The organism is Halorubrum miltondacostae, assembly GCF_041379815.1.
Lineage (GTDB): Archaea > Halobacteriota > Halobacteria > Halobacteriales > Haloferacaceae > Halorubrum > Halorubrum miltondacostae.
In genome coordinates, this window is record NZ_JBEDNY010000003.1 from 333,408 (window position 1) to 386,223 (window position 52,816).

The following is a 52,816-nucleotide window of genomic DNA, read 5'->3' on the forward strand; positions in this document are numbered from 1 at the left end:
GAAGAAGGACCACCACGCGGTCGGCGTGCTCCGGCGCGCCGGCTACGGCGTCGACCCGCTCGACTCCTCCTGTTGCGGGATGGCCGGTTCGTTCGGCTACGAGGCCGAGCACTACTCAATGAGCAAGGCGATCGGCGAGAACCTCTTCGAGCAGGTGGACGCCAGCGGCGGCGACGCCCTCGTCGCGCCGGGGACCTCCTGCCGGACGCAGCTGGAGGAGGGGCCGGGCGAGGTGCCGGAGCCGTCGCATCCGGTGGAGAAGCTGGCGGCCGCGCTGGCGTAGGCGGGGAGCGCGTCGCGGGCGGCGGCGCGACCACCCGGGTCACGCGCCACCGCGCCGGGTCCGCCTCTGGATCACTCCCCGGACCGGCGGACGTTGGCGACGAACACGTCGATCAGGTACGAGAACACCGGGAACAGCACGGCGACCAGCGCGAGGTTCGCGGGGTCGATCCCCGGCGGCCCGTCAACGAACGTCCCGGTGTACTGTAAGACCGCGAGGGTCGCGACCACGGTCGCGGTGCGGAGGGCGTAGTCGGCGCGAGAGGGTGTCGGGAACTCCACGCCCGCACTCGCGGCGGCGGCCACACAAGCGTTTCCGTCACGCGTCATCGCCGGGCGCGACGCCGTCGCGCTCGCGCTCGCGGCGGCGCTCCAGCAGGGCCGTGATCCCCTTCCCCGGGCCGCCCTCGATCGGCCACCCCTTCGTGCGCCACTGCGGGGGCTCCGGCGAGAACTTCGAACAGGACCCTGAACATTCCCGCGCGGTCGGGAGCTTCCCCTTTGCCGCGCAGTACGGGACGAGCGCGCGCCCCTCGCGTCGCAGTTCGAAGTGCCGGCAGTCCGGGCGCATCGTGTCGTGGAACGAGCGCCACCCCTTCCCGTAGGCGCGCTCGGCGATCTCCAGGCGAAGCGTCTCCGTTTCCGAGTCGCGGCGCTCGCCCGAGCCGGGCGCGAGATCGCTCGGGTGCCAGGCCACGTCGACCGCGTCGGCGTCGACGCCCGCGGAGAAGTCGGTCGCGAGGATCCCCGCCTCGACCGGCAGCTCGCGGAGTAGGGCGGGCTCGACCGGTTCGCCGGTCGTCTCGGTCGCGAGCCACGCCTCGTCGGCGAGCCCGGTGTCGATGTCGTGGTTGAGCTGCTCGGCGAGGCGGTCGGCCGCGGAGCGGTCGAGGTCCGGCTTGTTCTCGACCGCGACGATCCGCTCGACCCAGTCCGGGTACGGTCGCACCCGGCGGATCTGGATCCGGTTGCCGTCGCGGCGCTTCTCGATCAGGTCGCGGCCCGCGGCCCGGTGGACCGCCTGCCGGACGTAGCGCCACGGGTAGCCGGGGTCCGGCAGCGCGTCGCGGTACCACTCCCACTCGGCGGGCGCGCCCCGGACGACGTGGAGGAGGTCGGAGTCGATCGTCCGCTCGCCGAACGCGCGCCGCCGTTCGAACGCCGCGGGGTCGACTTCGATCACGACCGTGTCCCAGCGGCGCGCCTGCGTACCGAGCTGGCGGGCGACGAGCGCGGGACGGGGGCCCTCGCTCGGGTGCCAGGCCAGCTCGGCGTACCGGCAGACCAACAGCTCGTAGCCGAACTCGGCGTCGGGCGTCACTGGTCGAATCGTCGGCGCCCCCGGACAAAAGCAGACCGTTCGGGGAGAGCGTCCGGCGTCGGCGGGTCGCTCGCTCGCGCCGCTTAGACGTACTTGTCTTCCTCTTCGTCCTTGCGCTCGTCGAGGAAGTCGTGGGCCTCTTCGAGGATGTCGCGCGGCCCGTCTTGGGTGATCGTGTTGATCGCCTGGTCGTAGTCGCGCCACTGGAGGTCGCGGTGTTCCTTCGAGAGTTCGGCGCTCGCCTCGAACGAGCGAGCGATGAACAGGTGAACCGTCTTGTGGATGGTCTTCCCGTTCGCTTCGAACACGTAGTCGTACTCCTTGCGGAACCCGTCGATCAGCCGGAAATCCTCGATCCCGGCCTCCTCGCCGACTTCCCGTATCGCCGTCTGCTGGAGCTCCTCGTCCCCCTCGACCCCGCCTTTGGGGAACTCCCAGTCCCCCGGTCGGCTCTTCAGGAGCAAGTACTCCCGTTCGCCGCGGGTATCGCGGAAGAGGATGGCTCCGGCACTGGTCGCTTCGACCGTCATTGGCCGCAGGTAAGCGATCACCCCTAAAGAGCGTGTCGGACTTCCGAACAGATCTGACCGACTCCCCCGCGTCGACCGGTTTCGCGGCCGATTCGCGTCGGGATCGCGCGCACCGGTGCGGGTAGATGCGTTTTTACCGCTCCGGGGGCCATTCACGCACGACCCCCAGCCATGACCTTCGTCACGAAACTCGACTTCGCGTCCGGCGACCGCGACGTGCTCGTCGAGACCGTCCAAGAGCTCAAGGAGACGATCGAACGCAAGGGCGCGGAGTGTAAGGGCCCGCACGCGAGCCCCTCCGAGCGCGTCACCGTGCCCCTGTACAAGAACCTCTCCGCCGGCGACGAGTTCTCGCCGTGGCGTTACGACGTGTACCGGCGCTCGATGGAGATCCACGGCGCCGACGACATCGCGCGCGCCGTCGTCGGCCGCGACTTCCCCGACTCCATCCACGTCGAGGTCGAGGTCGATCAGAAGAAGCCGCTCGGCCACCGACGCGACTGAGGCCGCCTGCGTTCCGAAGCGACGGGCGGACGGTCACGGCTGCGGTTCGCTTTTTGATTAGCGCCTCCCGCGCCGAGCGGTAGCTGTGTACAGTCGAGCGGCCGCCTCGCTCACCCGAGCGTCCGGAGGTTCTCCGTCTCGACGCGGTCCGGCAGCCGCGCCAGCGCGGCGTCGCACCACGCGTCGTGACCGAGCGTGATCGCCGTCTCCGGGTTCGCCGCCGCGAGCGCGGCCACGCCCGCCGCGGCCGCGACCTCCGCCGCGTCGTCGGTCCGCGCCGGCACCTCGGCCGTGAGCGGATACGTCTCCGAGAGCGCGGGCGGATACGGCCCGAGCGGAGGCTTCACGCGCCAAACCGCGTCGTACACGTGGTCCGACGGGGCCTTCGACTCGGTGAGCAGGAGGTCCTCGGGCGCGGCCAACCGAGCGACCCGGTCGTGATGTCGCTCCACCTCCGGACGGCGCGCCGCCTCCTGTGAGGTGTAGAAGAACGCGTCCTTCGACCCGGGGTCGGTCCGCTCTAGCTCGTCCGCGTGGTCGAGCAGCGCGCGGTAGCCGTCGAGCATCGCCGGGTGCCCGCGCGCGCGGCGGTCGACCAGTTCGAGCAGCGTCCCCGAGCGGATCGCCTCCTTCACGCGGCGCAGCTCCTCGAACGTGACGTGGAGGTTGTGCTCGGCGAGCAGCCGCTCCGTCTCGCCGTCGCCGAATCCGCGGAGGTCAGCTGGCGTGTGATCGGCACACACCGGACACGAGCACGGGAAGTAGTCGAGGTCCTCGAGGTGTTCGGTCCCCGAGACGGTCAGGTAGCGCCCATCGCGGGCCATCAGTGCGTACGCGGCCGAGTCGAACAGGTCGCAGCCGGCCGCCACCGCGAGCGCCAGCATCATCGGGTGGCCGGCCCCGAACAGGTGGACCGGGACGCCCGGGCCGAGCCCGCGCTTCGCCGCGCGCACCGCGTCGACCACCTCGGCGTAGCGGTAGGAGTTGAGCAGCGGCACCATCGCGCCGACCGGGAACACGTCGAGGTCGGTCCCCGCCGCGTGTCGCCCCGCCTCCTCGCGGAGGTCGGCGTACGTCGAGCCTTGGACCGGGCCGTTAACGAGCATCTCGCCGGTCTCGGCGGCCTCGGCGTCGGCGAGCGCCCGCTTCGTCGTCTCTAGCTCGCGCTCCGCCTGCTCGCGGTCGGCGTCCGGCGGCGTCGGCACGTCGACGGGGGTCGCCACGTCGCTGCCGATCCGGCGTTGGAACTCGATTATCTCCTCGGTCGTCACGTCGATGTCGCCGTACTCGGCCAGCTGGAAGGAGCCCGAGTCGGTCATGATCGCGCCGTCGAAGCCGAGGAACTCGTGAAGCCCCTGGTCGACCACGCGCTCGCGGATGCGGTCGGTGCTGCGGATGATGTAGGAGTTCGTGATCAGCATCTCCGCGCCGAACTCCTCGCGGAGCCGCTCCGGCTCGATCGTGAGCACGTTTGGGTTGACCACGGGCAGGAGCGCCGGCGTCTCGACCGTGACGTCGGCGCGCGGGACCGTCAGCCGCCCGATGCGCCCGGCGGCGTCGTGGTCCCGGATCTCGAAGTGATCGCGCATACCCCGACTGCGCGGACGCGAGCGGTAAGGGTTGCGTTCGGCGCCGAGCGACCCCCGCTCGCGAGCGACTTACAGCCCGGTCGGGTGCGAGAGGTACGTCGTCTCGACGCCCCAGTCGGCGGTCAGCGACTGGAGCGCCCGGACGCCGAACGTCTCCGTCGCGTAGTGGCCGGCGAGGAACACGGTCACCCTGGCCTCGCGGGCGTCGTGGTAGGCCTGCTGTTTCCCCTCGCCCGTGATCAGCGCGTCCGCGCCGGCCGCGACCGCCTCGTCGAGCCAGTCGACCCCGGAGCCGGTGACGACCGCGACCCGATCGATATCGTTTGGCCCGAAATCGAGGACGCGCGTGGGCGACGCATCGCCGTCCGGCTGCCCCTCGAAGCCGTCGAGCGTCTCGCGGATCGCGTCCGCCGAGCGCGGCGCCGGCGTCTCGCCGATCGTGCCGATCGTCACCGGGCCGATCTCGCCGAAGGGCTCGCGGTCGTCGAGGCCGATCTCGGCCGCGACGCCGACCGCGTTACCCAATTCCTGATTTCCGTCGAGCGGAAGGTGGGAGACGTACAGCGCGATGTCGTGCTCGACGAGCGCCGCGATCCGGTCGTGGACGCGCCCGGTCACGCGCTCGATGCCGCCCCAAGAGAGGCCGTGGTGGACGACGAGGACGTCCGCGCCGGCGTCCGCGGCGGCCTCGATCGTCGCCGTCGCGGCGTCGACCGCGAAGGCGACGCGGTCGACCTCGAAGTCGTCGCCCACGGAGCCCGCCTCGGCGGTCTCGCCGCCCGGGCCGACCTGGAGGCCGTTCGCGCTCGCATCGACGTCGGCGTACGCGGCCGTGTCGAGTCGGTCGTCGAGTCGGTCGATGTACTCGGAGAGCTTCATACAGGTCGGTGAGCGCGTCGGCGAATAAAGGGCGCGGAGCGGGCGCGGTCGAAAGGCCGGGGGCGGGTATCCGGGCGCTTAGTCGTCGAGCTCCTCGGCGACGGAGTCCGGTACCGCGTCGGGCGCGCCGACCCCGGCGTCGGGGGCGTCGGACTCGACCCCCTCGCCCGCCGTGGGCGTGAAGTCGGGGTCGAAGAGCCGGAGCGCCGTGCGGATCGTCTCCCAGTCGTCCTCGCCAGCGGCGTCCCGGAGCGAGCGCGTCGGGGCGGCGAGCAGCTGGCCCACGAGGGCGTCCGCGAGGTCGGCGACCGTCTCGCGCTGCTCGTCCGTGAGGTCGCCCTGCGCCTCCAGCTTCGACATCGCGCGGTCGAGCTCGCGCGCCTTCACGCGGTCCGCGCCGGCGTACATCGACGAGATGGCGTCGTCGGCGCGCTTGCGCTTGTACGCCTCGAGGATGCGGTCGAGCTCCTCGTCGATGATCGACTCGACCTCGCGCGCCTCCGCGGCGCGGCTCTCTCTGGTCCGCTGGGTGACGTCTTCGAGGTCGTCGATATCGAAGACGGTCACGCCCTCGCGCGCGCCGGCCGCCGGGTCGACGTCGCGGGGCTGCGCGATGTCGATACAGACGACCCGGCCGGCGCCGTCGACGTACGACGGGTGGACGACGAGGTCGGGGCTGCCGGTCGCGGTGACGACGAGGTCGGCGTCGGGGATCACCGCGGGGAGGTCGGCGAGCGGGACTGCCCGCGCGGGCGTGTCGACCTCTTCGGCGACGAACTCCGCGTGCGGGACGGTGCGGTTCGCGACGACGATGTCGGAGACCGCCGTGTCGTCGAGCGCCCGGGCCGCGAGCGTCCCCATCTCGCCGGCGCCGACGACGACGGCCGAGCCGTCGGTGAGGTCGATTTCGCTGGCCGCCAGCCGGACCGCGGCCGAGCCGAGCGAGACGACGCCCTCGTTGATCGACGTCTCCGTCCGCGCGCGCTCCCCGACGTGGAGCGCCTTCGTCACGGCGTCTTTGAGCACCGGCCCGATCCCGCCCGCGGACTTCGACTCCTGGTAGGCCTCCCGCAGCTGGCCGATGATCTGGTCTTCGCCCAAGACGAGCGACTCCAGCCCGGAGGCGACCCGCATCAGGTGTTCTAAACTCTCCTCGTGGTCGAGGCGGCGGACCGCGCCGCCGCGGACGTCCGGCGCGAACGTCGACAGGGCCGTGTTCCCGTCGACGGTGCGGTCGGTGACGACGTACGCCTCCGAGCGGTTACACGTCTGTACCGCGAACGCCTCCTCGACCCCTTCGCGAGCGAGCAGGTCGGAGACGGTCGCGCGGACGCCGTCGCCGCCGGCGGCCTCGATCTCGTCGACGGTCGCGTCGGCGTGGGCGACGCTCACGCCGGCGATCGCACCCGTCTCTCTCATCGGTCGAGTACCTCCTCGATCACGGTGTCGGCCTCTTGCCGTCCGTAAGATCTCCCCTTTTGTAAACCCTTCCAAACCCCCCGGGATCTGACAACACGCCGGACCGCCTCCCGGCGTTTCTCCGGCGGCACGTCGGCCGCTTTCAGCTCCTCGCGGATCTCCCCCGAGAGGGCGGCCATCGCGCCGGCGCCCTCGATCTCGGCCTCGATCCGCTCGCGCAGCGCCTTCGCGAGCGCGGGGCTCGTTCCCCCCGTCGACAGCGCCACGGTCACCTGGTCGTCCTCGACCGTCGCGGGGACGACGACGCTCCCGGGGTCGCGCCCCCCGGAAACGTCCGTCCGGTTGACGAGGATCCCGCGGTCGAGCGCGGCCGACTCCACGGCGGCGTTGACCGCGGCGTCGTCGGTCGCGGCGACCGCCACCGCCGGAGCCAGCCGGTCGATCCACTCGGCGACGTCGCCCGCCCCCGGCGCGGCGCGGACGAGTTCCACCGCCCCGTCGTGGTCTCCGTCGTCGTCGTGATCTTCGTCGTCGCGTCCTTCGTTGTTACCGCGCTCTTCGTTGCCGACGCCGGCCGCGAGCGACAGCAACCGCTCGTCGAACGCCGGGCTGACGACGACGACGCGGGCGGCTTCGTCGAAGCCACGAGCCTTCCGCGCGCCGACGGATCCGCCGCCGAACACGACCACCGTCTCGTCAGAGAGATCGTGGTACAGCGGGGTCACGGCCGGCCCCCGCCGAACCCGGTCCGCGGGACGTTCGCGGCGCGGGTCACGCCGTGTTGCTGTCCGCCCGGTCCGCGATGCGGATACCGGTCTTCTTGAGGATGCGCGTCGAGAACAGGGTGTCCCAGTCGTCCGCGCCGACGTCCCAGTAGTTGTCCATCAGGTCCCTGACCTCCGCGATCCGCCGCTCGCTCTCGGCCTCCGTGCGGCCGTGCGTCATCGCGAAGAAGTTGTACTCCCAGACGCCGGCGTGCCGCGGGCGCTCGTAGCAGTGCGTGACGAAGTCGAGATCGGCGACGACGGGGCCGACCTCGTCGAGCGCGTCCGCGGGCACGTTCCAGACAGTCATCCCGTTCTCCGTGTAGCCGAGCGCGTAGTGGTTCGGGATGACGCCGACCCGGCGCACCTTCCCCTCCGCGTCGAACCGCTTGATCGTCTCGAGCACCCACTCCACGTCCGCGTCGATCGCGGCCGCGACGTCGGCGTAGGGCGTCTCGGTCACGGGAAGCCCGCCCTGGATCTCGACGACGAGGTCGCGCTCCTCGGGCGTGAGCGTGTCGCGGCCGCTCAACGTCACTTCGGGGCCGAGGTCGGACAGGTCCACGTCGCCCTCCGGGACCGGCCCGTCGACGAGGAACTTCGCCCCGACGTGAAACTCGCGGATCTTCGGCAGGTTGTACGTCTCCTGCCCCGTCGCGTCCTCGATCTCCGCGAGCACCTCCTCGACCCGGTCGTCCCCGTCCTTTTCGGGGTCCGGGTGGTCCGCGACGCTCACCACGAACCACATGTTGAGGTGCGGGTGTTCCCGCTCGTAGTTGTGCGCGACCGCCGTGAACTCGTTGACGGTGTCGGCGATCGCCTCGTAGCGGTCCTCGGGCGCGTGCGTCGCGACGAGCGACGCCGCCCCGCCGATCTCCTCGGCGTTGACGAGCGCGCCGAACCGCGAGAGGATCCCCTCCTCGTCGAGTTCGCGCACGCGCTCCGCGAGCGCCGGCCCCGTCACGTCGACGCCGCGCTCCCGGAGCGCGGCCGCCGCCGCGTCGAAGGGGCGCTCCACGACCGGGAAGCCGCCCTGGAACGCGTTGATGATCGCGCGGTCGAGCGCCGTCAGATCCGCGTCGACCTCCTGCATGGAGCGATGTCGGGGCCGAGCGAGAATAAGCGATCCGACCTGCCGCCGCGGCGCTGCGGCGGGGAGAGCGCGGGCGACACCCGACGGACTCCGGAGACTACTCGTCCACGTCGCGGGCGATGTCCGCGAGCGACGAGCGGGGGCCGCGGTTCGCGTCGTAGACGGTCCGTTCGCCGGGGATCCGGAGCCCGTACAGCTCGCCCGACACCACCACGTCGAGGACGACACTGTCGCTGGGCCCTCGGTCGTTCGCGTCGAGCCATTCGGTCAGGCGGTTCGTTCCCTCGCCGGTCTTGCGCGCGAGGCGTCGGTTGTCGAACGCGCCACGGAGGAGCCGGCCGCGCGAGTCGCCCGCGACCCGGGCGCGGTGCTCCTCGCGGTCGAACGCGACGCGGACCAAGTCCCCCTGACTCACCCCGAGCGCGTCACAGGAGCCGGACTCGACGCGCCCGTCGAGCGCGTCGTCGGCCGGGAGCCTGACGCATGAGCGGCGAGTGCCGCCGCTGCGGGCGAGCGAGACGCGGACGGAGCAAACGTCCTCGCCGTCGGAGGGAACGCGAGGCATCCGGGCGCCGTTACTCGTCGTCCTCGGCGTCGCCCTCGCCGAGCGCGGCGGCGACATCGCCGTCGCCGTCGACGACGCTCGCGTTGATCTGCGCGATGTCGTCGTCGATCTCGCGGCCGCGGACGGTGATCCGCTTGCGCTCGCCCTCGCGGGACGGCTCGAAGCCGACGCCGCCCTCCAAGAGGAGCTCCTTCAGGCGAGTGCCCGAGACGTCCTCGCGCATCGGGCGCCCGGTCTCGTCGGAGCCGCCGGTGAGTTCGATGGTGTACTCGGAGAGCCCAAGGGCGTCGCCGCCGATCTCGTCGCCGAGTTCGCGACCGAGGAATCGGTTGGCGTCCTGTCCGTCGACCTCTCGCTGGAACGTCTCGCCGGTCTCGGGGTCGGCGACGACGACTTTGAATTCGGCCATGCCCGAACGCAGACTCCCGCGCATAAAAAGCACGTCGAAACGTCGGAACCGCGCGGCACGGCGCGCTCAGTCGGCTGCCCCGTCGACGCGGACGATGCGGCGCTCGCCGTCCCCCCACGGCCCCTCGACGAACGTGGACTCGACCGCGCGGGCGACGGCGTCGGGGTCGTCCGGGCCGCCGGCGTCGGCGACACTGCCGACCGAGTCCGGGTCGAACGGAAGGTCGAGCGCGTCGTAGACCGGCTCGGTGACCCTCGCGACCGCGGCCGCGTCCGCCGAAGAGACGACGATGACGCCCGCGACCAGCGCCGCGTCGGCCCGGACGCGCTGCGCGAGCCCGGCGACCTTGCCGCCGCCGGCGACCCGCAGGGAGTGGTCGCCCGGGCAGAACGACGTGGACGGTTCGCCGCGCGCCACGTCGGCCCCCGACTCGCGGAGCGCGTCGCGGAGCGTCTCGACCGCGGTCTCGTACCGGGAGTCGATCGACCCGCGGCCGTCGCCGGTCGGCACCGCGACGCCGAACGACAGGGTCTCGCCGGTGTACGCCACCGCGCGCCCGCCGACGTCGCGCTCGACCGGGGGGAACCCGGCGTCGCGCGCCGCTTGCTTCGCGCGGTCGAACCCCGACTCCCGAGCGTCGCGGCGTCCGAACGCGACCTGCCGCGGCGGCGCGGTGACGCGTACGCAGGGCGCGCCGTCGGCCGCGGCCGCTAACAGCTCCGCGACGGGCTCCCGGTCCGCCGCCGGCGTCTCGAACTCGCCGCGGTACACGCGCATGGCCGGATGGAAGGTGGGGACGCACTAGCCAGTTGCGTCGCTCCCGACCGAACGCTCGACGGCCCGGTCCCGAGAGGCGGGACGACTGACCGCGACCGCGTGACACAACTGTTTTGTCGGGGGTGGAAGTGGTACAGGTATCGATGAGCGATCTGGGCGCGCTGCCGGTCCAAGCGTACTTGACCGCCTGCCTGTTGGCGGGGGTCGTCGGGCTCTGGCTCGGCCGGGTCGCGTGGCGGGAGCGCGACCAGCCCGGCGGGCTCGAAGTATCGCTCTACCTGCTCTGCGGCGGAGGCATCTCCCTGCTGTACGCCCTCCGCATCGCCGCGTCCGGCGAGGTCGCGATGCGGGTCGCGCTCAACCTGGCGACGCCGCTGGTCGGCGCGCTCCCCGTCCTCTGGATCCTGTTCGCGCTGGCGTTCACGGGTCACGACCGCTGGCGGACGGAGAACCGGATCGTGGCGCTCGCGTCGCCGGCGTTCGTCTGGGTCCTCCTCGCGTGGTCGAGCGCGACCCACCGACTGGCTCGGGGGCCCGTGACCCCCGTCGTCGACGGCCCGTTCACGCTGCTCGGCTACGGGCTGGGCCCCGTCGGGGGTGCGTACGTCCTCCTCGCGTTCGCGCTGTGCGTCGCCGGCGCGCTCCTCGTCGTCGACCTCTACGAGCGGACCGGGAACCGCTACCGCCTCCAGACGTTCGTCGTTCTGCTCGGGACGCTGTTCCCGTTCCTGGCGGGCGTCGCGACGTTCGTCGACGTCGGGAGCTACGCGCACCTCTCGTGGCTGCCGACGGCGTTCGTGGTCCACGGGGTGTTCCTCTACGGCACCGTCTTCTGGCTCGGCACCCTCGACGCCGCGGTCGTCGCGCGCGACACCGCCGTCGAGGTGATGCAAGACCCCGTTATCGTCTCCGGCTCCGACGGGCGGATCCGCGACCTCAACCCGGCCGCCGAGACGATCCTCCCGTCCGACGCGGTCGGTTCGTCGCTGTCGGAGGTGTTCCCGCGGCTGGAGACCGGCGTCGAACACCCGATCGCCATCGGCGACCGCCAGTTCGACATCCAGGAGAACCCGATAACCGACCCGCGCGGGACCGACCGCGGCCACGTGTTCCTCCTCCGCGACGTGACCGCGCGGGAACGGCGGCAGACGGAGCTCGAACGGCGCGAGGCCGAGCTCGAACGCCAGAACGAGCGCTTAGAGGAGTTCGCCGGCGTCGTCTCGCACGACCTGCGGAACCCCCTCGCCGCCGCATCCGCAGCAGTCGAGTTGGCTCGCCAGCGCGGCAACGACCCAGACGGCGCGCTGGACCGGGCGGCGAACGCCCACGAGCGGATGGACGACATGATCGAGGGGCTGCTCGCGCTGGCGACGGCGGGCGAGACGGTCGACGAGCTCGACCGCGTCTCGCTCGACGGGACGGTCAGGCGCGTCTGGTCGCGGCTCGAGACCGGCGAGGCGGCGCTGCGCGTCGAAGGCGACGCGACCGCGCTCGCAGACCGCGAACGGCTCGAACAGCTGCTCTCGAACCTGTTCCGCAACGCGATCGAACACGGGGGCGACGACGTGCGCGTCGCCGTCTCCGTCACCGTCGAGGGCGACGACGTCGCGGTCGCCGTCAGCGACGACGGCCCTGGGATCCCGGCGGAGGAGCGCGAGCGCGTCACCGAGCGCGGCGTGTCGCTCGGCGGCGGCACCGGGCTGGGGCTGGCGATCGTCGGCGACATCGTCGAGGCCCACGGGTGGACGCTCTCGGTCGGGGAGTCCGACGCCGGCGGCGCGCGGTTCGTCGTCGGCGGGATGGAGGTCGCCGACTCGTGACCGACGCGCCGGAGACGACCGTCGCGCTCCCCGCGGGCGTCGTCGAGCGATACGAGAAGTTCTCCCGCTTCAACTCGCCGTACCCCGCCCACCGCCGCGGCCGCGCGGTCGACCTCTACCCGGGCGACGGCGTCGGGCGGTCCCCCCTCGCGGGGGTCGTCCGCGCGGTCAGGACGGTCGGCTGCCCGGACCGCCCGTACGCGGCCCCCGAGGACCACCTGATCGTCGTCGACCTCGCCGACGAGTGGTGCGCCCGCGCCGGCGTCCCCGCCGGGACCGTCGCGCGGATCCTCCACGTGATTCCCGAGGTATCGCCCGGCGACAAGGTCGCCGTCGGCGAGGCGCTCGGCCCGACGACCCGGTCGGGCTTCTTCGGCCAGTGGGTCGACGACCACGTCCACCTCGGCTTCCGCCCGCCGGACGCGAACCCGTTCCGGGCCAGCGGGTCGCTGCCCCTCGCCGTCGACGCCCCCGTTGAGCCCGTCGCGTGGGACGGGACGGGACGCGTCGTCGAGCGCGGCCCGACCCACGTCGTTCTCGACGGCCCGCGACGCGACGGGGGCGTGGGGTCGTTCGCCGCGCTCGCGAGCGACGGCGGAGTTCCGCTCGACGGCGGGGCGACGCACTACGCGGGCGGCGGCGCGTTCGAATCGCGCCCCGAACCGCCGGCGACGGACGGCACGGAGGCCGCCGCGCTCGACCCGGGCGACGCGGTCTCGCTGTTCGGCACCCGCGTCGGGACCGCGACGGAACACGGCGCGGGTGTTGACGGGGGCGGCGCGCCGCGGATCGAGTGGGAGCCGGTCGACGTCCGCGCGAACGGCGAGCGCGTCGTGGGGATCTCGCTGTTCGCGGCCCGGGGCGACCGGTTCGGCGTCAAGGTCGTCTGTCCGGACCGGGGGTTCTCGATCGGCGAGTCCGTGACGGTCGCCCTCGTCCCCAGCGACGACCCGATCCGGCTCGGCGTCGGGTGAGCCGTCGGTCAATCGGTCGCCGGTTGTCGCGCGTTTCCGGGGGCTACAAGCCGTCCCGGGACGACCGGCGGGACATGGATCAGACGGACATCGCGGCGATGGACCCCCTTCCCGACGCGGCCACGGGCCTCGTCGAGCGGAAGCTGGAGGACGAACACGGCTACCTCTCGTGGCTGAACACGTCGGTCGAGACGGTCGAGCGCGGGCGGGTGGTGCTGTCGATCCCCTTCGACGAGAAGCTCACGAACACCGACGGGCGGACGATCCACGGCGGCGTCGCGGCGACGCTGATCGACACCGCCGGCGGCGTCGCGCAGCGCACGACGTTCGAGGACCCGCTCGACGGCGGGGTGGCGACCGTGAACCTCAACGCGAACTACCTCCGGCCCGCCACCGGCGACCTCCGGGCGGAGGCCGAGGTGGTCAGGGCCGGCGGCTCCATCGGCGTCAGCGAGATGACCGTCACCAGCGGGGTCGACGGGGACCGCGGCGAGGTCGTCGTCGGTCAGGGGTCGTTCCGACTGTTCCGCGAGTAGCCTGGGAGGTCGGCGAGGATCGCGTCGATCCCGCCGTCGCCGCTGTTTCCGAGCTCCGCCGCGAGCGCCGCGACTGAATCGCGGTCGACGCGGTCGGCAGCGGCGCGGACCACGACGGACTGCTCGCCCAGCGGGACGAACTCGCAGCCGAGCCGGTCGGCCGTCTCGCGGAGCCCGAGGCCGACATCGGCGTCGCCGGCGGCGACCGCGCGGACCGGGCTCTCGAACGCCTTCGCGGTGCGCTCGTAGCCGTCGATCGCCTCCGCGAGGTCGCGGCGGTCGGCGTCGCGCTCGTCCGCGAGGTCGTCGAGCGCGTCGTCGAGGCTCCGCCGGAGGCCCGAGACGGTCGGGCGGTTCCGGAAGCGGAGGTCGCGGTCGACCAGAGCCGCGAGCCCAGTCACCGACTCTGGATTCCCGTCGGGGACGACGAGCCCCCACTCGCGGGTCCACCCGCCGAGGGGCTCGGCGTCGACGTCGCGGTCGGTCGGCCCCGCGGTGACGGCCACGTCCGGGACGCCGTCGCGAAGGCGGCGGAGCCCCTCGCGCGAGCCGACGGCGAGGTACCGCGGGTTCGCGAGCCGGTCCAGCAGGCGGTTCAGCGCGGGGTCGTCCTCGCCGACGCCCAGCAGCGTCGGCGGCCGCACATCCGGCGAGAACAGGTCGACCGACACCGCCTCGCCGGCGTCGAGGTACTCCGTGTCCGGGTCGACCGCGACGACGCCGTCCGCCTCGACGAGGCTCGTCGTCGCGCCAGAGCCCTTGTCGACGGGGTACACGAGCGGTCGGTCGCCGTCGTCCAGATTGAGCAAGCCGACGGGCATCAGCCGCAGGCGGCCCTCCGCATACCGTTCGCTCACGCCCATCCGCCCCTCGACGGTCGCCGTGGCCGGCTCGGGCTGGCCGGCGGCCTCGCGGATCGCCGGCGCGACGAACGTCCGGAAGATGGTGAGCGCGGACACCGGGTAGCCGGGGAGCCCGATGTACGCCGACTCGCCGGCCGGGGCGTCGTCCCCACCGACGTCGCCGTCCGCGGAGCGATCGAGTCGCCCGATCAGCATCGGCTTGCCGGGCTTGACGGCGACGCCGTGGAGCAGGAGGTCGCCGCGCGCCTCGATCACGCGGTAGATGACGTCGACCGCGCTCGCCGAGGTCGACCCCGAGGAGAGCACGAGGTCGCACTCGTCGGCCGCGCGGCGCAGCAGCCGCTCCATCTCCTCGTAGTCGTCGCCGGCGTGCGGGTAGAGGACGGGCTCGCCGCCGGCCTCCTCCACCCCGGCGGCGATCGTCGTCGAGTTCACGTCGTATATCTCGCCGCGGTCCGGGTTCAGCGCCTCGCCCGGGCGGACGAGCTCGTCGCCGGTCGAGACGATGCCGACCTGCGGCCGCCCCTCGACCGGGACCTCGTCGACGCCGAGCGCGGACAGCAGCCCGATCTCGCGAGGCGTTAGCCGCGTTCCGGGGCCGAGCGCGCGGGCGCCGGCCGCGATGTCGGTCCCGGCGGTCATCACGTGGTCGCCCGGCGCGACCGACGTGCGGACCGCGATCCAGGCGGCGTCGCCGCCGTCGTCGCCGTCCGTGCCGATCTCGTCCGTCCGCTCGACCATCACGACCGCGTCCGCCCCGTCCGGCATCACCGCGCCCGTGGATATCTCCGCGCAGGTGCCCGGCTCGACGGTCACGTCGGGCGCCGCGCCGGCGTGGACCGCGCCGACAAGGTCGAGTTCGGCCGGGTCGGCCTCGTCGGCGCCGAACGTGTCCCGTGCGCGGACCGCGTACCCGTCCATCGAGGCGCGGTCGAACCCCGGCACATCGATCGCGGCGTCGACGCGCTCGGCGAGGATCCGGCCGCGGGCGTCCGCCAGCGGAACCGTCTCCGGGGCCGGCGAGAGGTCGAGCGAGTCGACGGCCTCGCGGGCCGCGGCGGGCTCGGCGAGGTCGCGGAACTCCTTGCGGTCGCTCACGGCGTCACCTCCCAGAGCTCGACGTCGACGGGCTCGCCGGCGTCGATCCCCTCCCGCGGCTCGGGGACGACGACCCAGCCGTCCGCGAGCGCGACGCTGGAGAGGATCCCGGAGCCGCTCGCGCGCGTCGGCGTCGCGGTCGGGAGCGCGTCGTCTCCCGCGTCCTCGTCGGACACCGACACCCGCGCGAACGTCCGCACGCCGGGCTCGCTCGCGATCTTCCGGCCGAGCGTCGCGCGTCGCGTCGGGAAGGAGTCCGCGTCGGTCCCGCCGGCCCGCTTCATCGCGGGCCGGAGGAACTGCGCTGCGTTGACGATACACGCGACCGGGTAGCCCGGGAGCGAGACGATCGGCGTCCCCTCGGCTTGGCCGAGACACACCGGGTGGCCGGGCTTCAGCGCGACGCCGTGGACCAAGACCTCGCCGAGGTCGTCGACGACCTCGGGGAGCAGGTCACGCTCGCCGACCGAGGAGCCCCCGGTGGTGACGACCACGTCGGCGCCGAGGTCGGCCGCGACGGCCTCGCGCAGCGCCGCGTGGTCGTCGGTGACGACCTCGCGGTAGCGCGGCTCGCCGCCCCAGCGCTCGACAAGTCGGGAGACGGTGAGCCCGTTCGTCTCGATCACCTCGCCCGGTCCCGGGTCGGACTCGACCAGCTCCTCGCCGGTTGGGATCACGGCGACCTTGGGCTGCTCGCGGACCGGAACGCTGTCGAGGCCGACCGAGCGCAGCAGGCCGAGGTCGGAGGGGCGCAGGACGTGGCCGGCCTCGTAGAGGCGCTGCCCGTCGGCGACGTCCTCGCCGACCTCGCCGACGTTCTCGCCGGTCGCGACCGCGTCGAACACCTCGACGTCGTCGCCGACGGTCTCGACCTGTTCGATCATCACGACCGCGTCGGCGCCCTCCGGGACCGCGCTGCCGGTGTGGACCCGGGCGGCCTCGCCGGGCGCGACCGCGTCCGCCTCGGCGGACTTGGCCGCGAGGACCGCCGGCGATCGGTCGCCGGCCCCGAAGGTGTCGCTCGCGCGGACCGCGTAGCCGTCCATGGCGGCCCGGTCGTACCCCGGCACGGGCGCGGGGGCGTCGATCGGTTCTGCGACGGCGCGCCCGTCGGCCGCGTCGATCGGGACCGACTCCCGGCGGTCGTGCGGCGCGACGGCGTCGAGCAGCGTCGCTCTCGCCTCCGCGACCCGGGTCCGTCGCTTGAACCCGGACTCGCGTCTGTCGTGGCTCATACGCTACCCTTCGGGGCCGCGGGCAAAAACCCCGTTCTCCGCGGGACCCGTCGCTCGGCGGGGGCGACGCGACGCGTCAGGCGAACCAGGAGAGGAACCGCCGGGTGCGGTGAGCCGACTGGAGCACGGCGACCTTCGCCGCCACCAGCCCGTCGGTCGCGGTCCGCACGGTGGCGCGCGCGCCCCGCGCCGCACCGGTCCGCGCGTAGTACGCTGACCGACGCCCGGCCGCGCCGACGTAGTGTTTCGCCGCCATCCGGATCGGCGCGCGGCGGCCGTCGACGGTCGTCGTACCGCGCCGGATCGCCCCGAGAACGTCGTCCGCGGTGACCTCGCTCACGGAGCCGCGGCCCTCAATCGCCAGTTCGGTGAACGCCCGTCCGACGTACTGGAGGTGGTGCGCGTCGCTCGCGGCGACGCCCGGGTAGCCGTGCTCGGCTGCGAACCGCCGCGCGCGCCGGTTGCGGTAGCCGGTGAACAGCCAGGCGTTGAACACCTCGATCGCGTCGACCTCGGTGACCGGCGCGGCGGGCTTCGGCTCCGGTTCGGGGTCGGCCAACGTTACGTCCTCGGCCGACGCGTCATCTGTCGCCGCCGCACCGACCGCGCCGCCGTCCGCCGCCTCCGTCCTGCCGCCTTCAGCACCGAGCGACGCTCCGTCGGTCGCCTCCGCATCGGTCGCCTCGTCGACCAGCCCGGGCGTCGGAATGTTGCGCTGGCGGACGCCATGGCGCGAGCGCTGGAACGGGTGGGGAACGATCGCGACGCCGCCGCCGTCGCGGATCCAGCGGACCGTGTCGGCGTACGACTCACCCCGCGGGGGCATCCGCTTGACGCCGATCGCGAGCAGGTGGCCGTGGGCGGTGGACACCTCGACGCCGGGGATGCCGATGAGGCCGTACTCGGAGGCAATCTCCGCGGCGCGTTTCGACTCCCGGATCACGTCGTGGTCGGTGATAACGACCGCGTCGAGCCCGATCTCGGCCGCGTGCTGTAAGATTAGCTCGACCGGTTCGTGGCCGTCGTAGCTCCCCTCGGAGTGGACGTGGGGGTCGATGCTGACGGTGACGCGGGACACGCTCGGACTACGCGTCGGGAGACATATAAATGGGCGATCGTCGGCGACCGGTTCTCACGCCCGCGTCTCCGGTCGCCGGCGACGCCCGCGTCAGCCGAATAAGCCCTTGATCCGGTCGACGACCGAGCCGTCCTCGTCCGCCTCCTCGGCCTCCTTCCGCTGCTGTTCGCGCAGTTCGCGGAGCTTCGCGGCCTGGTCATCCGTCCCCTGCCCGCTGTCGGTCTTCGCCTCGCCGCCCTGGAGCCCCTTCAAATCCGAGACCGCGTCGTTGACCGTGCCGGAGGTCGTCCGCGTCTCGGTCGCCGATCCCGAGAGCTGCTCCGTGTCGACGTCCGCCTCGTCGACCGCGCTCGTGTTCAGTTCGAGTCGGCGCGTCTCGGAGCGCTCGACGCCGCCCCACGTCAGCTCGGCGTCATCCAGCTCGCGCTCGATGTCGGCGCGGACGGACTCCTCGGTGACCGTCTCGCCGTCGGCGCCGGTCGCCGCCGCGCCGTCGCCGGTGTCCGCACCGCCCGCGCTGGCCGCTCCGCCGCCGGCGGCGGCCGCGCCGCCCGTCGCGCGCTCAACTCGGTGGGCGACGAGCGCGCCGCCGGTCGCGCCGATGAGCGCCACGAGCCCGACGGCGTAGACGGCGACCACCTGCGCGCTGTAGTCGGGGTTGACGACGACGTTCCAGTTGCGCGGGTAGGCCCAGACGAACACGCCGGTCCCGACGAGGGTGATCGCGACGCCGGCGCTCGCGAGGTACAGCATGCGGCGGTCGACCGGCAGGAGGACGACGATGCCGAACAGCAGCGCGGGGAGGCCGACCGCGCCCGCGACCGCGGCCACCTCGCGGACCGCGTACGTCGAGAGGGCGGTCGGGTCGAGCGTCGAGCTGTAGAGGAACACGACGACTCCGATCACCCCGAGCGCGATGCCGGCGAAGAACAGCCCGAACCCCGCGTACACGTCGATCGTCCGGTCCGGGTCGCCGACGTACCGCCGGTAGTACTCCATGAGGACGTTCTCGGCGTCCGCTTCGCTCATGTTCGAACGTTTCCGCCGAGTGTAATGACTGTTACCCCGAACGGGCCGGCGGCGACCCCGAACGACCGCCGCGACGAGCTCGTGAGTTCGTGAGCGCGAGACAGTGTCCCACAGCGGCCGCGGGAAGACGTGACCCCGTGTGTTTTTCACCGCGGGCGACGAGATTCCACCCGAAAACGTGTCGCACGAGTGTCCCCGCTGCGGAGCCGACCTCTCGTCGCTCTCGCTCGGCGGCGCCACCGCCGTCGGCTGCGACGACTGTGGCTACGCCGACGTCGAGGCCGACCATTCCGGCGAGCCGGAGTTCGCCGAGAGCTGGGCGGACGCGCTCGCGCGGTTCGAGGAGAGCCAGTAACCACACCATGCCCACGCTCGACATCACCGACGACCACGCGGACCGGATCGAGGCGCTCCGCGAGGAGCTGGCCGCGGCCCACGCCGGCCCGTACGCCTCCGTCGACCGGGAGGACACGCTCGCGTACCTCCTCGACCTCGCCGATGCGGTCGACGACCCCGACCGCGTCGCGGAACCCCCGAGCGACGACCCAACCGTCGAGGCGCCGGACGATGCGACGAACGCGGCGGCGCCAACGGCCCCGTTCGACCGCGACCGGGCCCGCGACCTGCTGACGGCGCGGAACCGACGGCGCAGCGACCCCGGCCCGGACGACCCGATGGACCTGTCGGACATCGCCGCCGCCTTCGAGATCACCGGGCGGAGCGAGATGACGAAGGGGGAGCTGGTCGACGCCATCCTCGACGCGGCCGAGGCGCTCGCCGCAGACCCCTTCGCACGAGTCGACATCGATCTCCGGCCGGCCGACGCCGCAGACGGCGAGAGCGCCGACTCCGACGACGAGGCGGACGCGGCCGGAGACGATGCGGGCGAGGACGACGCGGGGGAGGAGGAGGCGGACGCGAACGACGCGTCCGGAGACGACGAGGACGAGGGAGACGACGGCGGAGCCGGCCAGCTGAACGCGATGATGAGCCTCCTCGACACCCACGGCGACAAGTGGCGGGAGGCGGACGGCGACGCGCGGTACGAGGTCGACCTGCCGGACGGGAGCGTTGAGACGGCGCGGACGAAAGATGACGTGCGCGCGCTGCTGTTCAGGAACTACTGACGACGAGACTGATACATGGGATTCATCGACGCCGTCCGCGCGTGGCTCTTCGGCGCGGACGAGGACATCGACGACGCGGACGAACCGAGCGGCGAGACCGGCGCGGGCGCTGAGACCGAGCCGACCGACGCCGACGCGAGCGACGCCGACGGCCCCGACGGCCTCGATCCGAGCGGCGTCACCGAGACGCGGACCGCGGACGCCACCGACGACGCGGTCGACGCCCTCCGCGACGTGCGGCAGTCGCAGGGCGCGGGCGACGACGACGAGCCGACGCCGGCAGGAGACGGAGAGGCGAGGCCGCCGGACGACGACCGGACGAAGCCGTCGGACGAGGGCGGTACCAACCGTTAGGTACCCCGAGCCGAACAGGAGCGTATGACCGACACGGACCAGTCCGGCGGCGTCGACGAGTTCCACGACCTCGACGACCTCCCGGCGGACCCGACCGACCGGGAGTACGTCGAGCGGACGATCAGGCTCGCCGAGGAGGCGGTCGAGGCCGGAAACACGCCGTTCGGCGCGCTGCTCGTCGTCGACGGCGAGGTCGTCGGCGAGGCGCGCAACGAGACGCGAACCGAGGGCGACGTGGCGGCGCACCCGGAGCTGACGCTCGCGCGGTGGGCCGCGCGCGAGCTCGACGCCGACGAGCTGGCTGACTGTACGATGTACGCCAGCACGGAACCGTGCCCGATGTGCGCGACCGCGATCCACTACGCGGGGATCGACCGGGTCGTCTTCGGCGTCGACGGGGAGACGCTCGGCGAGCTCTCCGGCGACGTCGTTCCCATTCCGCTCAAAGAGGTGATCCGGCGGGCCGACGGCGAGACGACCGTCGAGGGACCGATCGCCGTCGACGCCGCGATGGCCGTCCACGACGACTTCTTCCGGAAGTCGTGACGACGGAGTCCGACGACGACGGCGGTGCGGACGAAGGCTCATCGTCCATCCTCTCCGTCGGAGCGGCCGCGATAGACGAGTGGTACGCGGTCAGCAACCTCCCCGAGCCGGACGGGGGTGCGTTCGCCCGCGAGGTCACGTCCGCGTTCGGCGGCGTCGGCGCGAACGTTGCGGCCGCGCTCGACCGCCTCGGCCGCGACGTGGGCCTCGTCAGCCGCGTCGGCGACGACGAGTACGGCCGACGTGCGTTGGAGTACCTCGAAGAGACGGACGTCGACGCGACCCACGTCGCGGTCGGCGACGCCGCCCACACACGATCGCTGATCCTCTCCGACCCGGACGGGGAGCGGGCTATCGTCACCGCAGGTGAGAGCTTCCGCAACCTCCGGCCGGCCGACGCCGCGCTCGACGCGATGGCCGACGCCGACACGGTCTTCCTCACCGCATACGCCCCCGACCGCGCGGCGCGGCGGATCCTCGACCGCGTCCGGTCGCTCCGCGCGGCCGCCGCCGAGGCCGGCGATTCCGGGGTCGACCCGCCCGCGCTCGTCTTCGACCTCTCGGGGTCCGTCGAAGAGCTGGTCGGGCGCGGCACGGAACCGCAGACGATCCACCGGTTCCTCCACGAGGCGGACCTGTTCGTCGCCGACGGCGTCGCCGCGCCGGCGTTCTTCGGCTCTGCGACGGCGGCGGTTGAGCGGGTGGCGAGCGCGCATGAGCGGACTCGCGGGCCCGAGTCGCGGTCGCGTCGCGGGCCGACGTGGCCTCGCGCGGTCCTTACGCACGGCGCGGACGGCATGACGGCGGTCGTCGGGGGCGAGGTCGGTCGGTTCGACGCGTTCGACGTCGAGACGGTCGACACGACCGGTGCGGGCGACGCGTTCACCGCGGGGCTGATCGACCGGTGGATCGCGGCAGACGCCGCGGCGTCGCCAGCGGACCGCGACGACGTTGATCGGGGCGTCAGTTTTGCGGCCGCGGTCGCCGCGATCAACTGTACCGCCCGGTTCACGCAGCCGGGACTCCCGACGCGGAGCGAGGTAGAAGCGTTCCTCGCGGATCGCGGCGTCGATATCGACCGGTAGGGGACTCCCGCGTCCCGATCATCGTACCCCGGTCACCGCGCCCCGCTCACCGAACCTCGTCGGCGGCGTCGACGAGGTCCGCGACGCGGTCGGCGTCGACCGGAGCGGTCGTCTCGCCCCCGCGCTTGAGCGCGGTCCCGACGATTGCGCCGTCCGCGACGTCGAGGAGGTCGGCGACCGTCTCGGGCGTGACGCCGCTCCCGACGAGGACGGGCGTGTCTAGGCCGTGGCGCTCGCGCTCGCGGACGACCGATTCGAGGGCGTCGGCGTCGACCGCCTCACCGGTCCCGGAGCCGGAGGCGATCACGGCGTCGGCGAGGCCGCGCTCGGCGGTGTCGGCGAACGACTCGGCGGTGTACCCCGCCGGCGTCAGCGGCGCGGAGTGTTTCACGTCGGTGTCGGCGAAGACGCCGACGTCGACGCCGAGTCGGTCCCGGAGCCGGACCGTCTCGTGGGCGCGCCCCTGAACGATCCCCTGGTCGGTGACGCGCGCGCCGGTGTGGACGTTCACGCGGACGAAGTCGGCGCCGACCGCGGAAGCGACGGAGAGGGCGGCCTCGGCGTCGTTGCGGAGGACGTTGATCCCGAGCGGGAGGTTCGTCTCGGCGGCGACCGCGGTCGCGGCGCGGGTCACGCCGGCGACAACGTGCGGCGGGACCTCGTCGGGGTAGAACGGCGCGTCCCCGAAGTTCTCGATCACGATCCCGTCGACGCCGCCGCGGTCGAGCGCCCGGGCGTCGCTCGCGGCCCGGTCGATCGCGGCGCGCATCGCCTCGTCGCCGTCGTCGGGCGCTTTCGGGGCCCCGGGGAGCGGCGGGAGGTGAACCATGCCGACGAGCGGCGCGCTCGTGCCGAAGGTGGATTCGAACTCCATCCTCGGAGGCGAGGCGGCCCCCGAACAAAAGCCTCCCCACAGCGTTTAGGCCGCCGGCCGCCTGCGTCCGATCGAGATGGCAATCGACGCGACGACCGCCGGGGACGGCGACGTGACGCTCGTCTTCTCGCTGGGCGCGGTGCGGTCACTCGCCGACCCGCCCGCGGCGTTCGCCGACGCGCGCCGGTGGAGCCGCCACGTGGGAATCGTCGCGAACGAGACCGACGCGGTCGCGGCGTTCGCCCGCGAGTACGGGATCGACAATGACTACGCGCTCACGAAGTGGGACAAGTGGGGGACCCTCGCGGACGTCCGCGACGAGAGCACCGCCCCGCGCTGCGTGTTCGTCGGCACCACCCGCGCGGACGAGCGCGTCGCGACCGAGACCGGTTACGAGTTCCTCCGCGTCGACGAGGCCGCCGAGAAGGCCGGCTGGGAGCTCTCCGACCCCGGCGCGGGCGTGGACGGCCCCGGCGGCGACGGCGGCGCGACGGGACGCCTCGCCCGGGTGCGGCGCGCGGTCCGCGACGCGCTCTCGCGGCTCCGGTGAGGACCGCTCCCGAGATCGGGGGACCCACCCTCCAGAGCCGCGGAAGGTACAAACCACTCGTCGCCCAACGTGAGGTATGTCCTCACCGCTCGCGGACGAGCCGGTCGAGCCGGCCGGCGACGACGCAGAACCGCTCGACGGCGACGAGTGCGCAGAGTACCTCGACGAACTGGGCGACGCCTGGGAGGTCGTCGACGACCACCACTTGGAGGCGAGCTACGAGTTCCCCGACTTCGAGACGGCGCTGGCGTTCACGAACGACGTTGGCGAGCTCGCCGAGGCGGAGTGGCACCACCCGGACATCTCGCTGTCGTGGGGAGAGGTCGGCGTCGAGATGTGGAGCCACGAGGTCGGCGGGCTAACTGAGGCCGACTTCGTGATGGCGGCGCGGATGGACCGCCTGTACGCCGACGCCAGCGAGTGACGGCGCCGGCCTCGGCCCGACACAGCAACGAACGGGTTTAAACCCCTCCCGGCAAAACGACGGGTAATGAGCGAGAACGTCTTCCTGGTCCCGATTGACCCGGAGAACTTCGACCGAACCGTCCGGTCCCCGGTCGACCTCACCGACTACCCCGACCGCCCCGAGCCCCTCGCCGACCTCGACGAGACGCGCCTGTGGGCCGTCGACGACGACAGCGGCAACGGGTCGACGTTCGAAAAGATGGAGGCGGGCGACCTCCTGCTTTTCTACGCGGACGATGAGTACGTCGCGACCGGCCGCGTCGGCGAGGCGTTCGAAGACGAGGACCGCTGGGCGAGCGGCACCTTCTGGACCGCCTTCCCCACGACGCGGGTGTACACGGTCACCGACTTCGGCGCCGTCGCCGCCCCCAAGCGAGCCGTCAACCGGATCTTCGACTACTCGTCGTCGTACACCCCCGGCTTCATGCGCGTCGCCGACAGCCGGGTGACCACCGACCTCTCGTCGATCGAGTCCGCGCTGGAACACTACACGAAGCGGAACGCCTGAGCGCGGGCGGCACAGCGTCGAACGCGGACCGCGGGCGGCGCTCCGTCAGCTTTCCACGACTCCCGTGAGCGCCGCGTACGCCGATTCGTACGCCGCTACGATCCGGTCGGGGTCGCTCCGGACCTCCCCGGGCAGCGCCGGCAGCGAGGCGGTCGCGAGCGGCTCGATCATCTCCGTCACCGCGTCGACGTGCTCCTCGCGGGTCCCCTCGCGCGGGCTCCCGGCGGCGACCGCGCGGGCCTTCGCGTAGCGGTCGCCAGCGTAAACCCGCACGCGGCCGGGGTCGACGACGGCGACCGCGTCGGGCGCGACGGGGCCGTCCCGGGGGAGGGTTCCGGCCACGTCCGCGTACGACTCGACGACGACCGGGACCGGCGTCCGCGCGACGCGGTCCGCGAGCCGTTCGATCGCTGGGAGGTGCGCCTCGGCCATCACCTCGTTGAACGCCGGCACGTCGCGCACGCGAGTGGCGTCGGCGAGCGGGAGGCGCTCGGTCAGCGCGTCGGGGAGCAGCCCCGCGTCCTCGGCCGCGCCGTTGACGACGAAGTGCGTCCCGGACGCGGTCGCGACGCGGTCGCAGAGGAACGTGCGCTCGGCGTCGCCCAGCATTCCGGTTCGCCCCGGCGTCGGCCGCCAGAGCCGGTGGACGGGGTTGATCGACTCGGGGGTGACCGCCGAGGGCGACGGAGAATGGTCGTCGGCCGCCGCCAACGTGCGGGTGTTCGCGGCCGCGAGGGTCCGCGCGTCCTTCCCGTAGAGCCGGCCCGAATCGGTCGCGACCCGGTAGTCGTCGTGGTCGAACCAGAAGTCGTTGCCGGCGCGAGGCTTGACGCCGACCGCGTCGCCCGCGCCCTCGGCGAGGTGGGCGACCAGTCCCGCCGAGAACGTGGTCTTCCCGGCGTCGACGCGCGCGCCGCCGGCGACGAGGTAGGTCGGCGGGTCGGATCGCTCCCCGGTCACGCCGACTCGTCGGTGTCGGCGCCGTCCGCGTCAGCGTCCGCGCCGGCGTCGGACGCCGCGCTCGGATCCTCGTCCGTCGCGACCCCGTAGTACCCCGGGCCGTCCTCGGTGAGCGGCTCGGCGATCACCATGTCCTCGGCGTGGGCCATCACCCACGGGACCGCCCAGTCGACCAGCACGGCCTCGGTGTCGGGGTCGACCTCGGCGTCCGGCTCCAACCCCTGAAGGAGACGGCCGATCTCCGGGACCGTATACATCTGGTCCGACTCGAACAGTTCTTCGGGCTCGTAGAAGTCGCACGGGTAGGTGGCGTCGAACGCCGACTTCGGTTCGGGCATGCGCCATCGTACGCGACCGCGTCCGTAAACGCTGCCGATACGGTTCGAATCTGATCTGATAACACTCGATCCGAATGCGGTGGCGTGTGCCTGCGAGCGGCCGACAGGCCGCGAGCCAGCACGCGCGAGGTCGCCGGCGCTTCGCGCCGGCTGCCAGAGGGACCTCTGGTCCCTCGCTGGAGTCAGTCGCCGGAGTGGATCGACGGCGACTGACGAGGCTGGGGAGGCGTGAGGTGCGGTACGGTTGCGGTCGGCTGGGGCTTTGGAGGTGTACGTTTCAGCTGTGTCCAAGACAACCACTACACGGAGAGGAGTTACTAATCAGGCGACGTACTGCGAAAAAATGCGGATCTCGACGCGCGTAACGCGTCCGAGGGACGCGCTTACTCGAACAGCTCGACGGCCTGCTCGTAGCGGGTGGACGGCTCTTCCCAGTCGACGACCTCGAAGAAGTTGTCGACGAACTCGCCGCGAGCCGGCCCGTAGTCGTGGTAGTAGGAGTGCTCCCACACGTCGAGCGCGAGGATCGGGTGACCGCCCCAGACCGCGCCCTCGTCGTGGTTGTCGACCACGACGTTACGGAGCTGATTCGAGAACGTGTCGTACACCAGCAGGGCCCAGCCGCTCGCGCTGCCCGCGGCGGCTTCGAACTCGCCCTTCCAGGCCTCGTACGAGCCGAAGTCCTCCTCGATACGGTCGGCGAGGGCTCCTTCGGGCTCGTCGCCGCCCTCCGGCGACATGTTCTGCCAGAACAGGTCGTGGAGGATGTGGCCCGACGAGTTGTGGGTCACGTCGCGGATGGCCCCGGCCGACGAGGAGAAGTCGTGGTCCTCGCGGTTGGCCTCGAGCGTCTCCTCGGCGGAGTTCCAGCCGTTGACGTACCCCTGATGATGGGTGTCGTGATGCCATTCGAGCACCTGCTCGGAGATGTGCGGCTCAAGCGCGTCGTACTCGTACGGCAGCGGATCGAGTTCGTAACTCATGCTTGTATCACCTACTACGAACATGTGCCGGAAACCTGTTAAAGATAATGCGGCACGTGGTACCACGCGACACCGGACGTGACCGTTACCGGGCGTTTCAGGCGATCAGCGGTGTGATTGCGGTTCCGAAAGTCGGAAGCGCGGGACGGGAGGCCAATTCGGATCGATTTCCGAGAATACCGGGTAACTGAATTCAGTTTCGCCGCAGGTTCGGGTCGTCGCTCGCTACTCACTCACCGCTAGCGCTCTGATTCGGGTCGGGGTCGAGCCGCACGCGACAAGAAGTGCGTCGAAGGCGTCACGGTGGGACTGGGATTCGAACCGATGTGAGACGGTCGCTCTCGCTCCGCTCGGGCGCTGCGACTCACAGGCTTCGAATCCGCGCACGAACCGCGTCCGGCGCGGACTGCGCCGGACTCGTTACGGTGGGACTGGGATTCGAACCCAGGAAGCCGTGAGGCTACCTGCTTTCAAGGCAGGCGCAATGGGCCACTCTGCCATCCCACCATCGGGCGGCCGTCCCGGGCTGGCCGTCCGGCCCCGGGCAGCCGAATCACGTCCGTCCGATGTCCGCTCGATCGACGTCGAAACCGGGGTAAGCCGTCGCGACGGTACGTGTTATTGAAGTACAGTCCCGAGAAGTTTGAAGCTATCGCTCCCGCGTTCGACGAAGTTGAAACCAGACCGCCGGAACGCGGGAACTCCGCCCACACGACCGGCGGGAGGTTACTCGCCGACGACCGACCCGTATCGGCGCTCGACCGCGTCTCGCAGCGATTCGTCGGCCGAGACGCGTCCTCGCGTCGCGCGAACCCACGCGACGATGAGGCCCAGCAACACCAACGACGGGACCACCACCGAGAGCAGGTCGACCGGCCCCGCTCCGAGGCTCCGTTCCAGCCGGACGAGAGCGGGGAATCCGCTCCCGGCCTGTCCGAACACCGAGGCGACCCAGAAGTTCGTCACAAAGTGTAGCCCGATGGGGAACGCCAGGCTCCCGGTGAGGACGTACGCGGCCACGAAGTACACCGCTGCCGCCACCGCCTGAGCGGCGGCGAACAGCGCAGTCGCCCCCTGCGCCGCCACGAGCGCGTGCGCCGGACCGAACGCGAGGACGCTGACGCCGCTCGCGACCCAGACCGCCCGCCGAGGCGCCAGTCCGCGCGCGGCCAGCCCCTCGCTCGCGTTCACGACGAACACCCCTCGGAACAGTAGCTCTTCCCAGAGCGCCACGGCGGCGAACGCGATCGCCGTTGCCGCGACCGCGATCGCGACCGCGCCCGACCCGCCGACGCTCGCAACGCCCGCGGAGAACGTCGCTACCACTCGACCGGAGCCGGTGACGAGCAGCGTGCCCGTGACTAGCGCTTGGTAGACACAGCCGGCCACCACCGCGGCGAAGAAGTCCAGCGCCCACTGGCGGTCGAGCGCGAACCCCTACCCCCGGAGCGGCCGTTCGCCGGGAACGAGCGAGGCGATCACCGCGTACGCGCCGACGGCGACGGCGACGAGCAGCGCCACCGGACTGTTCAGCAAGACGTCCGGGAACGCGACCCGTCCGAGAAGTCGGCTCCCACCCAACAACACCCCGAGGACGACGCCGAACCCGAGCAGTATCCGCCACGTTGCGCGTATCCGATCGCCGCCGCGACCCCACACCGCTCGGCGGAGCAGGGCGCTCGGTGATGGCGCCATCGTGACAACTAAACTGAACTTGAGGCCGATAAAATCTCGGACGGATGTCGCCTGATGCCGCCCTGAGACGCCACTCAGTCCCGGATCAGCTGCTGCTCGCCGTCCTCGACGATCACGTCGAGCCCCTTCTCGTGGACGAACGCTGCTGTGTAGTCCGGCACGACGCGCTCCGCGGCGAAGCGCGCACGGAGGATCGGCACCACATCGAGGAGGTCGTCGCCGGTCTCCAGCGAGGGCGACGCCTCGACGAAGTCCACCGAGCGATCCGCGTCGCGGCCGCGCTCCGCGAGCGTCGGGAGGGCCGGGGACTCGAACGCGCCGTCGAAGTCGACGGGCTCAGTGAACCCCGCGTAGTACGCGCGCCCGTCCGTCGAGGGGCCGAGCACGACCTCGGTCGTCCGCAGCTTCATCGCCGCCGAGTCGACGCTGGTCCGCGAGAGCAGCGGAGCGGTCGGGGTGACGACCGCGACCGAGTCCGCGTTCTCCTCGCGCAGCAGGTGAGTGACGGTGTTGCCGGCGCGCGCGCCGAACGACGAGCCGACCTGACGCTCGAAGCGGACCTCTTCGGTCCCGCCGAGGGTGTCCGCGACGAGCGTCCGCAGCTCCGCCTCCGGGCTCGTCTCCGTGCGGTGCTCAGCGGGGAGGTCCTCCTCGTCGGGGTAGTTGACGAGCAGTTCGCCGCCCGAGCGGTCGACCGCGAGGACGGCGTCGCGGAATTGTGCCTCGTAGAGGTCGGCCGCCTCGGCAGCCGACAGCGGCGTCGACTCGGCGATCGCGGTTCCGACGAGCCCCTCGCGGGGCGGGTTCGCCAGCAGGACGACGACGGTCATACCGGATCGCGGCGGGGGAGCGTCTTCAAGTCGCCGTTTCGGTCCGAGGGAGGTGAGGGCGGGTCGCGCGGGGAGACGCGTTAGCCAATCAAGAGAAGTCGGGGCCGCGCGGGGAGACGCGTCTGCTGGTCAGGAGAAGTCGCGGCGCATCGCGATCTCGAACCACGGACAGAGGCGGAGCTGCCGGTACAGCGCGGGGTTCTCGTGGAGGTGGTCGTAGTCGGCCCACAGCATCCCGCCGATCTCGTCGTCGTCCGGGTCCAGGGAGATGTCGTCGAGGGTGACCTTCAGCACCGCGCACACCTCCCACTCGACGCCCTCGTTGGGGTAGTAGCGCTTGTACTCGAACTTGTCCGTCACCCGAAGGTCGTCGTACTGGTCGGGCGAGATGCCCAGCTCCTCTTCGAGGCGCTGCTCGGTCGCGTCCTCCTGGGACTGCCCCTCGACCGGGTGTGAGGCGACCGTGCCGTCCCAGTGGCCGTCCCAGAGGCGCTTGTTCGGCGCGCGCTGGGCCAAGAGGATCCGGCCCTCCCCGTCGAAAACGAGGCAGGTGAACGCGCGGTGGCGGATCCCGTCGCCGGTGTGCGCGTCGAGCCGGTTCACCGTCCCCTGCGCGACGTCGTCGGGGTCGACCGCGATGACGTCCTGGAGCGCGTTCTCGTGGTCGGTGTCGCCCGTGCCGCCGGTCTCGCCGGAGCCGTCGCCGGCGGCGTCCCCCGGCGCGGCCGCGTCTTCGGAACTCATGCGCGTTACGTCGCGGACCAGGGCTAATAAGGGTTCGATACGCCGCCCGCGCGCCGCCGGCGCGCCCGCCGTCGCCCGAAGCGCGGTCGCGACGGGGCCTCGACTCAGTCCTGCCCCGTGCCGGACTGGCCTCTGCGCGAGCCGGCGCTCGCCCCCACAATCGCCCCGGCTTCGACGCTCTTAACCGCGTCCCGGCGCTACTAGCCGCGGATGAGTGACCCGGCGCTCGACGTCGTCGAGTTCGTGTTGACGACGCACTTCTACACGCAGGACCGCGACCTCGACGAGAACGACCTGCCCCCGCGCTTCCGGCAGGTGTTCTGGTCGGCCGACGCCGCCGAGGACGCCCCCGGCGGCGTGGAGCGACCGCTGAAGGCGACAGACGAGACCACCCGCACCGCCACCGGCGTCGAGCGGCCGTGGGACGCGGTCTCCGACCTCCTCTTCACCCAACGGACGGAGTTCTCCGGCGAGATCTCGCTGACCCAGCCGACGATGGGGTTAGAGTGGTACCGCGACCGCGCGGACGACGATCGGATCGGCGGGAACCCGACGCTCGTCGCCGCGCTTGAGACCGCGGACGACCTGACGGCCCCGGTGACCCGCGAGGAGGCCAGGGACGACGTGCGGCCGGTCCAGGCCGACCGCGTCTGGATCGACGCGCTGCTCGCGGAGTACTTCGACGAGGACGAAGACGGAGAGATGCTCGACCTCGTCAACGTCCGCGCGCCCGAGGAGATCGAGACGACGCTCGCCGACCTCGTCCTGACCGGCGACCAGGAGGGCGAGATCCAGAAGATCGTGAAGGCGATCGAGCACCGCGAGTACCTCGCGGAGATCGGCCTGCGCGAGATCGGGAAGCTGCTGTTCGTCGGCCCGCCGGGCACCGGGAAGACGACCGTCTCCCGCGCGCTCGCCCACGAGCTCGGCCTCCCGTTCGTCGAGGTGAAGCTCTCGATGATCACGAGCCAGTACCTCGGCGAGACGTCGAAGAACGTCGAGAAGAGCTTCGAGGTCGCCAAGCGGCTCTCGCCGTGTATCCTCTTCATCGACGAGTTCGACTCGGTGGCGAAGACGCGCCGCTCCGACGAGCACGCCGCCCTGAAGCGCGCGGTCAACACCCTCCTAAAGTCGATCGACGAGGTGTCGCTGGTCCGCGACGAGGTGCTCCTCATCGGCGCGACGAACCACCCGGACCAGCTCGATGCCGCCGCGTGGCGTCGCTTCGACGAGATCGTCAACTTCCCCAAGCCGGACCGCGACATGCGCGCCGACATCCTCCGGGTGGTGACGAAGGAGATGAAGATCGCCGACTTCGACCCCGAGGAGGTCGCCGACCGGACCAGCGGGCTCACCGGCTCCGACCTCCGGATGGTGCTGCGGGAGGCGGTCCTCGGCGCGCTCACCGAGGACCGGATGACGATCACGCAGGCGGACGTGATGAAGGCAGTCGCGGACTTCGAGGAGCGCGACAACCTCAAGAACATGGACATGATCGACGGCGAGGGCGCCGAGGTGCTCGGCGAGACGGGGTCGAACGACGCCCACGACCACGATCACGATCACGACCACGCGCACGACGAGAGCGTCGAGGGCGACTCTCCGGACCCGACGCACGGCGCGGAACCGCGCGGCCGAACGCAGGACTGACGCGGCCCTTTTCGACAGATCCCGGTCGCGACCGCGACGATTCGGCGACGTCCGCTGGCGCGGGGGCTCAGCGCCGAACGCCGACGACCGTGTAGCCGAAGCCGCGGTCGACGATCCGCGGATCGAGCTTGACGTCGTCCATCGCGGCCGCGAGCGCCGCCGGCGCGCGGAACCGCGAGGTCATCCCGATGGCGTGTTCGCCGGCGACGAGCAGCCGCCCGAGCGGGTGCTCCGGGTCGAACTCGCGGACGACGAGCGCGCCGCCGGGGGCGAGCACGCGCGCCGCCTCCGCGAGCGCGGCCTCGTGGTCCGGCAGGTGGTGGAACGCGTCGACGACCGTGACCGCGTCGACGCTGCCGTCGCGGAACGGGAGCCGGTCCGCGTCGGCGGCGAGCCCCGAGAGCCCGCGGACCCGCCGCGCCCGCGAGAGCATCCCGACCGAGGCGTCGACCACCGTGATGTCGGGCCCGGTGAGCGCGGCGGCGGCCCGGCCGGACCCGCCGCCGACGTCGAGGAGGCGCTCGATCGGGCGCGCGGCGTGATCGAGTCCGGCGGCCAGCGCCGCCCCGTCCGCCGGCGGCATCGCGAGGTCGTAGAGGGGCGCTACTCGGTCGAAGAACGCCACGTCGCCGAGTCCGTACATGGGGAGACGGAGCGCCGGGACAGACAAAGAGCCACCGACCCATTTAGGTCTCGCCGCCGTAGGGGCCCTATGGAGTACGCGCTCGTGTGTCCTCCCGGCGAGGGAGCGACGCTGCGGCTCGACTACCGAGCGTTCGCGTACGCCGGGAAGTTCGTCGTCGGGGAGCCGGGGAAGGCGGTGATCCGGACGGCCGACGGCGGTCCAGCCGCGCCCGACTGGGAGCCCGACGAGCCGCTCCCCGGGACGGTGGACGCCGAGGCGTTCGACGAGGCGGTGATCGCGGCCGTCTCCTTCTCGCCGGACCGCACCGACCCCACCTGCTGTCGGCTGCGATACGTCACGGTCCACGCCGCGCGACGCGGGGAGGGGATCGGGCCGCGGCTGATCGACGAGACCGTCGCCGACCTGTCCGCCGCCGGCTTCGACCGCGTGAAGATCGCCGTGAACAACCCGTTCGCGTACGAGGCGTGTCACAAGTGCGGCTTCGCGTACACCGGCGAGCGCACCGGGATCGCCGAACTGGAGCTGGCGCGGCCGGCCGCGACGCCCGCCGAGGTCGAGCCCGACCGATACCGCGAGGGACTGGAAGCGTTCCGCGAGACGGACGGCGAGTTGACCCGGGCGGAGCGGCGGTTCGTCGCCGAGCGAGCGGAGCGCGGCCCGCCGTCGACCGACGACCCGGCGGACGGCGCGACGGAGAGGGGAGACGGCGGCTAGTTGAGGGTCCAGATCGCGTAGTTGAGCGCGGTCGCGAAGGAGACCCACGCGAGGTAGGGGAGCATGAGCGCCGCCGCGCGACGGTCGACGCGGTCGAAGGCCCGGATCGTCGCGACGACCAAGGGGAGCAGGACGGCGAGGAGGACGAGCCCGAGGTCGGGCCGTTCGAGCCCCCAGAACACCGGCGACCACGCGACGTTGACGACGAGTTGGACGCCGAACAGCGCGAGCGCGGTCCGCGCACGTCCGCCCGTCGTCGCGCCGTCGCGACCGCCGAGGTAGACGAGAGCGGCCGCGGCGCCGAGCAGCGCGTACAGGATCGGCCAGACGACGCCGAACGCCCACCCCGGGGGATAGAAGGCGGGGAGTTCCAGCGCCGCGAACCAGGCGCTCTCGGTGTCCGTGAACGGCACGCCGAGCGCTCCGATCAGGTTGACGGCGACCGCCGCGCCGACGATGCGGAGCGCGTCGCGGCGGTCCGGCACTCGGGAGGTCGCGATCGTGGCCATATCCGATGTCGGCTCCGAGACGGCTTAAATCCCGCTCAGATCGCGTCGTAGTCCTCGCGGAACGTCTCCAGCGTTGCCGCGAGCACGCCGATCACGATGGGGCCGACGAACAGCCCGGTGAACCCGACCGAGTAGATGCCGCCGAAAACGCCGAGGAGGATGATCGCCGGGTTCAGGTGCGCCTGCTGGTCGATGACGAGCGGCCGGGCGTAGTTGTCCACCATCGCGATTACCGCGACGCCGTAGACGGCGAGGAACACCCCCGCGGTCACCTGGTCGACGATCACGAGGTAGGCCGCCGCCGGCCCCCAGACGAAGAAGGCCCCGATGAGCGGTAACAGCGCCAACACCGCCATCACGAACGTCCAGAACACCACGTTGGGGATGCCGGCCGCCCACAGTCCGAGCCCGGCGACCAGCGCCTGAAGCAGCGCGACCGAGATGTGGCCGATGACCACCCGGCGGGTCATCACGTTGACGCGGTCGACGAGGTCGGCGGTGACGTCGGGCGGCAGCGGGCTGGTCTTTCGGAGCCACTCGACGAACGCCGGCCCGTCGATGAGCGTGTAGTACACGAGGAAGAGCGCGAGCGACAGCCCGACCGACGCCCGGATCGCCGTGCTCAACACGCCGCTGAACCCGCCGAACAGCGTCTGGACGAGCAGCCCGCCTGCGGTCTGGAGGAGGTCGCCGACCTCGGGGTCCTGCCCCGTGAGCGCCGCGATCTCGGCTTCGATCGCCGCCACGTCTATCGCCGTCTCGCCCGCGGCGATCGCGGTGAGGTCGCGGACGAACACCCAGGTAATGTACGCGAGCGGGAGGATGACGGCGACGATGGCGGAGAGGATGAGCGCCAGCGCCGACAACATCTCCCCGAACCGTGCCGAGATGCGGCGGCGGAGCCGGCGCGTGAGCCGTCGGTGAAACGGGTAGAGGACGAACGCGAGGATCGCCGAGGCGATCACGTACTCGACGAACGGGAGGATGACGAAGAGGGTGAGGAGCGAGACCGCTCCCATGAGCAGGAGGAGGAACGATTGCCCGCGGTTCATACGCCACGGTGTCCCCCGCGGATTATAAACGTGCGCGGCGGGCGGACGCCGTCGGCGGGTTTGCCGGCGACGGTGAGAGCGAAGGAGGCTCTACTGACCGACCGCGGCGGCGGTCAGGCGCTCGCCTCGTCTTCGTCGAGCCCGGGCGCGGTGGCCGGGTCGACCTCGTCCGGCTCCTCAGTGTCGCCGCCCACGACCGTCTCGCCGTCGTCGGTCTCGACGTACACGTCGTCGGCGAAGCCGGCCAGCGCGTTCTCGTACTCCGGCGATCCGAGCCGCTCGGGGGTCTCGGGCGCGTCGACGACGCCCTCCGGCGGGCGGAAGTCGCCGAGCGGGTCGTCGATCGTGATCCCGTAGTCGGTGAAGAAGGACTCGTACCGGCGGTAGTGGGCCTCCAGCTCGTCGCCCGGGATCTCCATCATCTCCGTCCAGCCGTGGTTGAAGAAGTCGAAGTTCGCCTGGACGTGGGTGATCTCGCGGGCCTCCGCCTCCGGGAAGCCGTCCTCGAGGGCGGCGACGTACGTGTCCATCGTCGCGTCGAAGAAGCTGTCGAGGTGGTCGCGGCGCTCCTCGCGGCGGTCCTCGTCCGCCTTGTTGAGGAAGATACTCGTGTGGAGGTCGACGAGCTTGTCGTTGGCGACGTCGCCGACCACCGGCGTGGTCAGCGCCTTCTTTGCGGCCCAGTGGCGGATGTTCTGCCGGATTTTCATACCTATGATTAGGTCGGGACGCTATTGAATGTGTGGCGTCGGGGCCGATCGCAACGCCACTCGTCGCGGGCCGTGCGCGCCGCCGACCGCACCGCGGAACTGTTATTGCGCGTTAGAGGCAATACCGAGGCACCGATGACAGCGAGCGAGGCCGACGACGACTGGGCGGCGCAGGTGGAGGCGCAGCGGCAAGCGAAGGTCCAGCAGTTCCGCGAGTCGGCGCGGTCGCCGCTGCCGGTGTCGATGCGCGGCGACGGCTTCCCGGGGCTGGCGTACTTCGACCCCGACCCGGCGTACCGGTTCGTCCTCCCGCTCCACGAACACGGGGAGAAGGAGACCGTCACCGTCGAGACGACCGCCGACGGCGAGCAGACATACCGGCGCTGGGGGGAGTTCCGCTTCGAGGTCGACGGCGAGTCGGCGACGCTTCAGGCGTACCGGCCGGTTGACGGCGCGGACCGGTTCTGGGTGCCGTTCCGCGATGCCACCAGCGGCGACGAGACGTACGGCGCGGGGCGGTACCTCGACCTGGAACCCGACCGCGACCGCGTCGATGGCGAGTGGGTCGTCGACTTCAACAACGCGTACAACCCGACCTGCGCGTACAACCACGCGTACGAGTGCCCGCTCGTCCCGACGGAGAACTGGCTCGACGTCGCGATCAGGGCCGGCGAGAAGGATTTCCCCGCGGAGCCGGCCGGCGCGGACCACTGACCGCGCGGGGGCGATCGGCCGCGACGGGCGGCACAGAACCGGTCTTTTCGCGGTGTATGCTGAAGATTCTCACGTTTCGAGACGCGGATGACAACCCACATTAACCATGAATCCGAACGACCGGCTATGAGCGATTCGTACGTGATCGTCGGTGACGGTATCGCGGGCGCGTCCGCTGCCGAGACGCTCCGCGAGGAAGCGCCCGACGCCGAGATCACGGTTCTCACGGACGAGGGTGAGTCCCTCTACAACCGGATTCTGATCAAAGAGTACGCGAAGGGGAAACTCCCCGAGGCCCCGATCTCGATCCACCAGGAAGACTGGTACGACGAGCACGACGTGGACCTCCGGCTCAACACGATCGTCGACGACATCGACGTCGAGGGCGACGCGGTCCGGACCCACGAGGGGGAGACGTTCGAGTACGACTCCCTCCTGCTCGCGATCGGCGGGACGCCCCAGCAGCTCCCGGTCGGGAACGCCGACGCCGAGGGGATCCACCACTTCTGGACGTTCCAGGACGCCCGCCGGATCAAAGAGAGCGTCGAGGGCGCCGAGCGGGCGGTCATCGTCGGCGCCGGCCTCCTCGGCATCGACTTCGCGGCCATCTGCGGCGCGCAGGGCGTCGAGGCGAAGTACCTGATGCGCGGTGACAACTGGTGGCGCTACGCGCTCTCCGAGGAGGGCGCGGAGATCATGCACGAGGCGATGCGCGAGCGCGGCGTCGAGCCCGTCTTCGGCTCGGGCGTGGACCACTTCGAGGTCGACGACGACGGCCACGTCGCGGCCGCGGTCGACCCGAACGGCGAGCGCTACGAGTGCGACTTCGCCGGCGTCGCCATCGGGCTCGATTTCAATACGGAGCTTGTCCAGAACACGCCACTGGAGCTCGACGACGGCATCGTCGTCGACGAGTTCATGCGGACCAACGTCGACAACGTGTTCGCCGCGGGTGACATCACCACGTTCAACGACCTCATCCTCGGCGAGCGCGCGAAGAACGGCTCGTGGGGGTCGGCGAAAGAGCAGGGGACGATAGCCGCCCGGAACATGGTCGACTACGGCAGCGAGGAGTTCGAGTGGGTCTCCTCGTACTCGATCACGCACTTCGACTTCCCGTTCCTCTCGTTCGGCCACCCGACGCTCGGCGACGACTCCGTGGAGGCGACCACCGCCGAGGGCGGGTGGCGGCGCGTCGCGCTGAAGGACGGCAAGGTGGTCGGCGGCGTGCTCATCGGCGACCTCTCGCCGCAGTCCGCGTTCAAGCAGCTGATGCGCGAGGGGCGCGACGTCAGCGAACAGACGGACCGGCTCATGGAGCCCGGCTTCTCGGTCGACGACCTCGCGGCCCCCACCGAGCAGTAACGGCGGACCGCGGGCGGCGGTTCAGGTCGCTTTTCAGGCTGTACGTGCTATGGCGCCCAGATGCCTCTGGGATCGTCACGCCCCCCCGACGGTTTCTTCGCCTCCTTCGTCGAGGAGTGTGCCGACCCGGTCGTCTCGCTCGACGAGGCGGGAACGATACTGTACGCGAACGACGCCACCGAGGCGGCGCTCGGCTACGAGCCGGCCGCGCTCCGCGGTCGCACGCTCGTCGACCTCGTCGCGTCCGAGACGGTCGACGAGCGGACGCGGTCGGTCCGCGAGCGGCTCGCGCAGGTGGAGGGGCTCCCCGATCGCGGGAGCGTCTCGGTCCCGGTCCGGCACGCCGACGGCCACACGGTGACGTTCTCCGTGCGGTTCCACGAGCACGCTCCCGGCGGCGTGATCGATGCGGGCGACGAGAACGACTCCCCCGATGCGGCGGAAGACGGTCCCGACGCCGTCTACACCGGGATCTTTCGCGACGGCGTCGAAGAGGTCGGCGGCGCGGTGACGGAGACGTTCCGCAACCTCGTCGAGCACGCCGGGCACGCCATCTACGTCACCGACGTCGACGGCACGATCGAGTACGTTAACCCGGCGTTCACCAATCACACCGGGTACGACGTCGACGAGGCGCTGGGGGAGACGCCGGCGATCCTCAACTCCGGCGAGATGCCCGACGAGTACTTCGACGCGCTGTGGTCGACGCTCCGGGACGGCGAGGTGTGGGAAGAGGAGATCGTCGACCGCCGGCACGATGGCGAACTGTACCACGCCCACCAGACGATCGCGCCTGTCGCCGACGACGACGGCGAGGTTTCGCGGTTCGTCGCCATCCAGACGGACATCACGGACCGCAAGGCTGCGATGGGGCGCCTGAAGCAGTACCGCGACATCGTCGAGCGGCTCGACGACCCCGTCCTCCTCCAGAACCGCGACGGGGAGTTCGAGCTGCTGAACGAGGCGGTGAGCGGGTTCGCCGGCGTCGACCGCGAGGAGCTGTACGGCACCGACGAGTTCGCGTTCATGGACCCGGAGACGGCGGCAAAGGTCGACGAGCGGCGGAAGGCGGTGCTCGAGACCGAGGAGATGACCGAGTACGAGATTTCGCCGACGTTCCCGGAGAGCGGCCGCGAGGCGACGTTCAGCACGCAGCGGTACCCCTACTACGACGCCGACGGCGATCTCGCGGGCACGTTCGCCATCTGCCGGAACGTCACGGATCGGAAAGAGCGCGAACGCGACTTGGAGCGGTACGAGCGCGCGATCAACGGGGCGACGGACCTCATCGCCGCGGTCGACCGAGAGGGCAGGCTCCTGTTCGCGAACCCGCAGTACCGGGAGTACCACGGGCTGGGGAACGGCGACGTGACGGACCTCACCCTCGCCGACGTCGTGCCGGACGACGGCTACGAGACCGTCGAACGGCAGGTCGAGCGCGCGCTCCGGGGCGACACGGTGGAGTACCGGACGACGCGGACGCACCCGACGCGCGGCAGGCGGACGTTCGACGTTCGGTACTACCCGCTCGAGAGCCCAGAGGGGGATGACCCCGGCGGCGTCGTCGGCGTACTCCGCGACGTGACCGACAGCGAGCACCGCGCGCGCCAGCTCCGGGTCGTCGACCGCGTGCTCCAGCACAACCTCCGGAACGCCCTGACGGTCGTCCGGGGGCGGGCGGAGCAGATAACGGCGGGCGACGCCGACCGCGCCGACGCCGAGTACATCGTTTCGCGGGCCGACGACCTGTTGGAGACGAGCGAGAAGGCCCACCACATCACCGAGATACTGGGCGACGCGCCGGAGACCGAGCGGATCGACGCCGGGCGGGTGGCGCGGCACGTCGTGGACACGGCGACCGAGGAGTTCCCGGCCGCCACGGTCGAGGCGTCCGTGCCGGAAGGCGAGGTCGCGACGGCGTCGGCGACCACGTGGCTCTCGCGGGCCGTTGACGAACTGGTCCGGAACGCGATCGTCCACAGCGACCGGGACCGGCCCACGGTCGAGGTGTCGGTCGAGGCGGACGCCGACGCGGTGCGGGTCCGCGTCGCCGACGACGGACCGGGGCTGAGCGGGATGAACCGCGACGTGCTCGTCGACGGAACTGCCGTCGACGCGCTGTACCACGGCAGCGGTCTCGGGCTGTGGCTCGTCTACTGGGTCGTCCAGCAGTCGGGCGGCTCGGCGTCGGTGGCGGACGCGGACCCGCGCGGGACCGTGGTTACGCTCACGCTCCCGCGCGCCGACGACTGAGACGCCGATCGCCGCGAAACGTTTATGATTAATCGTGTCATACGATATCATATGTCACTGAGAGACACCGGGCGACGGCTACGCCTCCGCCGCACGGGCCGTATCCCGTCCGACGCGCGGGTGCGCCACTACGACGAACTGGACGAGGAGGAACAGAGCGTCGTGCGGGAGTTGGCCGGAGAACCGTGGACGGCCCCGGAGATCGGGGACCTCGACGACGGCGACGTAGTGAAGTTCACCGATTACTACCAGATCCGATCGCGGTGAGCTCCGTCGAGGCGTGGTGAGCGCTCGCGGCGTCTCCGCGGAAGCGAAGTTGTTTTCGCCGGCCGGCGGTAACCGGTGCGCATGGACAGCGGCGGATCTACAGACATGACGCTGGCGTTCGAGTTGGAGGCGCTGAAAGCGCTTGCGGACCCCAACGCGGTGTTCAACAACGCCCGGCAGTGGACCGAGTACGTCGGGGTTGTCAGCGAGAAGCCGACCTACGTCGTCACGAACTTCACGCGGAAACACCGCGTGCGGCAGGACTTCTTCTCGGGGCCGCGCGGCGTTGAGGAGAGCCTCGAGAACATCAGCCAGCAGTTCGACACGGACCGGCACGTCTTCGTGGGGGTCGACGAGGAGGACGAGGCGGTCGCCGACGCGACCGATTGGGAGTTCCTCCACGTCGAAGACGCTGCCGAGGCCGCCGGCTGGACGCTCGCCACCGGCGAGGCGGCCGACGAGGCACCCGAGGAGCAGGCCCGCGACGACTGGCCGTAAGCGGGGAGGCGAGACGCCGAGCTGGCTCCCGCGCCCACGTGGGTCGGAGGGGCCACGCGCGGCTCGCCGACCGGGAGATGTTTTCGCGCGGGCGTCAAACATCGTTCCATGAGCGACGACCACGGGCATGACGAGCACGGCCACAACCACGGACATGACGACCACGGACACGACGACCACGGACACGACCACGACGGCGACCACCACCACCATCATGACGCCGAGTCGGTCGCGGCGGCGGTCGTCACCGTGTCCTCCTCGCGGTCCACGGACGAGGACCCGGCCGGCGACTACATTGCGGACGCGTTCGAGGAAGCGGGCCACGAGGTCGTCGTCCGCGAACTGATCCCCGACGACTACGACAGCGTCCAGGGGACCGTCGATCGGCTCACCCGCCGGAAGGACACCGACGTCGTGGTGACGACCGGCGGCACCGGCGTCACGCCGGACGACGTCACGCCGGAGGCGGTCCGGGGGCTCCTCGCGAAGCGGCTCCCCGGGTTCGGCGAGCTGTTCCGCCGGCGCTCCGTCGAGGAGGTCGGCACGCGGACGATCGGATCGCGCGCGACGGCCGGGGTCGTCTCCGCCACGCCGGTGTTCTGTCTCCCGGGCTCCGAGAACGCGGTCCGGCTGGGCGTCGACGAGATCATCCTCCCCGAGGTCGGCCACCTCGTCGGACTCGCCGGCAGGGGGCTCGACGACGAGTCGGGCGACGAAGCAGCGGACGACGAGACGGCGAGCGACGCCGACGCGTCCTCGGAGGACAGTTCGTAAGCGGAGGCCGCCGCCCGAGGTCTCCGGGAGTCAGACGGCGGTGAGGAAGTTGCGGATGAGGTCGTGGCCCGACCCGGTCAGCACGCTCTCGGGGTGGAACTGGACCGCCTCGATCGGGTGCTCGCGGTGGCGGATCCCCATCACGATCGACTCGCCGTCATGGTCCGTGGTGGCCGATACCGCGAACTCGTCGGGGATCTCCGTCGCCGCGAGCGAGTGGTAGCGGCCGGCCCGGAACCCCTGATCGAGCCCGCGGAACACGCCCTCCCCGTCGTGGTCGACGGGGAATGCCTTGCCGTGGACCGGTTCGGGCGCGTGCCCGACGGTCCCGCCGTACTCGTGGACGGCGGCCTCCAGGCCGAGGCACACGCCGAGCGTCGGGACCGTCGGCGAGAGGTCGCGCAACACCGGCATCGTCACGCCCACGTCGCGCTCGTTCTTCGGGTGGCCCGGCCCGGGGCTGACGATCACCGCGTCCGGCTCCGCGCCCTCGATTTCCGCGAGCGAGGCGGTGTTCTTGAACACGTCGACGCCGACCGGCTCGCCGTCGATCGTCTGGTCGGAGACGTACTCGACGAGGTTGTAGGTGAACGAGTCGAAGTTGTCGACGACGACGACGTTCATCGCTCCGCCTCCGAGCCGGTGGCGATCGGGTTCGCGTCATCGTCTTCCGCATCGCTCTCCTCGCCCTCCCGGATCCGGTCGATCGCGGTCAACACGCCGTCCATCTTCTGCTCTGTTTCCTCGTACTCCGCGGCTGGGTCGGAGTCGGCGACGAGCCCCGCGCCCGCCCGCACGCCGACGACCGACTCCTCGCCCGACTCGTCGAGGGTCGCGGTGCGGATCACGATCGCGAAGTCGGCGTCGCCGGTCCACGAGTAGTAGCCGACTCCGCCGCCGTACGCCTCCCGCGGCGTCGTCTCTAAGTCGTCGATGATCTCCATCGCGCGCACCTTCGGCGCGCCGGTGAGCGTCCCCGCGGGGAACGTCGCGCGCGTCGCGTCGAAGGCGTCCGCGTCGGCCGCGAGCGTCCCCGTCACGGTCGACTCGATGTGCTGGACGTGGCTGTACTTCAGCACGTTCATGAACTCCTCGACGCGGACGGAGCCGGGCTCCGAGACGCGCCGCACGTCATTGCGCGCGAGGTCGACGAGCATCGTGTGCTCGGCGCGCTCCTTCCCGTCGGCGAGCATCTCCCCCGCAAGCCGGCGGTCCTCGACCGGGCTCGTCCCGCGCGGACAGGTGCCCGCGATCGGGTTCGAGACGACGCGGTCGCCCTGAACGGAGACGAGCGTCTCCGGGCTGGCGCCGACGACGGTCCGGTCGTCGTGGCGCAGCACGTACATGTACGGCGAGGGGTTCACGTCGCGGAGCGCCGCGTACAGCCCGAGCGAGTCGACCTCGCCGCGGAGCTCGCGGCTGCGCGAGATCACGCCCTGGTAGATGTCGCCGTCGAGGACGTGGCGCTTGGCGGTCCGGACGGCCTCTTCGTACTCCTCGCGCGGGTCCGCGGACTCCTCGGCGACGCGCACGCCGGCCGGGTCGGGCGGCGCGGCCTCGCGCAGTTCGGCCGCGACGCGCTCGGCCTCCGCGACGAGGTCGTCGTACACCGCCGCGGGGTCGTCGTCGGTGCCGATCACCGGCGTAAACACGAGCTCGACGCTCCCCTCCCGCTCGTCGAAGACGACGGTCCGGGTCGTGAGCGCGAACTCGGCGTCCGGGAACTCGGTCTCGGGGCAGTCGACGCCGACCTCCTCCAACCAGAGGTCGTAGACCGCCTCGTACGCGAGGAACCCGACGAACCCGCCCGAGAGGATCTGGCGGTCGGTGTCGGGGAACCCGCGGAGGCGCACGTCGGGGAACGCCGCGCGGACGCGGTCGACCGCGTCGCCGGCGCCAGGACCGAGGCCGGGCGAGGTGGTCGCAGTCCCCGCATCGCCGTCGCTCCCGTCGCCGACGAACTCGGCGGCCGGGCCGAGCGCGGTCACCTCGGTGCGGTCGGGGTGGACGGAGACGACGGCCTCCGGGTCGTAGCCGACGAACGAGTAGCGGGCGTGCCGGTCCGCCTTTCCGCCGTTCGTGAACGCGCCGTCGGGGTCGCTGGAGGCGACCTTCTCGCCGGACTCCAGGAGGAACCCGTACGGGCTGTCGCCGACGAGGGTCGCGTACGCGCCCAGCGGGGTGACGTCCGCGTCGAGCGAGGCCGACGCACGGACGACGACGGGCTTCTCGGCGTCGGCGGCGAGATCGACGAACTCGGCCTTCGACCGGTCGAGTGGGGGACCTGCGTCGGTCATAGCAGTTCCATCTCCCGGCCCGCGTTGGCGACGAAGCGGGCTACGGCGTTGTGGTCCTTCCGGCCGCCCTCGATCTCGACGCCCGAGGCGACGTCGACCGCGAAGGGGTCGGCGACGCGGACCGCCTCGGCGACGTTGTCGGCCGTCAGCCCGCCCGCCAGCACGACCGGCGTCGTGAGCTGGGCGGCGAGCTCGCCGGTCGCGCGCCAGTCGTGCGTCTCGCCGGTGCCGCCCGCGCCGGAGTCGTCGGTGGAGTCGACGACGAAGGCGTCGACCGCGCCGTCGAACTCCTCCGCGCGGGCCTGATCGTCGGCGTCGACCGTGAGCAGCACCTTGCGCTCAGTCTCCGCCCGGATGTAGCGGAGCTCGTCGCCGGTCCACTCGCCGTGGAGCTGGATCGCGTCGGGGGCGGTCGTGCGGGCCAGCTCGACCGCGCGCTCGGCGGAGTCGGGCATCGTCACGAGCGTCGCGGTGACGAACGCGGGCACGTCCGCGAGCAGCTCCGCCGCCGCTGCCGGGTCGACCTCGCGCGGGGAGTCGACCGGCACCTCCGAGATCACGCCGACGGCGTCCGCGCCCGCGTCGACCGCGGCGCGCAGGTCTGCCTCTTGGGTGATCCCGCAGATCTTCACCCGCGCCATCAGTCGTCGTCCTCCGCGGTCGCCGCCTCCGCCCCCTCCGCGGGGCCGTCGTCGCCGCAGAGCGCCGCGAACTTCTCCGCGGCCGCGCCGGAGTCGATCGCCTCGGCCGCGCGCTCGACGCCGGCCGCGAGCGTGTCGGCCTCGCCGGCGACGTAGATTGCGGCGCCCGCGTTCGCCAGGATCAGGTCGCGCTTCGGGCCCGTCACGGAGCCGTCGACGATCCCGCGCAGGTCCGCGGCGTTCTCTTCTGGCGTGCCGCCCGCGACCGCCTCGATCGGCGCGCGGTCGAGGCCGAGGTCAGCGGGCGAGATAGTGAACTCCGTCACGTCTTCCCCGTCGACCTCGGCCGCGACCGTCTCCGAGTGGATCCCGATCTCGTCCATGCCCGCGCCGTGGACGACGAGGGCGCGGTCGACGGGCATGTGCGCCAGCGACCGCGCGATGACGGGGACGAGGTCGGGGTCGTACACGCCGAGCACCTGCGCGTCCGCGCCGGCGGGGTTGGTGAGCGGGCCGAGGACGTTGAAGATGGTCCGCATCCCGAGCTCCTTGCGCGGGCCGATGACCGCCTTCATCGCCGGGTGGAAGACGGGCGCGAGCATGAAGCCGATCCCGTCCCGCTCGATCGCGTCCTCGACGGCCGGCGGCTCGGCCTCGACGTCGGCCCCCGCGACCTCCAGCACGTCCGCGCTCCCCGACGAGGAGGAGACCGAGTAGTTGCCGTGCTTGGCGATCGGTACGCCGGCGCCCGCGGCGACGACGGCCGCGGTCGTCGACACGTTGATCGTGTCGTGGTCGTCGCCGCCGGTGCCGCAGGTGTCGACGAGCGGCTCGCGGTCGGGCTCGATCGTCCGCGCCGCGTCGCGCATCCCCTGCGCGAAGCCGGCGATCTCGGCCTCGGTCTCGCCCTTCGCGCGGAGCGCGGCGAGGAGCGCCCCGATCTGCGCCTCGGTCGCGTCCTCGAAGACGAGCCGCGCGGCCTCGCGCGCCTCCGCTACGGTCAGATCCTCCCCGTCCGTCACGCGCTCGACCGTGTCGTTGAGATTCATTGTGTCCACCGATGTAGTATTCCGCGTTGTGATGTACAAGTGTGTACACTGTTTTAACGCTGTCGCCGAGGTGTGGAGTGGTAGCAAACGACAAAAACGCAGCCGGAACAGGGTCGGACGGGAGGCGGAACGGCGGCGAACGGAAGGCCGAACGGCGGTGGAATCGATGCGGCACGGAAGCGGAAGCGAGAGCGATGGCGGGAGCGACCGGCCCTACGCCGCGTCGAGCGCGGTCGACCCGTCGGCCTCGACGACGACGACGGGGACCTCGGCGTCGCCGACCACCGTGTCTGTCGTCGATCCGAAGACGAACCGGCCGACGGTCCCCGTCGTCGGCGCCCCCACGACGACGAGGTCGTAGTACGCCGACTGCTCGACGATCGCGCCGGCGGCGGTCCGGTCCTCGACGAGCCACCGGTCGGCGCGGTCGAACCCGCCGAGCCGGTCCTCGGCGGCGTCGAGGAGTCGCTCCCCGGCGGCGGCGTAATCGGTGTCGGCGGCGTCGACGGGGGCGACGGTCCCGGAGGCGTCGTCGTCGGGCGCTGCGTCGGCGAGCGCCGCGTCCGAAGGGACGACGTGGAACAGTTCGAGCCAGGCGTCGGTCGCCGCCGCGATCTCCCGGGCGACGTCGACGGTGGCCCCGGAGTGCGGCCCCGGACCGACAGCGACGAGGACCGACGAGACCCGGTCGGGTCGCTCCGCGCGGTCGGCGCCGTTCAGCGACACGTCGGCCGCGGCCGGGACGCCGCTCGCGTCGTCGACCGCGGGCCGGACGACGGAGTCGCCGACCGCGGGCGATCCCGCCCGACCGGCGGCGGTCGCGCCGCCCGATTTGCCGTGCGCGCCGCCGTTTCGGCTACCGCCATCTCGGGGTTTTCCACCGTCTACGTCGCTCCCATCCATGGTTGTGTGTCTGACGCTCGTCAGATAAATCCCGTTGGTTCCGCGTCCGCACCAGGGCCTGTGCGGCGCGGTGAGACCTCGGCAGAGGGCTCGCGCGGCGTCACTCCCGGAAGAACTCGTCGCGCTCGAACGGCTCCGCCTCGCCCTCCACCGCGAGGACGTCAAGCGCGGTCACCTCGGCCCCGACGCCGAGGAGTCCGGCGAGGCTCGGCTCGGTCCGCCCCTCGTCGCCGGAGATCAGCTCCTTAATGTAGAGGCCACCCTCGCCGCGTATCTCGACGGTCGCGTGACGCGGGTCGTCGAGCTCGGCGGTCGACTCGTACACGTCGCGCTCGCGGGTCATGCTCGCGCGCCGGTGGTCGACACGGTTCGGCGTGTACTGCTCGACGGTCGCTCCCTCCAACGTGGCGATCGCGTCCGCAAGGGCGTCGGCTTCGACGTCGGCGTCGAACGTCACCGCGGCGCGGTAACGCTTGGCCGCGTCGTGACCCTTCACGCGCTCGACCATCTCGTAGGTCGCGAGCCGCAGCCCCTCGACCTCGACCGCGCCGTCGGCGAAGGCGTTGATGTCCGCCTGGAGGCGATCGGTGTCGACCCGGCGGCGGCGCGGTTCCTCGATCTCGACCACGAACGGGCGGCCGGTGCCGAGCATGAGCGCGTCGACGTCCTCGCGGCCCGCGCCGTGGAACGTCGCCTCCGTCCCGTCCATCACGTCCTCGACGACCGGCGCGGTGTACTCCTCGACGCTGTCGTCGTAGAGGTAACCGGAGCCGTCGCAGTGGTCGCAGGGGTCGGCCCCCTGCCGCCCGGAGCCCTTACACTCCCGACAGGGCCACTCGGTCTGCGGGATGTCGCGCTCCAGCTTCCTGTACCGGCCGTAGACGAACGTGGAGTTCACCTTCGCGTCGATCTCGTCTTCGGCCAGGTCGATCGTGAACTGGACGTCGGGTCGGTCGAAGGAGACCTCCGCCCCCGTGAGCCGCCCGAACCGCTTGCCGACCTCGCGGTTGAACTCCGATTTGAACGGCTCGCCCGCGTCCTCGTCGAGGCCGGCGTCCGCGCGGAGCAGCGCCTCGTTCTCCTCGATCAGCGGCGGCGGGCGCGTCCCGACGTTGTAGGTGGCGAACTCGACCCCTTCGACCGCCTCGGCGGCGCGGTCCGCCCACTCGTCGAAGGCGGCGCAGCGCCCCTCGCACACCCAGCAGTCCGCGGTGTCGACCGGCTCGTGGTCCTCGTCGTCGCGCAGCGCGAGCGACACCCGGAGCGCCGAGCCGCGGTCGGCGTTCGACAGCCCGAAGCTCCGGTCGGCGACGAGCCGGCCGAGGCAGGCGTCGCAGACCGGTCCGGTCTCGGTCGCGCGCGCCGCGACGTCGAGTACGTCCATACGCTCACCAGCGCGCCGCGTGGTAACTGTCTTACTACTCGGTGGCTCCGTCGACGTTCTCGACGGGAGAGACGATCCGTTCGGATACGCTCGACGGAGCTGACTCGTGTGCCTCAATCGGTGTTTCTCCCCACTCCTGAGTTGGACCCGTCACTGGGATATAAGAAACGCAGGCCTCATGTCCCCCTATGCGACTTCTCACCAAACCCGCCGCCGTGGGCGTCGTAGTCGGTTCGGCCGTCGGACTGATCGGCGGGGTGTTCATCGGTCCGGACGGGTGGGCGCTCGGGGGGGCGGCGGCGGGCGGTGCCGTCGGCTTGGGGAGCGCCGATCTCGCGGGATCGATACTCGACAGCGCGAAGGCCGGCGTGCTCACCGCCGTCGTGTTCGCGGCGGTCTTCGGGCTCGGGAGCGGTGTCCGCATCGCGATCGACACGGGGAACCCGGCGGTACTGACACAGGGGTTGGGGCCGTTCTTCTCGATCGCGTTCATCTACGGGTTCGGCTGTTTCATCGCTGCCGCCGTCACCGGCGCAGCCGTTCACTTCGTTCGGAGTTCGTGATAGCCGGGCAGTTCCTACGGCGCAGCGGAAGGTTCTCTCGGTCGGTTCGACGCGCGGCCGAGCGGCCGAGCGCCTCCGGACCCCGACGAGGGGTCGCAGTCGGATCGTTCAATGTCGCCCGGACGGAGGGACTGGTATGGGAACGCCACTCGACCCGCGTGCGGAGCAGGTCGCCGAGGTACTAGACCGGCTGTACGAGGAGTACCCCGACTCGACCATTTCTCTCAACTACTCCAACCGGCTGGAGCTGCTCATCGCGGTGATCCTCTCCGCGCAGTGTACGGACGAGCGCGTGAACAAGGTGTGCGCCGACCTGTTCGAGACGTACGGGACCCCCGAGGAGTACGCGAACGCGCCCCAAGAGGAGATGGCCGAGGAGATAAACTCGATCACCTACTACAACAACAAGGCGAAATACATCCGCTCCGCGTGCGCGGACATCGCAGACGAGCACGACGGCGAGGTGCCGGACACGATGTCCGAGCTGACGGACCTCGCGGGCGTCGGTCGCAAGACCGCGAACGTCGTCCTTCAGCACGGCCACGACGTGGTCGAGGGGATCGTCGTCGACACCCACGTCCAGCGGCTCACCCGGCGGCTCGGGGTCACCGAGGAGGAGCGGCCCGAGGCGATCGAACAGGACCTGCTGGACGTCGTCCCCGAGAGCGACTGGCAGCAGTTCACGCATCTCATGATCGACCACGGCCGCGCGACGTGCACCGCGATCAACCCCGATTGCGCCGACTGCGTGCTCGCGGACGTCTGCCCCTCCGAGAAGGGGGACGCCGAGGTCGACCTCGCCAGCGGCGAGGCGTGGTGAGCCCGGAGAACCGGTCTGACCCGATGACGTTCGGGTGTAGTAATTAAAGACCCGGCAGATGAGGGGATCCGGCCGGATCCGTCTCATCGCAGGGGAACTCGCTTCTCGGTTTATAGGGGTATCCGGCGTATCCGTAAGTGAGGAGAGACACTATGTCCACGAAGACCACAAACGAGTTCGGCGGAATCACGCTGTTGGGGAAGGCGCACTCGCTGTCGGCGCTGTTCATCGTCCTGCTCCGGGCGACCATCGGTGGGATGATCCTGTTCGCGGGCCTCGGGAAGGTCTCCGAGTGGCCGTTCGACGCCAGCGGCTACCTCGTCCACGCGCCCGACGCGGCGAGCCCGGTCAGCGGCTTGTACGCCGCGATGGGGTCGACGCCGTGGTTCGTCGAGTTCGCGAACGTGTTCGTGCCCGCGACGCAGCTGCTGATCGGCACGGCGCTGATCCTCGGCGCGTTCGTCCGCCTGGCCGCGCTGGGCGGGGCGATTCAGATGACGCTGTTCTACCTCGGCGGGTGGAGCGGTGACTTCCTCGCCCTGTTCGACTCGACGATGGTGTACGCGATGGTGTTCCTCACCGTCGCCGCGTTCGGCGCCGGCCGCGTCCTCGGCCTCGACGCATACATCGAGCAGATTCAGGTCGGCGGGCAGGCGCTCGTCGAGAGAGTCCCGGCACTCCGGTTCGTCCTTGGCTGAGCAGGGGCCGTATCAGGTGGGAAGAATCGCGCGCGCGACGGCGCGCCGCCGGCTCGTTTTCCGCTCGATTCGCGGTGCTGCCGGTTCGATTTACGTACTGACTCGGTAAGAGACGGTCACGGTCCGGAGCCGTCGATGCCGTCGTACGAAACCGAGAGAAGATACCGCATCACCCGTCGGTGACGGTGACCGAGAAGGACTCGCGGACGCTCCGTTCGGAGTCAGCGTCCGGGTAAACCGTGACTCCGTACTGGTACTCGCCGGTTTCGACGGACTTGGCGACCGCGACCGGGACCATGACGGTAACGATGGTACGTCCGGACCAGAACCACGTGGGCGGATAGGAGTCCTCTCCCGAGTCCGGCGACGGGCTGACATCCCGCTCCGAGTCGCTCAGTCCGAGGGTGATACCGTCCGGGGGCGGACGGAATGTAAAACCGCCAATGTCGGTGGCTTCCACCGTGACAGTCGCCTCGTCGCCGCGAGAGATCGTCGGCGTGTCGCCCCCGATCGACGGGTCCCATTCGCCATCGTCGCCGGCACAGCCGGCCAACGAGACCGCGCCGGCGGAGAGGAGACCAGCGACGAAGCACCGTCGGTTCATGACTGTGGGCCGCGCTCAACAGAACAAGTGTCTTGTGGGGCGGGTCCGGACGATGCGGTCGCTTTCGGGCGCGCACCCGGACGCCGCCGCACCTTCCGCCTTCCAATCCTTATAAGACCGAGCGACCGGTACGGAGCGGTAATGGAACTCGGTTCGCGGGACGCGTTCTCCCGGATGGGGACGCTCGGCATCGAGGAGGAGTTCTACATCGTCGATGCCGAGGGCCGCCCGACGTCCGGGACCGACGACCTGGTGTACGGCCGCGACCCGCCGGCGGCCGTGCCGGAGGGGTTCGAGCACGAGCTGTTCGAGTGTACGATCGAGGCGCAGACGGAGCTGATCGAGGGCGGCGACGACCCCGCAGACGCGCTCACGACGGTCCGCGAGGCGCTCGTCGACCACGCCGCCGCCGACGGGTATCGGATCGCGGCCGCGGGCCTCCACCCGGCGGCGAAGTGGCGCGAGCTCGACCACGTCCAGAAGCCGCGGTACCAGGCGCAGCTTGACCGGATCCAGTACCCGCAACACCGCAACACGACCGCGGGGCTCCACGTCCACGTGGGCGTCGACGACGCGGACAAGGCCGTGTGGGTCGCGAATCGACTGCGGTGGCACTGCTCGGTGCTGCTCGCGCTGTCGGCGAACTCCCCGTTCTGGAACGGGTTCGACACCGGGCTCGCGTCGGCCCGCGCGAAGGTGTTCGAGAACCTCCCGAACACCGGCATCCCCTCGGCGTTCGAGGACTTCGACGCCTTCCAGCGGTACGAGCGGCGGATGGTCGAGACCGACTCCATCGCCGACCGCGGCGAGCTGTGGTTCGACGTGCGGCCCCACACCGGCCACGGCACCGTGGAGGTCCGCGCACCCGACGCGCAGCGCGACCCCGACGTGACGCTCGCGCTGGCCGAGTACGTCCGCGCGCTGGTCGTCGACTACGCCGAGCGGTACGAGGACGGCGAGTCGGTCCCCTCGCTGCGTCGCGAGCGCTTGGACGAGAACAAGTGGCGCGCGATCCGCCGCGGGCACGACGCCGCGTTCGTCGACCGCGACGGCGGGGGGACGACGCCGCTCGGCGAGGTCGTCGACGCCGAGTGCGACCGGCTCGGAATCGACGGGATCCGCGAGGTGTACGAGGCGGAGAGCGGCGCGGCGCGCCAGCGACGGATCCGCGAGGGGTCGGGGGCGGACGCGCTGCGCGAGGACCTCGTCTTGAACGCCTGAACGCTGCGGGGGAGCTCAGTCCCACGACCGGAGACGGGCCCGCCGGACGACGAGCCCGCTCGATACGTCTCCCGCCGACGTTTCGTCGGAACGAAAGCGACGAGAAACCCTTTTGCCCGCGTAGCCCCCACTTTCTGCCATGACCACGGACGATTCACCGTCGGAGCCGGGAGACGACCCCGAAGAGTCGCCGACCGAGCGGACCCGCGAGGAGCTTCGGAAGACGAGAGAGCGGCTCGGCGAGGGCGCCGACCGGGCGGTGAAGGGGTTCGACGACAACGTCGTCGACCTGCTCGCGTGGCTGCTCGACACGGAGACCCGCGCCCGCATCTACGTCTACCTCCGGGACAACCCCCACAGCACCAGCGACGAGGTCGCCGACGGGACCGGACTGTACCCCAGCACCGTCCGCGAGGCGCTCGCCGAGCTCCACGACGAGGGCACCGTCGAGCGCGACAAACGGAAGGCCGAGGGGGCGGGCAACAACCCCTACGAGTACGAGGCCATCGCGCCGAGCGACCTGGTCCGCGGCGTCGTCGGCGACGTCCAGGCGGAGCTGAACGCCGTCTTCAACCTCGACCGGCGGCTCGGCGGCGAGTCGCCCGACGGCGACAGCGAGCCCGTCCAGATATCCGTCGACGGGCAGAGCGAGGAGGAGGGCGAAGAGAGCCACGGAGCGGGCGACGCGGCGGGCGCGGACGAGGACGCCGCCGACCCGAGCGGCGGCGACGAGGCCGAGCCCACGAACTGAGCGACGGCGGCGGTCGCGGTTCGGGACGTTTTAAGTTCGACCCGCGCAACGGAAAGGCATGAACGTCGCGCTTGGGGGTACGTTCGATCCCGTTCACGACGGCCACCGGAAGCTGTTCGAACGGGCGTTCGAGCTGGGTGACGTCACCGTCGGGCTCACCTCCGACGAGCTCGCGCCGAAGACCCGGCACGTCGAGCGCTACGTCCGCCCCTACGACCGCCGCGAGCGCGACCTGGAGGCGGAGCTGGCCCCCCTGGCGGAGGCGCACGACCGCGAGTACGAGGTCCGCGAGCTGACGGAGCCGACCGGCATCGCGGTCGAACCGGAGTTCGACGCGCTGATCGTCTCGCCCGAGACGAGGGGCGGCGGCGAGCGGATAAATGAGATCCGCGCCGAGCACGGGCGCGATCCGCTCGACCTGGTCGTCGTCGACCACGTGGCGGCCGAGGACGGCGAGCGGATCTCCTCGACGCGGATCGTCGCGGGCGAGATCGACGAACACGGCAACCTCACCCCCGACCGCGAGGGGCGGGGCGCGACGCGACCGGAATGACGGACGCGAGCGCGACCGAGGGGACCGCGGCCGCGTCCCGGCGCGCGGCGCTGCTCCGGATCGCCCTCGGCGAGACCGGCTTCGAGCGGGCAACGGTGTGGAGCGCGGTCGGGTTCGCGCTGACGTACGTCGTCTTCGATGCCACCGCCGCGGCGGGCGTCGGCCCCGCGGCGACGGCGGGCGGACTCGCCGCGGTCGCCGCGGTTGGGGCTGTCGCCTTCGCCGCGACCGGCGGCGGCGCCCTCCCGACGGCCCTGCTCGCGTACGGCCCCTTCGCAGGCACGCTGCTCCGGGCGCTCGGCCCCGCGGCGTACACGCTCCCGGGCGGCCCCGGCGGCCCGGCCCTCGTCACCGTC

General features: G+C 71.5%; 62 protein-coding genes and 1 tRNA gene (2 of these 63 only partly in view). 28 read left to right on the plus strand and 35 right to left on the minus strand.

Translation table 11 applies throughout. The features are described 5' to 3' along the window. Window positions 1–283: the final stretch of an FAD-binding and (Fe-S)-binding domain-containing protein gene (locus tag ABNG04_RS10690; RefSeq protein WP_371162408.1), read on the plus strand. It extends 2,795 nt beyond the left edge of the window; the window shows 283 of its 3,078 coding nt (coding positions 2,796–3,078); the start codon falls outside the window, past its left edge; its stop codon occupies window positions 281–283. Between the two features lie 71 nt (window positions 284–354). Here the strand turns inward: ABNG04_RS10690 and ABNG04_RS10695 are convergent, their stop codons facing one another. The 3 genes from ABNG04_RS10695 to ABNG04_RS10705 all read right to left on the minus strand — a co-directional run bounded on the left by ABNG04_RS10695 (window position 355) and on the right by ABNG04_RS10705 (window position 2,133). Next, the gene (locus ABNG04_RS10695; protein ID WP_371162409.1) at window positions 355–564 is read right to left on the minus strand and encodes a hypothetical protein; all 210 of its coding nucleotides are present in this window, start codon (window positions 562–564) and stop codon (window positions 355–357) included. A gap of 37 nt (window positions 565–601) precedes the next feature. Further along, on the minus strand, window positions 602–1,603 hold the full coding sequence (locus ABNG04_RS10700) for a DUF5787 family protein (RefSeq protein ID WP_371162410.1): 1,002 nt from the start codon (window positions 1,601–1,603) through the stop codon (window positions 602–604). An 83-nt stretch (window positions 1,604–1,686) separates the two neighbouring features. Continuing rightward, window positions 1,687–2,133, minus strand: a complete 447-nt coding sequence (locus ABNG04_RS10705; protein ID WP_371162411.1) for a bis(5'-nucleosyl)-tetraphosphatase — start codon at window positions 2,131–2,133, stop codon at window positions 1,687–1,689. Between the two features lie 171 nt (window positions 2,134–2,304). On the opposite strand from ABNG04_RS10705, the gene ABNG04_RS10710 reads away from it, so the two are divergent. Beyond that, complete coding sequence (locus tag ABNG04_RS10710) at window positions 2,305–2,637, plus strand: uS10/mL48 family ribosomal protein (protein ID WP_006113449.1); 333 nt, start codon at window positions 2,305–2,307, stop codon at window positions 2,635–2,637. A 110-nt stretch (window positions 2,638–2,747) separates the two neighbouring features. On the opposite strand, the gene tgtA is transcribed toward ABNG04_RS10710, so the two are convergent. The 8 genes from tgtA to ABNG04_RS10750 form a co-directional block, all read right to left on the minus strand. Continuing rightward, window positions 2,748–4,226, minus strand: a complete 1,479-nt coding sequence (tgtA, locus tag ABNG04_RS10715) for a tRNA guanosine(15) transglycosylase TgtA (RefSeq protein ID WP_371162412.1) — start codon at window positions 4,224–4,226, stop codon at window positions 2,748–2,750. Window positions 4,227–4,295: 69 nt separating this feature from the next. Next, window positions 4,296–5,105 (minus strand): Nif3-like dinuclear metal center hexameric protein, encoded by an 810-nt coding sequence (locus tag ABNG04_RS10720; protein WP_371162413.1) that lies wholly within the window; start codon window positions 5,103–5,105, stop codon window positions 4,296–4,298. A gap of 78 nt (window positions 5,106–5,183) precedes the next feature. Further along, complete coding sequence (gene hemA, locus ABNG04_RS10725; protein ID WP_371162414.1) at window positions 5,184–6,524, minus strand: glutamyl-tRNA reductase; 1,341 nt, start codon at window positions 6,522–6,524, stop codon at window positions 5,184–5,186. Then, window positions 6,521–7,249, minus strand: a complete 729-nt coding sequence (locus ABNG04_RS10730) for a precorrin-2 dehydrogenase/sirohydrochlorin ferrochelatase family protein (RefSeq protein ID WP_371162415.1) — start codon at window positions 7,247–7,249, stop codon at window positions 6,521–6,523. The genes hemA and ABNG04_RS10730 overlap by 4 nt, the downstream gene beginning before the upstream one ends. A gap of 46 nt (window positions 7,250–7,295) precedes the next feature. Continuing rightward, entirely contained in the window at window positions 7,296–8,381 is a 1,086-nt protein-coding gene (gene ahbB, locus ABNG04_RS10735; protein WP_371162416.1) for a siroheme decarboxylase subunit beta, read from the minus strand. Between the two features lie 97 nt (window positions 8,382–8,478). Further along, entirely contained in the window at window positions 8,479–8,946 is a 468-nt protein-coding gene (locus ABNG04_RS10740; protein ID WP_371162417.1) for a DUF7112 family protein, read from the minus strand. A gap of 10 nt (window positions 8,947–8,956) precedes the next feature. After that, on the minus strand, window positions 8,957–9,355 hold the full coding sequence (locus ABNG04_RS10745) for a 30S ribosomal protein S6e (protein WP_371162418.1): 399 nt from the start codon (window positions 9,353–9,355) through the stop codon (window positions 8,957–8,959). 66 nt (window positions 9,356–9,421) lie between these two features. Next, window positions 9,422–10,132, minus strand: a complete 711-nt coding sequence (locus tag ABNG04_RS10750; RefSeq protein WP_371162419.1) for a lipoyl protein ligase domain-containing protein — start codon at window positions 10,130–10,132, stop codon at window positions 9,422–9,424. A gap of 143 nt (window positions 10,133–10,275) precedes the next feature. On the opposite strand from ABNG04_RS10750, the gene ABNG04_RS10755 reads away from it, so the two are divergent. The 3 genes from ABNG04_RS10755 to ABNG04_RS10765 all read left to right on the plus strand — a co-directional run bounded on the left by ABNG04_RS10755 (window position 10,276) and on the right by ABNG04_RS10765 (window position 13,462). Beyond that, window positions 10,276–11,952 (plus strand): sensor histidine kinase, encoded by a 1,677-nt coding sequence (locus tag ABNG04_RS10755; protein ID WP_371162420.1) that lies wholly within the window; start codon window positions 10,276–10,278, stop codon window positions 11,950–11,952. Beyond that, window positions 11,949–12,926, plus strand: coding sequence for a DUF8155 domain-containing protein (locus ABNG04_RS10760; protein WP_371162421.1), 978 nt, complete (start codon window positions 11,949–11,951; stop codon window positions 12,924–12,926). The genes ABNG04_RS10755 and ABNG04_RS10760 overlap by 4 nt, the downstream gene beginning before the upstream one ends. A gap of 74 nt (window positions 12,927–13,000) precedes the next feature. After that, the gene (locus ABNG04_RS10765; RefSeq protein ID WP_371162422.1) at window positions 13,001–13,462 is read left to right on the plus strand and encodes a PaaI family thioesterase; all 462 of its coding nucleotides are present in this window, start codon (window positions 13,001–13,003) and stop codon (window positions 13,460–13,462) included. On the opposite strand, the gene ABNG04_RS10770 is transcribed toward ABNG04_RS10765, so the two are convergent. The 4 genes from ABNG04_RS10770 to ABNG04_RS10785 form a co-directional block, all read right to left on the minus strand. Beyond that, window positions 13,432–15,423: a molybdopterin biosynthesis protein gene (locus ABNG04_RS10770; protein WP_371162423.1), complete on the minus strand. Its 1,992-nt coding sequence runs from the start codon at window positions 15,421–15,423 to the stop codon at window positions 13,432–13,434. The two genes, ABNG04_RS10765 and ABNG04_RS10770, sit on opposite strands and share 31 nt — an antisense overlap. Further along, a complete protein-coding gene (locus ABNG04_RS10775; RefSeq protein ID WP_371162424.1) occupies window positions 15,420–16,658 on the minus strand; it encodes a molybdopterin molybdotransferase MoeA in 1,239 nt (412 codons plus the stop codon). Before ABNG04_RS10775 ends, ABNG04_RS10770 begins: the two co-directional genes overlap by 4 nt. A 76-nt stretch (window positions 16,659–16,734) precedes the next feature. Beyond that, window positions 16,735–17,736, minus strand: coding sequence for a PHP-associated domain-containing protein (locus ABNG04_RS10780; protein WP_371162425.1), 1,002 nt, complete (start codon window positions 17,734–17,736; stop codon window positions 16,735–16,737). Window positions 17,737–17,826: 90 nt separating this feature from the next. Then, window positions 17,827–18,765: a cell division protein CdpA domain-containing protein gene (locus tag ABNG04_RS10785; protein WP_371162426.1), complete on the minus strand. Its 939-nt coding sequence runs from the start codon at window positions 18,763–18,765 to the stop codon at window positions 17,827–17,829. A gap of 178 nt (window positions 18,766–18,943) precedes the next feature. Between ABNG04_RS10785 and ABNG04_RS10790 the strand changes: the two genes are divergently transcribed. The 5 genes from ABNG04_RS10790 to ABNG04_RS10810 are packed head-to-tail and all read left to right on the plus strand — an operon-like array spanning window position 18,944 to window position 21,877. Continuing rightward, a complete protein-coding gene (locus ABNG04_RS10790) occupies window positions 18,944–19,120 on the plus strand; it encodes a hypothetical protein (protein ID WP_371162427.1) in 177 nt (58 codons plus the stop codon). Window positions 19,121–19,127: 7 nt separating this feature from the next. Further along, window positions 19,128–19,892: a hypothetical protein gene (locus ABNG04_RS10795; protein WP_371162428.1), complete on the plus strand. Its 765-nt coding sequence runs from the start codon at window positions 19,128–19,130 to the stop codon at window positions 19,890–19,892. Window positions 19,893–19,907: 15 nt separating this feature from the next. Continuing rightward, entirely contained in the window at window positions 19,908–20,246 is a 339-nt protein-coding gene (locus tag ABNG04_RS10800) for a hypothetical protein (protein WP_371162429.1), read from the plus strand. 24 nt (window positions 20,247–20,270) lie between these two features. After that, window positions 20,271–20,792: a nucleoside deaminase gene (locus ABNG04_RS10805; protein ID WP_371162430.1), complete on the plus strand. Its 522-nt coding sequence runs from the start codon at window positions 20,271–20,273 to the stop codon at window positions 20,790–20,792. Beyond that, window positions 20,789–21,877: a carbohydrate kinase family protein gene (locus tag ABNG04_RS10810; protein WP_371162431.1), complete on the plus strand. Its 1,089-nt coding sequence runs from the start codon at window positions 20,789–20,791 to the stop codon at window positions 21,875–21,877. The genes ABNG04_RS10805 and ABNG04_RS10810 overlap by 4 nt, the downstream gene beginning before the upstream one ends. A gap of 46 nt (window positions 21,878–21,923) precedes the next feature. On the opposite strand, the gene ABNG04_RS10815 is transcribed toward ABNG04_RS10810, so the two are convergent. Beyond that, window positions 21,924–22,751 (minus strand): BtpA/SgcQ family protein, encoded by an 828-nt coding sequence (locus tag ABNG04_RS10815; protein ID WP_371162432.1) that lies wholly within the window; start codon window positions 22,749–22,751, stop codon window positions 21,924–21,926. 76 nt (window positions 22,752–22,827) lie between these two features. Here ABNG04_RS10815 and ABNG04_RS10820 point away from each other — a divergent pair, with 76 nt between their 5' ends. The 3 genes from ABNG04_RS10820 (at window position 22,828) to ABNG04_RS10830 (ending at window position 24,274) form a co-directional block, all read left to right on the plus strand. Beyond that, window positions 22,828–23,301: a DUF7124 domain-containing protein gene (locus ABNG04_RS10820; RefSeq protein ID WP_371162433.1), complete on the plus strand. Its 474-nt coding sequence runs from the start codon at window positions 22,828–22,830 to the stop codon at window positions 23,299–23,301. 76 nt (window positions 23,302–23,377) lie between these two features. Further along, the gene (locus ABNG04_RS10825) at window positions 23,378–23,725 is read left to right on the plus strand and encodes a 4a-hydroxytetrahydrobiopterin dehydratase (protein ID WP_371162434.1); all 348 of its coding nucleotides are present in this window, start codon (window positions 23,378–23,380) and stop codon (window positions 23,723–23,725) included. A 66-nt stretch (window positions 23,726–23,791) separates the two neighbouring features. Continuing rightward, a complete protein-coding gene (locus ABNG04_RS10830; protein ID WP_371162435.1) occupies window positions 23,792–24,274 on the plus strand; it encodes a hypothetical protein in 483 nt (160 codons plus the stop codon). Window positions 24,275–24,319: 45 nt separating this feature from the next. Here ABNG04_RS10830 and ABNG04_RS10835 read toward each other — a convergent pair whose 3' ends face one another. The 8 genes from ABNG04_RS10835 to idi all read right to left on the minus strand — a co-directional run bounded on the left by ABNG04_RS10835 (window position 24,320) and on the right by idi (window position 29,824). Beyond that, window positions 24,320–25,234, minus strand: a complete 915-nt coding sequence (locus tag ABNG04_RS10835; protein ID WP_371162436.1) for an ATPase — start codon at window positions 25,232–25,234, stop codon at window positions 24,320–24,322. After that, window positions 25,231–25,572: a DUF5827 family protein gene (locus tag ABNG04_RS10840; RefSeq protein ID WP_371162437.1), complete on the minus strand. Its 342-nt coding sequence runs from the start codon at window positions 25,570–25,572 to the stop codon at window positions 25,231–25,233. The genes ABNG04_RS10835 and ABNG04_RS10840 overlap by 4 nt, the downstream gene beginning before the upstream one ends. 383 nt (window positions 25,573–25,955) lie before the next feature. Next, window positions 25,956–26,555, minus strand: coding sequence for a superoxide dismutase [Mn] (sod, locus tag ABNG04_RS10845; protein ID WP_297887401.1), 600 nt, complete (start codon window positions 26,553–26,555; stop codon window positions 25,956–25,958). A 423-nt stretch (window positions 26,556–26,978) separates the two neighbouring features. Further along, window positions 26,979–27,062 (minus strand) — tRNA-Ser (locus ABNG04_RS10850). Window positions 27,063–27,281: 219 nt separating this feature from the next. Next, the gene (locus ABNG04_RS10855) at window positions 27,282–27,947 is read right to left on the minus strand and encodes a CPBP family glutamic-type intramembrane protease (protein WP_371162438.1); all 666 of its coding nucleotides are present in this window, start codon (window positions 27,945–27,947) and stop codon (window positions 27,282–27,284) included. Between the two features lie 45 nt (window positions 27,948–27,992). Beyond that, entirely contained in the window at window positions 27,993–28,250 is a 258-nt protein-coding gene (locus tag ABNG04_RS10860; RefSeq protein WP_371162439.1) for a hypothetical protein, read from the minus strand. Window positions 28,251–28,324: 74 nt separating this feature from the next. Beyond that, the gene (locus ABNG04_RS10865) at window positions 28,325–29,080 is read right to left on the minus strand and encodes a DUF2064 domain-containing protein (protein WP_371162440.1); all 756 of its coding nucleotides are present in this window, start codon (window positions 29,078–29,080) and stop codon (window positions 28,325–28,327) included. Between the two features lie 129 nt (window positions 29,081–29,209). Next, entirely contained in the window at window positions 29,210–29,824 is a 615-nt protein-coding gene (gene idi / locus ABNG04_RS10870; protein ID WP_371162441.1) for an isopentenyl-diphosphate Delta-isomerase, read from the minus strand. 210 nt (window positions 29,825–30,034) lie between these two features. Here idi and ABNG04_RS10875 point away from each other — a divergent pair, with 210 nt between their 5' ends. Then, window positions 30,035–31,474: an ATP-binding protein gene (locus ABNG04_RS10875; protein WP_371162442.1), complete on the plus strand. Its 1,440-nt coding sequence runs from the start codon at window positions 30,035–30,037 to the stop codon at window positions 31,472–31,474. Window positions 31,475–31,541: 67 nt separating this feature from the next. Here the strand turns inward: ABNG04_RS10875 and ABNG04_RS10880 are convergent, their stop codons facing one another. Then, entirely contained in the window at window positions 31,542–32,117 is a 576-nt protein-coding gene (locus tag ABNG04_RS10880; RefSeq protein WP_371162443.1) for a class I SAM-dependent methyltransferase, read from the minus strand. A gap of 69 nt (window positions 32,118–32,186) precedes the next feature. Between ABNG04_RS10880 and ABNG04_RS10885 the strand changes: the two genes are divergently transcribed. Beyond that, window positions 32,187–32,834 (plus strand): GNAT family N-acetyltransferase, encoded by a 648-nt coding sequence (locus tag ABNG04_RS10885; RefSeq protein WP_371162444.1) that lies wholly within the window; start codon window positions 32,187–32,189, stop codon window positions 32,832–32,834. Here the strand turns inward: ABNG04_RS10885 and ABNG04_RS10890 are convergent. The 3 genes from ABNG04_RS10890 to ABNG04_RS10900 all read right to left on the minus strand — a co-directional run bounded on the left by ABNG04_RS10890 (window position 32,831) and on the right by ABNG04_RS10900 (window position 35,105). After that, the gene (locus ABNG04_RS10890) at window positions 32,831–33,343 is read right to left on the minus strand and encodes a TspO/MBR family protein (RefSeq protein WP_371162445.1); all 513 of its coding nucleotides are present in this window, start codon (window positions 33,341–33,343) and stop codon (window positions 32,831–32,833) included. The genes ABNG04_RS10885 and ABNG04_RS10890 overlap by 4 nt on opposite strands. 35 nt (window positions 33,344–33,378) lie before the next feature. Beyond that, window positions 33,379–34,395, minus strand: coding sequence for an AI-2E family transporter (locus tag ABNG04_RS10895; RefSeq protein WP_371162446.1), 1,017 nt, complete (start codon window positions 34,393–34,395; stop codon window positions 33,379–33,381). A 113-nt stretch (window positions 34,396–34,508) separates the two neighbouring features. After that, on the minus strand, window positions 34,509–35,105 hold the full coding sequence (locus ABNG04_RS10900; protein WP_297887381.1) for a DUF6149 family protein: 597 nt from the start codon (window positions 35,103–35,105) through the stop codon (window positions 34,509–34,511). A gap of 135 nt (window positions 35,106–35,240) precedes the next feature. Between ABNG04_RS10900 and ABNG04_RS10905 the strand changes: the two genes are divergently transcribed. The 6 genes from ABNG04_RS10905 to ABNG04_RS10930 all read left to right on the plus strand — a co-directional run bounded on the left by ABNG04_RS10905 (window position 35,241) and on the right by ABNG04_RS10930 (window position 40,976). After that, a complete protein-coding gene (locus tag ABNG04_RS10905) occupies window positions 35,241–35,819 on the plus strand; it encodes a DUF1684 domain-containing protein (RefSeq protein ID WP_371162447.1) in 579 nt (192 codons plus the stop codon). 126 nt (window positions 35,820–35,945) lie between these two features. Beyond that, window positions 35,946–37,184, plus strand: a complete 1,239-nt coding sequence (locus ABNG04_RS10910) for an NAD(P)/FAD-dependent oxidoreductase (protein WP_371162448.1) — start codon at window positions 35,946–35,948, stop codon at window positions 37,182–37,184. 60 nt (window positions 37,185–37,244) lie between these two features. Further along, window positions 37,245–39,437: a PAS domain S-box protein gene (locus ABNG04_RS10915; protein ID WP_371162449.1), complete on the plus strand. Its 2,193-nt coding sequence runs from the start codon at window positions 37,245–37,247 to the stop codon at window positions 39,435–39,437. A gap of 51 nt (window positions 39,438–39,488) precedes the next feature. Further along, on the plus strand, window positions 39,489–39,704 hold the full coding sequence (locus ABNG04_RS10920) for a DUF7979 domain-containing protein (protein WP_239640216.1): 216 nt from the start codon (window positions 39,489–39,491) through the stop codon (window positions 39,702–39,704). Window positions 39,705–39,785: 81 nt separating this feature from the next. Further along, the gene (locus ABNG04_RS10925; RefSeq protein ID WP_371162450.1) at window positions 39,786–40,202 is read left to right on the plus strand and encodes a DUF7124 domain-containing protein; all 417 of its coding nucleotides are present in this window, start codon (window positions 39,786–39,788) and stop codon (window positions 40,200–40,202) included. Window positions 40,203–40,310: 108 nt separating this feature from the next. Then, entirely contained in the window at window positions 40,311–40,976 is a 666-nt protein-coding gene (locus tag ABNG04_RS10930; protein WP_371162451.1) for a MogA/MoaB family molybdenum cofactor biosynthesis protein, read from the plus strand. 30 nt (window positions 40,977–41,006) lie between these two features. On the opposite strand, the gene trpG is transcribed toward ABNG04_RS10930, so the two are convergent. The 6 genes from trpG to ABNG04_RS10960 all read right to left on the minus strand — a co-directional run bounded on the left by trpG (window position 41,007) and on the right by ABNG04_RS10960 (window position 47,250). After that, the gene (gene trpG / locus ABNG04_RS10935) at window positions 41,007–41,600 is read right to left on the minus strand and encodes an anthranilate synthase component II (protein WP_371162452.1); all 594 of its coding nucleotides are present in this window, start codon (window positions 41,598–41,600) and stop codon (window positions 41,007–41,009) included. Then, on the minus strand, window positions 41,597–43,273 hold the full coding sequence (gene trpE, locus ABNG04_RS10940) for an anthranilate synthase component I (protein WP_371162453.1): 1,677 nt from the start codon (window positions 43,271–43,273) through the stop codon (window positions 41,597–41,599). Before trpE ends, trpG begins: the two co-directional genes overlap by 4 nt. After that, on the minus strand, window positions 43,270–43,914 hold the full coding sequence (locus ABNG04_RS10945; RefSeq protein WP_371162454.1) for a phosphoribosylanthranilate isomerase: 645 nt from the start codon (window positions 43,912–43,914) through the stop codon (window positions 43,270–43,272). Before ABNG04_RS10945 ends, trpE begins: the two co-directional genes overlap by 4 nt. Continuing rightward, window positions 43,914–44,963: an anthranilate phosphoribosyltransferase gene (trpD, locus tag ABNG04_RS10950; protein ID WP_371162455.1), complete on the minus strand. Its 1,050-nt coding sequence runs from the start codon at window positions 44,961–44,963 to the stop codon at window positions 43,914–43,916. The genes ABNG04_RS10945 and trpD overlap by 1 nt, the downstream gene beginning before the upstream one ends. Window positions 44,964–45,176: 213 nt before the next feature. After that, window positions 45,177–45,866, minus strand: a complete 690-nt coding sequence (locus tag ABNG04_RS10955; protein ID WP_371162456.1) for a universal stress protein — start codon at window positions 45,864–45,866, stop codon at window positions 45,177–45,179. Between the two features lie 100 nt (window positions 45,867–45,966). After that, the gene (locus tag ABNG04_RS10960) at window positions 45,967–47,250 is read right to left on the minus strand and encodes a tRNA pseudouridine(54/55) synthase Pus10 (RefSeq protein WP_371162457.1); all 1,284 of its coding nucleotides are present in this window, start codon (window positions 47,248–47,250) and stop codon (window positions 45,967–45,969) included. A gap of 188 nt (window positions 47,251–47,438) precedes the next feature. Here ABNG04_RS10960 and ABNG04_RS10965 point away from each other — a divergent pair, with 188 nt between their 5' ends. The 3 genes from ABNG04_RS10965 (at window position 47,439) to ABNG04_RS10975 (ending at window position 49,331) form a co-directional block, all read left to right on the plus strand. Next, complete coding sequence (locus tag ABNG04_RS10965) at window positions 47,439–47,813, plus strand: hypothetical protein (protein ID WP_371162458.1); 375 nt, start codon at window positions 47,439–47,441, stop codon at window positions 47,811–47,813. Between the two features lie 136 nt (window positions 47,814–47,949). Beyond that, complete coding sequence (gene nth, locus ABNG04_RS10970) at window positions 47,950–48,633, plus strand: endonuclease III (protein ID WP_371162459.1); 684 nt, start codon at window positions 47,950–47,952, stop codon at window positions 48,631–48,633. Window positions 48,634–48,785: 152 nt separating this feature from the next. Continuing rightward, on the plus strand, window positions 48,786–49,331 hold the full coding sequence (locus ABNG04_RS10975) for a DoxX family protein (protein WP_371162460.1): 546 nt from the start codon (window positions 48,786–48,788) through the stop codon (window positions 49,329–49,331). 169 nt (window positions 49,332–49,500) lie between these two features. Here the strand turns inward: ABNG04_RS10975 and ABNG04_RS10980 are convergent, their stop codons facing one another. After that, window positions 49,501–49,935: a COG1361 family protein gene (locus tag ABNG04_RS10980; protein WP_371162461.1), complete on the minus strand. Its 435-nt coding sequence runs from the start codon at window positions 49,933–49,935 to the stop codon at window positions 49,501–49,503. A gap of 141 nt (window positions 49,936–50,076) precedes the next feature. On the opposite strand from ABNG04_RS10980, the gene ABNG04_RS10985 reads away from it, so the two are divergent. The 4 genes from ABNG04_RS10985 to ABNG04_RS11000 all read left to right on the plus strand — a co-directional run. After that, entirely contained in the window at window positions 50,077–51,156 is a 1,080-nt protein-coding gene (locus tag ABNG04_RS10985; RefSeq protein ID WP_371162462.1) for a glutamate--cysteine ligase, read from the plus strand. A gap of 139 nt (window positions 51,157–51,295) precedes the next feature. Then, on the plus strand, window positions 51,296–51,907 hold the full coding sequence (locus ABNG04_RS10990; protein ID WP_371162463.1) for a helix-turn-helix domain-containing protein: 612 nt from the start codon (window positions 51,296–51,298) through the stop codon (window positions 51,905–51,907). Between the two features lie 58 nt (window positions 51,908–51,965). Continuing rightward, window positions 51,966–52,460: a phosphopantetheine adenylyltransferase gene (locus ABNG04_RS10995; protein ID WP_371162464.1), complete on the plus strand. Its 495-nt coding sequence runs from the start codon at window positions 51,966–51,968 to the stop codon at window positions 52,458–52,460. Beyond that, on the plus strand, window positions 52,457–52,816 hold the 5' portion of the coding sequence (locus ABNG04_RS11000; RefSeq protein ID WP_371162465.1) for a hypothetical protein. It continues 93 nt past the right edge of the window; 360 of the gene's 453 nt are visible here — the first part of the coding sequence; it begins with the start codon at window positions 52,457–52,459; the stop codon falls past the right edge of the window. The genes ABNG04_RS10995 and ABNG04_RS11000 overlap by 4 nt, the downstream gene beginning before the upstream one ends.

Bases quoted from the DNA above. Each gene is read 5' to 3' on its own strand.
- ABNG04_RS10860 (WP_371162439.1), bottom strand. From the start codon at position 28,250: ATGGCGCCATCACCGAGCGCCCTGCTCCGCCGAGCGGTGTGGGGTCGC.
- ABNG04_RS10720 (WP_371162413.1), bottom strand. From the start codon at position 5,105: ATGAAGCTCTCCGAGTACATCGACCGACTCGACGACCGACTCGACACG.
- trpE (WP_371162453.1), bottom strand. From the start codon at position 43,273: ATGACCGACGCAGGTCCCCCACTCGACCGGTCGAAGGCCGAGTTCGTC.
- ABNG04_RS10945 (WP_371162454.1), bottom strand. From the start codon at position 43,914: ATGGCGCGGGTGAAGATCTGCGGGATCACCCAAGAGGCAGACCTGCGC.
- ABNG04_RS10955 (WP_371162456.1), bottom strand. From the start codon at position 45,866: ATGGATGGGAGCGACGTAGACGGTGGAAAACCCCGAGATGGCGGTAGC.
- ABNG04_RS10750 (WP_371162419.1), bottom strand. From the start codon at position 10,132: ATGCGCGTGTACCGCGGCGAGTTCGAGACGCCGGCGGCGGACCGGGAG.
- trpG (WP_371162452.1), bottom strand. From the start codon at position 41,600: ATGAACGTCGTCGTCGTCGACAACTTCGACTCGTTCACCTACAACCTC.
- ABNG04_RS10745 (WP_371162418.1), bottom strand. From the start codon at position 9,355: ATGGCCGAATTCAAAGTCGTCGTCGCCGACCCCGAGACCGGCGAGACG.
- ABNG04_RS10795 (WP_371162428.1), top strand. From the start codon at position 19,128: ATGCCCACGCTCGACATCACCGACGACCACGCGGACCGGATCGAGGCG.
- ABNG04_RS10875 (WP_371162442.1), top strand. From the start codon at position 30,035: ATGAGTGACCCGGCGCTCGACGTCGTCGAGTTCGTGTTGACGACGCAC.
- ABNG04_RS10990 (WP_371162463.1), top strand. From the start codon at position 51,296: ATGACCACGGACGATTCACCGTCGGAGCCGGGAGACGACCCCGAAGAG.
- ABNG04_RS10920 (WP_239640216.1), top strand. From the start codon at position 39,489: ATGTCACTGAGAGACACCGGGCGACGGCTACGCCTCCGCCGCACGGGC.
- hemA (WP_371162414.1), bottom strand. From the start codon at position 6,524: ATGAGAGAGACGGGTGCGATCGCCGGCGTGAGCGTCGCCCACGCCGAC.
- ABNG04_RS10905 (WP_371162447.1), top strand. From the start codon at position 35,241: ATGACAGCGAGCGAGGCCGACGACGACTGGGCGGCGCAGGTGGAGGCG.
- ABNG04_RS10820 (WP_371162433.1), top strand. From the start codon at position 22,828: ATGGCAATCGACGCGACGACCGCCGGGGACGGCGACGTGACGCTCGTC.
- ABNG04_RS10890 (WP_371162445.1), bottom strand. From the start codon at position 33,343: ATGGCCACGATCGCGACCTCCCGAGTGCCGGACCGCCGCGACGCGCTC.
- ABNG04_RS10895 (WP_371162446.1), bottom strand. From the start codon at position 34,395: ATGAACCGCGGGCAATCGTTCCTCCTCCTGCTCATGGGAGCGGTCTCG.
- ABNG04_RS10985 (WP_371162462.1), top strand. From the start codon at position 50,077: ATGGAACTCGGTTCGCGGGACGCGTTCTCCCGGATGGGGACGCTCGGC.
- sod (WP_297887401.1), bottom strand. From the start codon at position 26,555: ATGAGTTACGAACTCGATCCGCTGCCGTACGAGTACGACGCGCTTGAG.
- ABNG04_RS10930 (WP_371162451.1), top strand. From the start codon at position 40,311: ATGAGCGACGACCACGGGCATGACGAGCACGGCCACAACCACGGACAT.
- trpD (WP_371162455.1), bottom strand. From the start codon at position 44,963: ATGAATCTCAACGACACGGTCGAGCGCGTGACGGACGGGGAGGATCTG.
- ABNG04_RS10710 (WP_006113449.1), top strand. From the start codon at position 2,305: ATGACCTTCGTCACGAAACTCGACTTCGCGTCCGGCGACCGCGACGTG.
- ABNG04_RS10785 (WP_371162426.1), bottom strand. From the start codon at position 18,765: ATGAGCGAAGCGGACGCCGAGAACGTCCTCATGGAGTACTACCGGCGG.
- ABNG04_RS10885 (WP_371162444.1), top strand. From the start codon at position 32,187: ATGGAGTACGCGCTCGTGTGTCCTCCCGGCGAGGGAGCGACGCTGCGG.
- ahbB (WP_371162416.1), bottom strand. From the start codon at position 8,381: ATGCAGGAGGTCGACGCGGATCTGACGGCGCTCGACCGCGCGATCATC.
- ABNG04_RS10775 (WP_371162424.1), bottom strand. From the start codon at position 16,658: ATGAGCCACGACAGACGCGAGTCCGGGTTCAAGCGACGGACCCGGGTC.
- ABNG04_RS10960 (WP_371162457.1), bottom strand. From the start codon at position 47,250: ATGGACGTACTCGACGTCGCGGCGCGCGCGACCGAGACCGGACCGGTC.
- ABNG04_RS10830 (WP_371162435.1), top strand. From the start codon at position 23,792: ATGAGCGAGAACGTCTTCCTGGTCCCGATTGACCCGGAGAACTTCGAC.
- ABNG04_RS10995 (WP_371162464.1), top strand. From the start codon at position 51,966: ATGAACGTCGCGCTTGGGGGTACGTTCGATCCCGTTCACGACGGCCAC.
- ABNG04_RS10880 (WP_371162443.1), bottom strand. From the start codon at position 32,117: ATGTACGGACTCGGCGACGTGGCGTTCTTCGACCGAGTAGCGCCCCTC.
- ABNG04_RS10915 (WP_371162449.1), top strand. From the start codon at position 37,245: ATGCCTCTGGGATCGTCACGCCCCCCCGACGGTTTCTTCGCCTCCTTC.
- ABNG04_RS10740 (WP_371162417.1), bottom strand. From the start codon at position 8,946: ATGCCTCGCGTTCCCTCCGACGGCGAGGACGTTTGCTCCGTCCGCGTC.
- ABNG04_RS10800 (WP_371162429.1), top strand. From the start codon at position 19,908: ATGGGATTCATCGACGCCGTCCGCGCGTGGCTCTTCGGCGCGGACGAG.
- nth (WP_371162459.1), top strand. From the start codon at position 47,950: ATGGGAACGCCACTCGACCCGCGTGCGGAGCAGGTCGCCGAGGTACTA.
- ABNG04_RS10910 (WP_371162448.1), top strand. From the start codon at position 35,946: ATGAGCGATTCGTACGTGATCGTCGGTGACGGTATCGCGGGCGCGTCC.
- ABNG04_RS10840 (WP_371162437.1), bottom strand. From the start codon at position 25,572: ATGCCCGAACCGAAGTCGGCGTTCGACGCCACCTACCCGTGCGACTTC.
- ABNG04_RS10900 (WP_297887381.1), bottom strand. From the start codon at position 35,105: ATGAAAATCCGGCAGAACATCCGCCACTGGGCCGCAAAGAAGGCGCTG.
- ABNG04_RS10705 (WP_371162411.1), bottom strand. From the start codon at position 2,133: ATGACGGTCGAAGCGACCAGTGCCGGAGCCATCCTCTTCCGCGATACC.
- ABNG04_RS10815 (WP_371162432.1), bottom strand. From the start codon at position 22,751: ATGGAGTTCGAATCCACCTTCGGCACGAGCGCGCCGCTCGTCGGCATG.
- ABNG04_RS10805 (WP_371162430.1), top strand. From the start codon at position 20,271: ATGACCGACACGGACCAGTCCGGCGGCGTCGACGAGTTCCACGACCTC.
- idi (WP_371162441.1), bottom strand. From the start codon at position 29,824: ATGAGTTCCGAAGACGCGGCCGCGCCGGGGGACGCCGCCGGCGACGGC.
- ABNG04_RS10825 (WP_371162434.1), top strand. From the start codon at position 23,378: ATGTCCTCACCGCTCGCGGACGAGCCGGTCGAGCCGGCCGGCGACGAC.
- ABNG04_RS10980 (WP_371162461.1), bottom strand. From the start codon at position 49,935: ATGAACCGACGGTGCTTCGTCGCTGGTCTCCTCTCCGCCGGCGCGGTC.
- ABNG04_RS10865 (WP_371162440.1), bottom strand. From the start codon at position 29,080: ATGACCGTCGTCGTCCTGCTGGCGAACCCGCCCCGCGAGGGGCTCGTC.
- ABNG04_RS10975 (WP_371162460.1), top strand. From the start codon at position 48,786: ATGTCCACGAAGACCACAAACGAGTTCGGCGGAATCACGCTGTTGGGG.
- ABNG04_RS10755 (WP_371162420.1), top strand. From the start codon at position 10,276: ATGAGCGATCTGGGCGCGCTGCCGGTCCAAGCGTACTTGACCGCCTGC.
- ABNG04_RS10925 (WP_371162450.1), top strand. From the start codon at position 39,786: ATGGACAGCGGCGGATCTACAGACATGACGCTGGCGTTCGAGTTGGAG.
- tgtA (WP_371162412.1), bottom strand. From the start codon at position 4,226: ATGCGCGATCACTTCGAGATCCGGGACCACGACGCCGCCGGGCGCATC.
- ABNG04_RS10765 (WP_371162422.1), top strand. From the start codon at position 13,001: ATGGATCAGACGGACATCGCGGCGATGGACCCCCTTCCCGACGCGGCC.
- ABNG04_RS10965 (WP_371162458.1), top strand. From the start codon at position 47,439: ATGCGACTTCTCACCAAACCCGCCGCCGTGGGCGTCGTAGTCGGTTCG.